The organism is uncultured Bacteroides sp. (assembly GCF_958445495.1).
Lineage (GTDB): Bacteria > Bacteroidota > Bacteroidia > Bacteroidales > Bacteroidaceae > Bacteroides.
Map to the genome: position 1 here is coordinate 1 of NZ_CAUCSQ010000025.1, position 57,671 is coordinate 57,671.

The following is a 57,671-nucleotide window of genomic DNA, read 5'->3' on the forward strand; positions in this document are numbered from 1 at the left end:
AGTTCTGCTAAGACTTTGCAAATTTCGTACATCGGAATGCAAACTGCCGAAGTTGCGATTAAACCTCGTCTGAAGGTGATTCTTAAAACTGATGCGCAGCAGATTGACGAAGTGATGGTGGTGGCTTACGGTACTGCTAAAAAGTCCGCTTTTACAGGGTCGGCGGCTGTCGTCGGGACTAAAGAGATTGGAAAGATACAGACCAGCAATGCTGCTACGGCATTGACCGGAAAGGTATCCGGCGTACAGTTGAACATGGCTTCGGGGCAGCCCGGAACTGCCGATATGACGATTCGTATTCGCGGTATCAGTTCTATTACGGCCGGTAAAGACCCGCTTATCATTCTGGACGGAGCTCCCTATGACGGAGATATGAATAACCTGAACACCCAGGACATCGAGTCGATGACCGTATTGAAAGATGCTGCGTCGAGCGCCTTGTATGGTGCGCGTGGAGCTAATGGGGTCATTATCATTACTACAAAAAGGGGTAAGAGCGGTGATGCGCGTGTGACGGTAGATGCTAAATGGGGTTCGAACTCCCGCGCTACACGGGACTATAATTATATAAATGATCCGGCGCAATATTACGAGATGTATTACGGAACCTTGAAAAGCTACTTCATGAACTCGCAAGGTATGGACGCCGCTGCTGCCCATGCCGCAGCTAATAACAATATGTTTTCCAACGGCGATTACGGATTGGGATACAATGTCTATACAGTGCCTGACGGGCAATATGTGATTGGCAGCAACGGAAAGTTGAATCCGAATGCGACATTGGGAAGAGTCGTAAATTACAACGGGCAGGATTACCTGTTGCGTCCGGACGACTGGGTAGACGCAACCTATAAGAATTCCCTCCGGCAGGAATACAATGTGAGTGTAACGAGCGGAAACGACAAGTCTTCCTTTTTCGCTTCGTTCAACTACCTGAGTAACGACGGTATTACCGCGAAGTCGGATTTTGAACGTTTGACGGGCCGTCTGAAAGCCGATTACCAGGTGAAAAGCTGGCTGAAAGTGGGTGCTAATATGGGATATACACATTACGATTCCAATCAATTGGGCAATGACGGCGCAGCCGGCAATTCAGGAAACGTGTTCGCCTTCGTTTCCAATGTAGCGCCGATTTATCCGTTGTACATGCGCGATGGAAACGGAAACCTGATTTACGACTCTAACAATGTTTTGCGCTATGATTACGGAGATGGAGCCAATGCCGGGTCCAAACGTCCTGTGTTGTCCAATTCTAATGCGCTGTCGGATGCGATTTTGAATATCAACAATAAAGAAGGCAATGCGATTAACGCCAACGGATTTTTCGATATCCGTTTTCTGAAAGATTTCAAGTTCTCTTTCAATGCGGGCGTGAACGTAGACGAGATGCGCGTCAGTATGGTTACGAACCCCTATTACGGGCAATACGCCACTTCCAACGGTATTGCGTCAAAATATCATGACAGGACCATCTCTTATAACTATCAGCAGTTGTTGACCTATCAGAAATCTTTTGGCAATCATAATATTGACGTAATGTTGGGACATGAAACATATTGGTCTAAATTCTATAGGCTGTATGCCGACAAATCGAATATGTTCGACCCGACCAACAGCGAGTTGGACGGCGCCATCTCCAACGGTTCCGCCTCTTCCTATATAACAAACTATAATACGGAAGGATATTTCGGACGTGTGCAATATAACTTCAATGAACAATATTTTGTCTCCGGTTCTTATCGCCGTGATGCTTCTTCCAGATTCCATCCGGACCACCGTTGGGGTAATTTCTGGTCTTTTGGCGGCGCTTGGCTTCTTTCGAAAGAAAAGTGGTTTGATGTGGAATGGGTAGATATGCTGAAATTCAAGGCGTCTTACGGTTCGCAGGGAAATGATAATATCGGTGATTATCGGTACACGAATACTTACAAGATTGTAAATTCTTCCGGCAATCCGGCTGCAGTACCGGAAACATTGGGCAATAAAGAGATTACCTGGGAAACGAACGGCAACTTCAATATGGGATTTGAATTCGATTTGTTGCGCGGGCGCCTGTCCGGTTCTGCGGAATTCTTTGTAAGGAAAACAACGGATATGCTGTTCTCTTTCCCCTTGCCGCCTTCTTTCGGCTACACGTCTTACTATGCCAATGTGGGGGATATGCGTAACTTAGGCGTGGAGTTGGAACTGCATACGACTCCGGTTAAGTTAAAAGACTTTGAATGGAATGTCAGTTTGAACCTGACCCATTATAAGAATAAGATAACTTATTTGCCGGACGAACGGAAAACGATGTCGGTAGACAATGTGAAAGGATATAGCAGCACGAATTATTATTACGGTGAAGGCCAGCCGCTATATACCTTCTATATGAAGAAATCTGCCGGTGTGGGTGAGAACGGTGAAGCCTTGTACTGGAAAGATGTGACCGATGGAGATGGCAACGTAATAGGACAGGAGAAGACATCTAAATATTCCGACGCCTCTTATCATCTTTGCGGGACAGCTCTTCCGGATGTGTATGGCGGATTCAGCACTTCGTTATCTTATAAGAATTTCGACCTCTCCGTAGATTTTGTTTATCAGATAGGCGGCCAGTGCTACGACAGCGATTATGCTTCCATGATGTCCTCTCCGAATGCAAACAGCAGAGGCGGGGCTTTCCATGCCGATTTGTTGAAATCATGGAGCCCGGAAAACCCGTCGGCGACAATCCCGCGTTTCCAATTCGGGGATGACGACTATGGAGCTTCTGCTTCAGACCGTTTCCTGACGAGCGCCTCCTATTTGAGCCTGCAGAACATCAACCTGGGTTATACATTGCCGAAGGCCGTATGTCAAACGCTGGGCATGGAAAAACTGCGTGTCTACATGGCTTGCGATAACGTATGGCTGTGGTCGAAACGACAAGGGTTAGATCCGAGACAGAGCATCAGCGGTGCGGTGACATCTTCTTATTACGCTCCGATTCGTACAATATCGGGTGGCATCACTCTAACATTCTAACAACGTAAAAAGAAAGTTTCGAATATGAAAAATATAGCAAAGATTCTTTTAGGAGTTTGCAGCTCCGCTTTGATACTGACAGGATGTATCGAAGAGACTTTTCCGACAGATGTGGCAACAACGGAACAGCTCGGCTCATCTTCCAAAGCTACGGAAGCTTTATTGTGGGCGATGCCTGCTTATACGAACAAATATGACCAGTTCGGCATGACGCTGGAGGATGAAGAGCCCTATCACTTTGATTACGGATACGGGTCAATCATGCACATCCGCGACATCATGACCGAGGATATGGCGATAGCTTCCAGCAGCTATAACGCATGGTACAATGCCTGGATACAGAATCAGACAATCGGCGACTCGTATGTATATCCCCAGTATGTATGGAACTATTACTGGAAATTCGTACAGACTACCAACAACCTGATATCCGCCATCGACCCGGCTGGCGCAACCAATACGCAGCTCGGATATTTGGGGGCGGGGTATGCCTTCCGGGCATTTTTATATCTGGATATGGCACAGATGTTCGAGTTTCTGGAAAACGACGGAACGAGCGCGCCCAATGTCTTGAACCTGACTGTTCCCATCGTGAGAGAAACGACGACCGAAGAGGAAGCGCGCAATAACCCGCGTGCTCCGCACAGCCAGATGTTTGATTTCATTCTTTCGGATTTGAATATGGCTGAACGAAATATCGTCCTGCTGAGCCGCACTTCAAAAACACTGCCTGATTTAAGCGTAGTGTACGGATTGAAGGCACGCCTGTATCTGTGGGACAAGAACTATGCGGAAGCAAAAAACTACGCGCGTAAGGCTATTGATGCTTCCGGATGTACCCCGACGACGGAAAGCCAGTGGTTGAGCACCACAAGCGGTTTCAACGAACTTTCCACTCCGTCCTGGATGTGGGGTTCACAAATGCAGAAAGAAGACGAAGTGGTGCAGAGCGGTATCTTGAACTGGACCTCATGGTCTTCCAATGAGGCTACCTACGGATATGCGGGCGCCGGAGTGCAATTGATGATTGGAGCCAGCCTTTATAGCCGGATTTCCAATACGGATTTTCGTAAATTATCCTGGAAGGCTCCGGAAAACAGTCCTTTGTACGGGCAGAACCAGTATGTGGATGCCGCTTTCGGGGCGAGCCTTCTCGAGTATGCTTCTCTCAAGTTCCGTCCGGGTTCAGGAAACGGGTCGGACTATAATGTAGGTTCCGCCTGTGCATACCCGTTGATGCGCGTGGAAGAAATGTATTTTATTGAAGCCGAAGCGGCAGCCCATTTAAAAGCGGCCGACGGCATTGCGTTAGTCAATGATTTTATGAAGAAATACCGTGATTCCCAATATGAATGTAAAGTCACCGATACGGATGAAGTTGTTGAAGAAATCCTGTTTCAGAAACGAATCGAACTTTGGGGAGAAGGGTTGACTTTCTTTGATATCAAACGTTTGGACATGTCCGTGACACGCGGATATGAGGGGACGAATTTCAGTGATGCTACCCGGTTCAATACCGATGGCCGTCCGGCTTGGATGAATATTTGCATTGTTAAAACCGAGGGTAACAATAACTCTGCATTGGTGGGTTACGGTAATCCTGATCCTAGTAATTGCTATCCGTTGTGGAATGGCCAGTAAAATCATAAAATGTAACGAATATGAAAAGTTTATTCAGATATAGCTATCTATTTATTATAGGAATATCAGTTGTTCTAACAGCAGCTTCCTGTACAGACGATTGTGAAAGAGAGGCTTCTCCGGTAGTGACGGAGGGAGGTTATATCATAAGCGGGCAGAGCTCGTACTCATACGTGCCCGAAGACGAACAGTCTTTTAACATCACGGTAGCGCGTGCTGACGGGGCCGGAACGGCAACCGTACATTTGTCCGGTGACAATGATGATTTCACGGTTCCCTCCGAAGTCACATTTGCGGAGGGTGAAACTTCCAAAGACGTGAAAATCACTTTTGATATCGCTGTCGGCTCTTCCGCCGAAGTCACGATTCGTTGTGAAGAAGAATACGTGTACGGCATAACCAGCCAGACGATTTCGGTGAACCGTGATTATACATGGGAAAGCGCAGGCAAGGTTTCCATGACTTCCGGATGGGCGGGCAAGACTGCCGAAGTGCCTGTGGAAAGAGCTAAAGAATATAGCGGGGAAGGCTTCCTTTACCGTTTGAACAGCCCCTATTACGTATTGGAACCGAATGCGTGTCCGCAAGCGGGCTATCATATCCAGTTTACGTTGGATAATGAATACAATGCATTGAGCCTGCCCGTCCAGTTCCAGGAAATCGGTGAAGCGGAAGACGGCTACGGGAATTTCTATTTGGGATGGTTTGATACCGGCGAATATGACTGTTCTTTTACTAATGTGGGAAATGTGTTTACTATCAACGGGGTATGGGCTTATGATGAGAACGGAAGTTCGTTGACATTATATGCTTATGCCACAGAAGAATTCACATGGATTGAACAGTATCCCGGAACAGTGGAATAATTGCGGTAAACGCAAGAAGCCTGTACGGTTTCGTAAGTAATGCAAGAGCGGCGGTTTTAAAACATACATTTGAAACCGCCGCTCTTTTTGCCGTTAAAGGCGGTTGCCCGATTATCCGGTTGTATATGAGGATATTATTCCTTTCCGGAGTAGAGGCCGGGTATCTTTGCCGGGAATATAAAGATTAAATAAAGCCCGGCGGCAAACCTTTTAGTCAGCCTTTTTTGTTATATTTGCGCCCGTTATCATATAGAAAGTAAAAAATGAAAGAATTTGTAATATCCGAAGCCAAAGTAGAAACAGCGGTACTCGTGGGACTCGTCACTCAAACGCAGGACGAGCGGAAAACGGGCGAGTACCTGGACGAACTGGCTTTCCTTGCCGAGACGGCTGGGGCGGAGGTTGTGAAACGGTTTACACAGAAGTTGCCGGTTGCCAATTCGGTGACTTATGTCGGAAAAGGAAAATTAGAGGAAATCAAACAATATATCCGTAATGAAGAGGAAGAACAGCGTGAGGTAGGAATGGTGATCTTCGACGATGAGCTTTCGGCGAAACAGATACGCAACATAGAAGCGGAATTGAAGGTGAAGATACTGGACCGGACTTCGTTGATTCTCGATATATTCGCCATGCGTGCCCAGACGGCCAATGCGAAAACACAGGTGGAGCTTGCGCAGTACAAATACATGTTGCCCCGCCTGCAACGGCTTTGGACTCACTTGGAACGTCAGGGAGGAGGTTCCGGAGCCGGTGGAGGAAAAGGTTCCGTAGGACTTCGCGGACCGGGCGAAACACAGCTTGAGATGGACCGTCGTATTATCCTGAACCGTATGTCATTGTTGAAAGAACGCCTGGCGGAGATTGACAGGCAGAAAGCTACGCAACGTAAAAACCGCGGGCGCATGATACGTGTGGCATTGGTGGGCTACACCAATGTAGGGAAATCGACGATGATGAACCTGCTGTCGAAGAGTGAGGTTTTCGCCGAGAACAAGCTCTTTGCCACCTTGGACACTACGGTGCGTAAAGTGATAATCGATAATTTGCCGTTCCTCCTGTCCGATACGGTAGGATTTATCCGCAAGTTGCCGACCGACCTGGTCGAGTCGTTCAAATCTACGTTGGACGAAGTGCGTGAAGCAGACCTTCTCGTACATGTCGTAGATATTTCCCACCCCGGATTTGAAGAACAGATTGAAGTGGTGAATAAGACGCTTGCCGAAATTGGCGGCGGCGGCAAACCCGTGATACTTGTATTTAATAAGATAGATGCTTATACCTACGTGGAAAAAGCACCGGACGACCTTACCCCCCGAACAAAAGAAAACTTAACACTCGAAGAACTGATGAAGACGTGGATGGCAAAGATGGAAGACAACTGTCTCTTTATTTCCGCACGTGAACGAATCAATATAGACGAACTGAAGAGTGTGGTTTATCAACGAGTGAAAGAATTGCATGTTCAGAAATATCCCTATAACGATTTTCTTTATCAGACCTACGAAGAGGAGGAATAATTAATCAATATGCCGTTTTACTGATTGGGGGAAGCGGCATATTACTTATATTTATTAGTATGAAAGATTATCGTAGATTGACTGAAGATGAGATTCTTCAGTTAAAAAGCCAGTCGTGTCTGGCTGATGATTGGGGAAATGTATCGGTTGCAGAAGGGTTTAATTGCGAATACGTCCATCATACCCGTTTTTCGGGCGAAGTGAGGCTGGGGGTATTTGACGCCGAATTTACATTGCCGGGGGGCATCAGAAAACATTCTGGATTGCGTCATGTGACTTTGCATAATGTGACGGTGGGAGATAACTGTTGCATTGAGAATATCCAGAATTATATCGCCAATTATGAGATAGGCAATGATACCTTCATTGAGAATGTGGATATCATCCTGGTTGACAGACTGACGACTTTCGGCAATGGCGTGGAAGCGACGGTCTTGAATGAGACGGGAGGACGCGAAGTGTTGATTAATGACAAATTGTCGGCGCATCAGGCATATATATTGGCGCTATACCGGCATCGTCCGGAGCTGATAAACCGGATGAAGGCGATAACGGATTATTATTCCAACAAACATGCTTCTACCGTGGGCAGCATCGGCGACCACGTCATGATTCTCAATACGGGCTCGATTAAAAACGTCCGGATTGGCGATTATTGCCACATTTGCGGCACTTGCCGCCTGACGAACGGCAGCATCAACAGCAATGTAACCGCGCCGGTACATATCGGGCACGGGGTAATATGCGACGATTTTATCATCTCTTCCGGTTCCGATGTGGATGACGGAACCATGTTGAGCCGTTGTTTTGTCGGGCAGTCCTGCAAGCTGGGGCATAATTATTCAGCTTCCGATTCGTTGTTTTTCAGCAATTGCCAAGGGGAGAACGGAGAAGCTTGCGCTATTTTTGCAGGGCCTTTCACCGTGACCCATCATAAGTCCACTTTGCTGATTGCAGGCATGTTTTCGTTTATGAATGCGGGGTCGGGTTCCAATCAGAGCAATCACATGTACAAACTGGGACCGATTCATCAGGGGACGATGGAAAGGGGAGCCAAGACGACTTCCGATTCGTACATCCTGTGGCCGGCGCGTGTGGGGGCTTTTTCCCTGGTTATGGGACGCCACGTGAACCATGCCGATACTTCCAATCTTCCTTTTTCTTATTTGATAGAGCAGCGGAACACGACTTACCTGGTTCCGGGGGTGAATTTAAGGAGTGTGGGAACCATCCGTGACGCTCAGAAATGGCCGAAACGCGATAAGCGTAAAGACCCCAACCTGTTGGACTACATCAATTACAACCTTTTGAGCCCATATACCATTCAGAAGATGTTTAAAGGGCGTTCTATTCTGAAAGACTTGAAGCGTGTGTCCGGAGAGACTTCGGAGATTTATTCCTATCAAAGCGCCAAAATCAAGAATTCTTCTTTAAACAACGGGATTCGTTTTTATGAGATAGCCATCCATAAATTCCTGGGAAACTCTATTATAAAACGACTGGAAGGAATTAATTTCCAGAGTAATGAGGAAATCCGCCTGCGGTTGAAGCCGGATACGGAAATCGGAACCGGCGAATGGGTTGACATTTCCGGGCTGATTGCTCCGAAAAGTGAGATAGACCGGTTGCTGGACGGCATTGAGAACGGCTCTATCAACCGCTTGAAGTCCATTAACGCCAGTTTTGCGGAAATGCATGAAAATTATTATACATACGAATGGACTTGGGCATATAACAAGATTCAGGAATTTTACGGCTTGAATCCGGAGACGATTACGGCGCAGGATGTGATAGGCATTGTAAAAGCCTGGCAGCAGGCCGTAGTCGGGCTGGACAAGATGGTGTACGAGGACGCGAAGAAGGAATTCTCGCTCTCTTCGATGACCGGATTCGGCGCTGACGGTTCTCATGATGAGATGAAGCAGGATTTTGAACAAGTACGCGGAGATTTTGAGAGCAATACGTTTGTGACGGCCGTATTGAAACATATCGAGGATAAAACCGCCTTGGGAGATGAACTGATTAGGCGGATTGAGCATATCGCATGATTGCCGTCGGACCGGTATGATTGCCGTTGGATTGCTTAGGCAACTTTCAACCGTATAGCGGTGAACTGCAAACGATAAATGTCCGGCAAGTCGCTTTAATACTTGCATGGTCTGTCTGTCGTCCGCCGTTCGCCGCATACGGTCCGCTGCATGTTCCGGACTGTCTTGTCTCCGTTATTCATTCTTAATTCTTTCTCTTTCCTTTCTCATTCTTCATTCTTAATTATTACCTTTGCCTCACTAACTAACATTACGTAATAAAATAAGAAATTTATGGCAACACCTCCGTTTAAGTATCAGCCCATGTTTGAAAAGGGAAAGGATACGACCGAGTATTATCTGCTTACAAAAGACTATGTGTCGGTAAGTGAGTTTGAAGGACACCCCATCCTGAAAATCGAAAAAGAAGGTTTGACTGCAATGGCTAATGCGGCTTTCCGCGATGTATCGTTTATGCTTCGCCGTTCACACAACGAACAGGTCGCCAAGATTCTGAGCGATCCGGAAGCCAGCGATAACGATAAATATGTGGCATTGACTTTTCTCCGTAATGCGGAAGTCGCTTCCAAAGGCGTGCTCCCGTTCTGCCAGGACACCGGTACTGCCATTATCCACGGTGAGAAAGGCCAGCAGGTGTGGACGGGCTATTCTGACGAAGAGGCTCTTTCGCTGGGCGTTTACAAGACATATACCGAAGAGAACCTGCGTTATTCCCAGAATGCTCCCTTGAACATGTATGACGAGGTGAATACGAAATGCAACCTTCCCGCACAGATTGATATCGAAGCTACCGAAGGTATGGAATACGAGTTCCTTTGCGTAACGAAAGGCGGCGGTTCCGCCAACAAGACCTACCTCTATCAGGAGACGAAAGCCATCCTGAATCCCGGTACATTGGTCCCGTTCCTGGTCGAAAAGATGAAGACGCTGGGCACGGCTGCCTGTCCTCCCTACCATATCGCCTTCGTTATCGGCGGCACGTCTGCTGAAAAGAACCTGCTGACGGTGAAACTGGCTTCTACCCATTTTTATGATAACCTGCCGACAACGGGAAACGAGTACGGACGCGCGTTCCGGGATATCGAACTGGAAAAAGAAGTGTTGAAAGAAGCTCACAGGATTGGTCTCGGTGCACAGTTCGGCGGCAAATATCTTGCCCATGACGTACGTATCATCCGCCTGCCCCGCCACGGCGCTTCTTGTCCGGTAGGGCTGGGCGTATCCTGCTCTGCCGACCGCAATATCAAATGTAAAATCAATAAAGACGGCATCTGGATTGAAAAGTTAGACTCGAATCCGGGCGAGCTTATTCCGGTGGAATTGCGTAAGGCCGGCGAGGGCGACGTGGTGAAAATAGACCTGAACCGTCCGATGCCTGAAATCCTGAAAGAACTGGCTAAATATCCGGTGGCTACCCGCTTGTCGTTGAATGGCACGATTATCGTAGGCCGTGATATCGCCCATGCCAAACTGAAAGAACGTCTGGACCGCGGCGAAGATTTGCCGCAATATATCAAAGACCATCCTATCTATTATGCAGGTCCGGCAAAGACTCCGGCGGGGATGGCCTGCGGTTCTATGGGACCGACCACGGCAGGACGTATGGACCCGTATGTAGACTTGTTCCAGAGTCATGGCGGCAGCATGATTATGCTGGCGAAAGGCAACCGTAGCCAGCAGGTGACGGATGCCTGCAAGAAGTACGGAGGTTTTTATCTCGGTTCCATCGGCGGTCCGGCGGCTATCCTTGCCCAGAACAATATCAAGAGTATCGAGTGTGTGGAATATCCCGAATTAGGCATGGAGGCCATCTGGAAGATTGAGGTGGAAGATTTCCCGGCATTTATTCTGGTAGATGACAAGGGCAATGACTTCTTCAAACAGTTGAAACCGTGGAATTGCGCCAAGTAAGCTGCCTGTTCTTCCATTTGTAGAATATTCATTTAATAAGGGATACCTGTCGATTGTTCATGTAGGTATCCCTTTTTTACTAATTTCTCCTTTTTGTTTGTTAACTATTATGAAACCACCGACAATCGAACTATCCAATCAAAAGAACCGGCATATCGTATGGCTGGATGTAGTACGTTTTATTGCAATGTTTACAGTTGTTTGCTGCCATTGCACCGACCCTTTTAATTTTTATCCGGGCACTGCTCCCAATATCGGGGAAATCAAATTATGGGGAGCCGTCTACGGAGCCGTTCTCCGGCCTTGCGTGCCGTTGTTTGTCATGATAACGGGAGCTTTGCTTTTGCCTGTCAGGGGAGATGCTTCCGCTTTTTATAAAAAACGTATCACCCGTGTGCTTTATCCGTTCCTGATTTGGTCTGTTATCTATAATCTTTTTCCCTGGCTGACAGGCGTATTGGGGCTGGACCCTAAGATTATCCTTGACTTTTTCCCTTATTCCGGTGAGGAAGTGATGCAACAATCCTTCTCGGTAGCTATGCAGTATATTCTGACGATTCCTTTTAATTTCTCCCTCTTGGCGGTGCATATGTGGTATATTTACCTGCTCATCGGGCTTTATCTTTATTTGCCCGTTTTCTCCGCATGGGTGGAAAAAGCTTCGCAGCGGGCTAAGTTGATGTTTTTACTGGCTTGGGGAGTGACTTTGCTCCTGCCTTACTATTATCAGTTTGTTTCTCCTTATTTGTGGGGCTCCTGCTCCTGGAATTCTTTTGGCATGTTGTATGCGTTTGCCGGGTTCAACGGATATTTGTTATTGGGGCATTATTTGAAAGACCTTGACTGGAGCTTGAAGAAAACGTTGGCTATCGGCATTCCGATGTTTGCGGTTGGATATGTTGTGACGTTCTTCGGTTTCCGCCACATGACGGCATTGCCGGATTATACGGACGAGATGTTGGAACTTTTCTTTACGTATTGTTCCCTGAACGTGGTAATGATGACAATTCCCATATTTATGCTGGCTAAGAAAGTCAATGTCCGTTCGGAAAGAATGCGGAAAGCGCTGGCGGATTTGACCGTGTGCGGTTTCGGCGTTTATATGATACACTATTTCCTTACCGGTCCGTCTGTGGTATTGGTAAGGGCTGTCCATATTCCTGTTCCTCTGCAAATCCCGGTAGCCGCGGTGATTGCTTTTGCCGTTTCCTGGTTGATAGTGCATCTGGTGAACCGTATGGGCAAACCCGCTAAATATATTATGGGATAGGTTCTGCGCCAAGTACGGGAACCGGCAGAAAATTCCCTTCGTTTTCACCTCCGTATAGTTCGGGGCATTTACTGAATATCCCTACAAAAAAGCCAACTGATTCGCAATACTTTAAGTATGAATCAGTTGGCTTTTTTATACTATTTACGGAATGTCCCTAGTTAGGGTTTGAGGCTGGAACGAAGGGAATTTTCCCTTTCGGCTTACAAGCTGCAAGCAAGACGGCTTCTGCGATAGGGCATCGCCGCGGGTTATTCCAGGTACTTTGTTATCTTCCCGCTGATTTGCAGTAAGGAGATTTCGCAAAGTTTGGTGTTGTATTCGGCGGAAAGGATACGTTCTTCCGCGTCTAATAAGCTCTTCTGCGCTTCCCGTACTTCGAAACCGGAAAGGTCTCCCTGTATGTAACGGTCCATTGCGATATCGTGGTTGTCTTTGGCGGTTATGAGGTTCTGTCTTTCCAGATTCAGGAGTTGAAGATTATTGCGATAGGCTTGCCACAGGTTGCTAAGGTCGGAACGGAGGGCCAATTCCAGTTCCTGGCGTTCCAGACGGCGGTTTTTAAAAGTCAGGGTCGCGTTGCGCTTTTCACGGCGGCGGTTACCGTCGAATATGTTGAATCCGATGGTGACTCCTACGTTGAAACCCAGTTCGCCCCTTCTGCTGGTCGCATTGACGTCGTATTTATTGAAAGTATATCCGTACCCGGTATTTAGTTTGAGGTATGGATAGTTGCGCGAATTTATCTTTTTGTAGTCTAATTGCGCAAGTACGGTGTTCTGGTCGGCTTTTAGCAGAGAGGCGTTGGTTGCCAGTGTCGCATTCCATAACTCTTCGAATCTCAGGTCGCTGCGCACGTCAATCGTGGTGTCTTTGATAACGATGATTTGGTTGACATCATCGTTAGCCATCAGCTCGTTCAACTGGATACGTGAAGAGTGCAATAATTCCTGCTGTTTTATATATTGGGCGCTGTCTGCATTGAAGTCCACTTTGGCTTGCTGGTAGTCCAGCCCTGAGAACTTCCCGACAAGGTGGCTCGCTTCCGCTATGCGCAGACGTTCTTTGGAGAGGGACATGGCATAATGGAAGTTTTTCAGCCGTATTTTCTGTTGGATAAAGTTATAGTATTCGGAGGCAAGGCTGGCGATGAAATCCTCGATGGCGATACGGGTGTTGGTTTCGCCCTGGCGTTCCAGTTCTTTCAGTTGCTTGTAGGTCGTGCTGATGTTGAAACCGTCGAAAATCGTCCAGTTGAGGTTGAGGCCGACATTGACTGTCTGGTCGTAGACCCCGTTGTTTTTGGTTATTTCTCCGGTAGCACGGGTCTTGCTTTCTATATTGTCCAGGTTTCCGGTATATCCGGCGGAGAAATCCAGTGTAGGCAGATAGCCGGCGTTTCCTAACGTCGCGTTGTTCTTGCTGATTTGCTCTTCATTGTGGACAATGAGCAGAGAGTAATTGTTTTGCAGTCCTTCTTCCAGGCAGTCTTTCAGGGTGAGGACTTGTTGCGCCTTTGCAGAGGAGGCTGACAGGAAGGCACATGCAACGGTTATATATATGATACGTTTCATACAGATACCTTTTTGTTTCATTCGTTTGTTCTTTTGATTCGGTTAGTCGAGATGTAACTGTAAATGGCAGGCACGATATACATGGTAAGCAGGGTCGATACGACCATTCCGCCTACTACTGCCGTACCCATGGCGATGCGCTGGTTACAGCCTTCACCGGTGGCGAAGGCCAGCGGGATAAGTCCGAGGACCGTGGAGGCGCTTGTCATCAGAATCGGACGAAGGCGCTGTAAGGATGCGTCTTTAATGGCGCTCATCTTATCCTCTCCGGCTTCTTGTTTCTGGTTGGCGAACTCTACGATTAGGATACCGTTCTTGGCTACCAGCCCGATTAGCATGATGATACCGATTTGGCTGAAAATATTCATCGTGATACCTCCGAAGTGCATGAAGACCAGGGCGCCGGCGATTGCCAACGGCACTGTCAACATGATAATCAGCGGGTCTTTGAAGCTCTCGAATTGGGCGGCGAGAATCAGATAAATCAGCACGATAGCCAGAATAAAGGCGAACATCAGGCTGGAAGAACTTTCGCGGTATTCTTTGGAGTCGCCGGATAAGGCGGTGCGGAAAGAATCGTCCAGGGTTTCTTTAGCTATCTTGTCCATCTCGTCCAGTCCTTGCCCGATTGTTTTCCCGTCGGCCAGTCCCGCGGAAATCGTTGCCGAAACAAAACGGTTGTAACGGTACAGTTTAGGAGGAGCGATTCCGTTTTCCAACTCAATCAGGTTGTCCAACTGTATCATGTCTCCGTCGTCGCTGCGGACATAAATCGCTTTTAAGTCGGCGGGCTTATTCCGTTGCTGGCGGTTGATTTCTCCCAGAATCTCATACTGTTTTCCGTTCATATAGAAATATCCCATGCGTTGCCCGCTCAATCCGTACTGTAATGTTTGGGCGATGTTCTTGGTGCTTACGCCCATAATGCTCGACTTGTCGCGGTTTATTTGTATGCGCGCTTCCGGCTTGCTGAATTTCAAGTCGACGTCCGCCATCTGGAAAACAGGGTTTTCATATACCTTAGTCATAAATTCAGGCAATACCTTTTCCAGTTTTTCCAGGTTCGTCGCTTGAAGCACGTATTGGACAGGCATGCTGCCGCGGCGTCCGCCGAAGGAAGATTGCTGTTGTACGAATGAGCGCGCCATCGTTTTCTTTTGTATGGCTTTGGACAATTCTTCGGCAACTTCCATCTGTGTATAGTCACGGTCTTTCATGTCTTTCAGGGTGATACGTATGTTTCCGCTTCCGCTGGATACGCGGGCGGTAACGGATTCCGCATCGGGCAGGATGGAGTCTACAAGCAGGTTGATGTCTTCCGTGTAATCCCGGATGTATTCATAAGTGACCCCTTCTGCGCCTCGCGTGTTGATGCTGATTTGCGAACGGTCTTCCAACGGAGCCATTTCAGCGGGAATGGCATTCCACAGGAAACCGATTAAGCAGATGGTGATGAGGGTAAAGGGAAGGGCAATCCATCGTTTGCTCAAGAAAGCGGCAAGCGAACGGCTGTACAACCGGTTCATGCCTTCGAAAAAAGGTTCTGTTTTGGTATAGAACCAGCTTTGCTTTTCCCGTTTGATAAGTAATTTGGTCGCCAGCATCGGCGTGAAAGTCAGCGCGGCGAAAGAGGAAATCAGCACTGAACCTGAAATTACGATACTGAATTCGCGGAACAACCGTCCTGTGGTTCCTTCCATGAAAACGATGGGGAAAAATACGGCAATCAGTGTGATTGTCGTTGAAATAACGGCGAAGAAGATTTCTTTGGCCCCTTCGATTCCCGCTTCTTTCGGGCTCATTCCCTTTTCAATGCGGATATAGATGTTCTCTGTCATTACGATGGCGTCATCGACCACCAGTCCCACGGACAACACGATGGCGAGCATCGAGAGTACGTTGATGGAAAATCCCGCCAGGTACATGACGAAAAATGCGCCGATAAGGGATACGGGAATTACGATGCACGGAACCAGTGTGACGCGCCAGTCACGCAGGAAGAGGAAGATGATGATGATAACGAGTATGAAAGCCTCGTACACGGTAGACTTTACTTCGTCAATGGAGGAACGGATGAATTTGGTGTTGTCGAAACCGTAATTGTAGTGCACGTCTTCCGGCAAGTCCTTTTTCATTTGTTCCATGCGTTGATATACGGCATCCGCGATTTCGATGTGGTTTGCTCCCGGCTGCGGGATAACTACGACACCCACCATCGGCACGCCGTTCATCTTCATATAACTTTTGATGTCGGCGGGGCCGAGTTCGGCGCGCCCGATATCGCTGAATCGTACGATGCGGTTGTCTTCTTCTTTGACAATCAAGTCATTGAATTCGTCGGCGGTATGCATCAACCCCAGCGTACGGATGGTTAATTCGGTCGTATTTCCTTCGATGCTTCCGGAAGGGAGTTCGACGTTTTCATTGTCGACCGCATTTTTGACGTCGATAGGCGTGATGCCGTAACCCGCCATCTTGACCGGGTCGAGCCAGAGACGCATGGAGTAACGTTTCTCTCCCCAGATGGAGACGCTGCTCACGTCGGATATTGTCTGTAACTGTTCTTTGACTGTCAAATCCGCGATTTCGCTCAATTCCAGCAATGAGCGCTTGTCGCTTTGGAGGGCGACCATTAGGATGGGTTGGGCGTCGGCGTCGGCTTTTGATACGGTAGGAGGGTCGCAGTCGCGCGGCAGGTAACGTTGGGCGCGTGAAACCTTGTCGCGGACATCATTGGCGGCTGTTTCCAGGTCGACCGACAGTTCGAACTCTACAGTGATGCGGCTTTGTCCCTGCTGGCTGACACTGGACAAAGAACGGATACCGGGAATACCGTTGATGTTCTGTTCCAGCGGTTCGGTTATCTGATTCTCGATAACATCGGCGTTGGCTCCCGGATAGGAGCAACTGACGGATATGATGGGGTTATCCACGGAAGGATATTCACGGACACCCAGGTAGTTGTATCCGATAAATCCGAAAAGGAGGATAATGATAGTCAATACTGTGGCTAATACCGGACGGCGTATGCTTAATTCAGATATATTCATAGGTTTATGATTTTTGAATTACGAATTGTGGCTGATTTTCGGTTGGGAGGATTTATAAACGTTGAATGCCTGGTGCATTCCGGCAGTTTATGAATCGCAATATCAAATCAGTCAATCTTGTCAAGTGTTATGTCGAGTCCGGTGCGGAGCTGTAATGTTCCGGAAGTAATGATTGTGTCTCCTGCATGCAATCCTCTGATGACCTGTACTTCCGATGCGGTGCGGATACCGGTGATGATGTCTACGGGTTCGGCTTTTCCGGATTTATACAGGTAGACTTTGTCTTTTCCCATTTCCGGCACTATTGCTTCGGTCGGGATGGCGATGGCATCCGGAATTTCCTCCTTTTTCAGCAGGACGCTTGTATAGCGGCCCGGAAGCAGGGTGTGGTTGATATTGGGATATAATGCGCGCGCCGTAAATTGATGCAGGTTCGGGTCGATTGCGGACTCCACCGCATATACCTGTGCGCCGAACGCATCGAGGTTCCCTTCGACGCTGAAATTCAGGTTGGTCCCTTTTTTTATTTGTTTGGCATACCGTTCCGGTACGGAAAACTCTACTTTCAACGGTGCGATTTTAGTCAGTTTCGCAACGACTGTGGTCGGGGAGGCGTAGGTTCCGACACTGACTTGCCGCAATCCGATGATTCCGTCAAACGGGGCGCGGAGTTCGGTCAGTTCGATATTGGCTTTTATAATTTCTATGTCGGCGTTTAAGGTCGCCAAATCCGTTTTGACTTGTTCATACGCTTCTTTACTGACGGCATCCCGTTTCAACAGGGCGTCTTGACGGAATACGCGGTCTTCCGCCAGTTTCAATTGCGAAACCAACCGTTGTAGCTGTGCTTGCAGTTGCCGGTCATTGACTTTGGCAAGCAGTTGTCCTTTTTTGACGGCTGTGCCTTCCTCAAAATTGATTTCGACAATTTTTCCGGAAGTTTCGAAAGACAGGTTGACTTCTTCGTCCGGCAAGAGTACTCCGGTAGTGGTAAATTCGTCAGTCAGCAGTTGAGGCTTGATGATTTTGGCATTCACATTTAAGGCCTGTTTTCCTTTTTTAGGGCTGCTGCCCATTATTTTGTCGGCGGCAGCTAGTTCGTCGTTTTTCTTTGGTAATTGCGAGTAGATTCCTCCACCGATAATTCCGGCACCAACAAGTACGATGATGCCCCATTTCGTTTTCTTATTCATGGTTTAGTATCGTATATAGCATGTTACATAATATTCTTATAAAGTTAGACACCTTCCGGAGAGAAAGGTTTAATAAGAAAAAAGGTAAAAAATAGTTAATTGACAGAACGGAAAAAGAGAGGTTCAGTATGCGGAACGGTATTTCCCTTCTTCTTTATCTTCCAGCATGTTTAAATATGAGGCATACCGGGATTCGCTGATTAGATGCTCTTCCACCGCTTTCCGTACGGCACATCCCGGCTCATGGCGGTGTGTGCAGTTGCCGTATTTGCAGTTGGCGGAAGTTTTGAATATTTCCGGAAAATAATGGCCGATTTCTTCCTCTTCCATATCGAATGTGCCGAACCCTTTAATGCCGGGAGTGTCGATGATATATCCGTTTCCGTCTACCGGAAACATTTCGGAGAAGGTCGTGGTATGCATTCCTTTATTGTGGTAAGCGGAGATTGCTCCGGTTTTTGTCTCTATCCCCGGCAGTATGGCATTGATAAGGGTGGATTTGCCGACTCCGGAATGTCCGGAAAAAAGAGTAATCCGGCCTTCCAGCATTCTTTTTATTTCGTCTATTCCGTCGCCGTTTTTGGCGGAAACCTTGAAGCAGGGGTAGCCGATGTGGGTGTACAGGTTAATCAGGGCATCCAGGTAATGCTGTTCGTTCCCGTCATAAATATCCGTCTTGTTGAATATCAATTTCACCGGAATCCGGTAAGCCTCTGCGGATGCGAGAAAACGGTCGATGAAAACGGTAGAGGTTTCGGGGTAGTTGACGGTAACCACCAGCATGCATTGGTCGAGATTAGCGGCAAGTATGTGGGATTGTTTGGAGAGATTGGAGGAACGGCGGATGATGTAGTTTTTTCTCTCTTCTATTTCATTGATGAAAGCGGTTCCTTCCTGGTTGAGTATAATCTGGACACGGTCGCCTACGGCTACCGGATTGGTACTGCGAATGCCTTTTAACCGGAAATTTCCTTTGATTTTACATTCGATAAATTGTCCGTCATCGGTTTTCACCTGATACCAGCTACCCGTGTTTTTGATTACTAATCCCTTCATATAAAGTGGAAGAATAAAAATGAAGAATGAAGAACCGGCTGCACGTCGGATATTCGGCAGCACTGTATTCTTCATTCTGCATCTTTAATTTCTTATCGGTTTAAACAGTCATTATTTCTTTATCTTTTTCAATCAGCATATCGTCGATTTGCTTGATGTATTTATCATGAATCTTTTGCAGTTTGGCTTCCGCATTTTTCTGTTCGTCTTCTGCCAATCCGTCTTTTACCGCTTTTTTCAGCGCGTCGATGCCGTCACGGCGGGCGTTGCGCACGCTCACTTTAGCCGTTTCGCCTTCCGCCTTGCATTGTTTTGCCAATTGTTTACGGCGTTCTTCCGTTAATGGCGGGATGCCGATGCGGATTATTTCACCGTTATTTTCGGGCATGATACCCAGGTCTGAGTCGATAATCGCTTTTTCAATGACGCGGAACATGTTTTTGTCCCACGGCTTGATAGCAATGCTACGGGCATCGGGAGTGGTTACGGCCGCTACATTATTGATAGGAACCATACTTCCGTAAGAGTCTACGCGGATACCGTCCAGTAAGCGGGTACTCGCTTTTCCGGCACGGATATGCGCCAGCGCTTCTTCTAAATACATGATGGCCATATCCATTTTCTCTTGTGCATTGTCGAGGCAAGTCTTTACGTCTACCATATTTTTGATAATTAAAGTTGCTATTCGGTTGATTGGTTAGCAAAAGTATATCATTTTTTGTTTATCTGCAACAGCATGCTTGTCTTTTTTATGAACTGACCCGCCTTGTCGCAGTTGGCTCGGAGAGGGAAATCAGTTATGCACGATGGTGCCGATTTCTTCCCCGCCGATTACTTTTTTCAGGTTGCCTACCGTGTCCATGTCAAAAACGACGATAGGCAGGTTGTTTTCTTTACACATGCAGGTGGCTGTCAAGTCCATTACTTTCAGTCCGCGTTTCAAGACTTCGTCGTAAGTGATATCGTGGAATTTGGTGGCAGTAGGGTCTTTTTCAGGGTCGGCCGTATAGATGCCGTCCACGCGGGTCCCTTTCAGCATTACGTCCGCCTCTATCTCGATGCCTCTCAGCGAGGAACCCGTATCGGTCGTAAAGAAAGGATTTCCCGTTCCTGCGGACATGATGACGATTTCACCGTTTTCCATGTATTCGATGGCTTTCCATTTACTGTAAAATTCTCCGATAGGTTCCATCCGGACTGCCGTGAGCACACGGGCTTTCACTCCGGCGGCTACCAGTGCGGAACTCAATGCCAGGCTGTTGATTACGGTTGCCAGCATTCCCATCTGGTCTCCTTTCACGCGGTCGAACCCTTTATTGGCTCCGCTCAGCCCGCGGAAGATATTTCCTCCGCCGATTACGATGCCTATCTGTACGCCCTGTTCATGGATTTCTTTGATTTGTGCGGCATATTCCGCCAGCCTTTTTTCATCGATACCGTATTGCTTTTCGCCCATCAGGCTTTCACCGCTTAGTTTCAGCAAGATTCTTTTATACTTTACCATACCTTTTTTAGTTTATTATTTGCCACAAATATAGAGATAATTTGTCAGATAGCCTTTATCTGCGGGGGATTGTTTTCTTTATGATTTTTCTTCCTATCAGAGTTTGTACGATTCCCCTTAATGACAAATAAACGAGGAAGGCCAGCCATAATGCATGATTTCCCAGAAAGTCATGGAAGAGGCTGTAAACGATGAAAAAGCTGGCGGAAGCCGCCAGCATGGAATAAAGCATGGGGCGTGTGGCGGTGGCCCCGATGAATATCCCGTCCCACAAAAAAGCCGAAAAGCCTGCCAGGGGGATGGCTAGCGCCCAATAGAAATAGGTGTCGGAAGCGTTTATGACTGAAAGATTGTCGGTGAGGAGTCCGAGGAAGATTTTTCCGCCTGTCGCATATAAAAGGGTGAACGCTGCCGACAGGCCGATTCCCCAGTAAAACAGGCGGTTCACCGTGTTGCGGAGAGCCGGTTGGTTTCCGGCTCCTATATATCGCCCCGTCAATGCTTCGCCGGCATAGGCGAAACCGTCCATGACGTAGGAAAAAAGGGTGAATAGTTGCATGAGCAAGGTATTTACGGCTAAGACGATTTCACCTTGGGCGGCTCCTGCAGAAGTGAAAAATACCGTGACGGTGACCAGGCAGAGGGTACGGAAAAAGATGTCCCGGTTGACTTGGAAGAAACGGTACATGGCTTGTTTCTGCCAGATGTCTTTCCATACGGTTTGTTTTCTGAAAGTGCGGTAATAGCGCAGATACAATAATACGGCCATGATGAGGCCCGCATATTGTGCAATGAGGGTTCCGGCGGCCACTCCCGCCACTTTCATGTCCAGCAGATAGACGAAGCACAGGCTGGCTACGATGTTGACGATGTTCTGGGTAATGGCGATGTACATCGGAAAACGCGAATTTTGCATTCCGATAAACCAGCCCGCGAATCCGTAAAGTCCCAGCGTGGCGGGAGCTCCCCAGATACAGATATGGAAATAGGTGGTTGCCAGTTGTTCGACTTCCGGAGTGGCTTGTATGAAGGTGAATGCCGATTTCAGGATAGGGTACTGGAAGAGCAGCAGGCAAAAGGCTATGAGGAATCCCGTACCTACGGAACGGAGCAGCAGCCGGTTGATTTCACCTGAATCCTGTTGCCCGTAGGCTTGCGAGGTCAGCCCGCTTGTGCCCATACGAAGGAAACCGAAAATCCAGTAAATGATATTGAACAACATTCCTCCTACGGCAATTGCCCCGATATATGCCGGGGAACCGAGGTGTCCGACAATGGTTACGTCAATGAGTCCCAGTAACGGGACGGTGATGTTTGATATAATCGACGGTATGGCAATCTGTAATATTTGTCTGTTTTCAGAGGATTGTCTTATCTTTGTCATTTTATAAAAACACTTTTGTTGGATGGTTTGTTCTTTTCACGGACAAAGGTACGTTTTTTATTTTTTTATTGTATCTTTGTATGTCACGAACTAAAATAGCAATCAATAAATTATGAGAGCCTTAACTATCCTCTTTTTATTTTTGTTTTCATTGCCGGTGATGCCGAATCTGAAAGCGCAGCCGGTTGACGGAATGTTGAAGAAAGTGTCTGCCGCCATTGAAGCGGGGCAGTACGGGCAGGCTGTGAGCTATTTCCGGCAAACAATCGGTCTGGACATAGAACGTACGGAAATGTATTACTGGACGAGTGTCGATAAAAACAGCGGGGTCAGCGTGAAACTGGCTTATGAGCTGGCTGTCGCTTATAAGAGGAAGAGGAATTACGACAAGGCTTATCTGTTTTATAAGGAGTTGCTTCAGAAAGAACCCGGCAATGTCGGCTATCTCGAATCGTGTGCGGAGATGCAGGTGTGCCGCGGGCAGGAAAAGGATGCATTGCGCATGTATGAGAAGATTTTATTGTTGGATGCGGATAATCTGGCCGCTAATATTTTTCTTGGCAACTATTATTATTTGATGGCGGAACAGGAGAAGAGGAAACTGGACGCCGATTATAAAAAACTCTCTTCCCCGACAAAAATGCAATATGCGCGTTACCGGGACGGTTTGTCGAAATTGTTCGACACAGGGTATGAGAAGGCGCGGGACGCCTTGGAAAAGGTTGTTTTGCGATTTCCGTCCACTGAAGCCCGAAAAACATTGGATAAGATATTGAAGGTAGAGAAAGAGGTGAACCGTTAGGCGGTCCGCCTCTTTGGTTTATGCCTGCCTATTTCATCATTCTCATCGGAAATTCCTGCGGGGTTGTTACGGCTCTCGTGGCGCTTCTTGCGACTTTGGGGCCGGGAACGAGCGGACTATGCGTCAGTACATAGCGGATTCTTTCTCTCTGGTCTTCTGTGAACCGGTTTACGAAGGAGATTTCATAATCCATCACGTTATTGGGAGTGGACAGCGTTCCGTCCTGGCAATTCTTTCTTAGCATCAGAACGGGCAGATTTTCCAGATAAATCTGTCCTCCGTTATCTCGGATATAGTTTTCCAGCCGGTTTTCGTATTCAGCCCTGTTATAAGGCGGAGTGTCTTCGCAATAGTCGGTATCTTCGCATGTGTCGGTGACGGTATTTCCCGTTTCGTCTTGTTCTTCGTTGAAGGCGTGGAATAAGCCGAGATAATGTCCCAGCTCATGGGCGATAGTCGCTACCACGTCCAGTGAATTGTAATTAATCCCCTCTATGCTGGGTTTCTCATAGATATGCGTATTATTGATGGATGTGCAGTGGGGATACGTCAGGCTTTCATGTTCCGGTAAAAAATCCAATTGGTACAGGCCGTCCAGTTTGTCCGGCTTGGCGGTGTAGGGGATGTGCGAGATTCCCAGTATGTTCCTGTTGCTGAATGTGTATAACATGATGTTGATATACCTGTCCGTATCCCAAAGGTATTTGAGGTTATCTTTGTTTTCCATGAATTTCTCGCAGTCCATTACCGGTTCATCTACTTGGACACGGTTGACTCCCGGTTCCGGGAGGGTGTTCCCTTCCGGGTCTTTGGTTGCGAGGACAAATTCGAGGTTCATGTCAACGCTGTTGCTCCCTAACAGGTTCTGGTAATATTTGTTGCAGGCGACAATCAGGTCTGCGACCCTGTTGTTCCTTATGTATTGCGTTTCATTGTTTTTGTCTTTGTAAAGGACGTGGAAGATGACCGGCAATTTGTAATGATGTTCGTTTAATTCTTCCTGGGAAAGTTGTTTCCCGTTTTGAATGATTAATATCTTTTCCTGCCTGTCGTCGGCTTTGACCGTAACGCTTGCGGCGCGGGCATATCCTTCGTCGTTTTTATTTATTTCTATTTTTATTTTCCCGTTGTTCTCTCCTGCAGGCACGTCCGGGACACACCATGAGTTATTGCTGCTGATGCTCCATGCCTTATTGCTTTGAATATGAATGGTAACGGTTGCCCCGTTTGCATCGACCTTGTCGAATGAGGTTTCCGATACCTTTAAGACGTCCGTATCCGATTCGGAATCGTTGCAACTTGTCAGTAACCATAAGAATGGAAGCAGGAAAATTAATTTTGTTTTCATAAAATAAGAAGGTTTTTTATTAAAACATTTGCTTCAAAGATAGTGCATTTTTGCCGGTTCGCGAGTAATTTATTCCGGAATATATTCCACTTCTTTGAACATATAACCTCTCCGGGCATGTGTCTCGTCTTCCAAAATGAGCCTTCCCTCAGGCTCTACGCAAACAATCCGCGCCAAGAATTCTCCGCCGGCATCTTTATACTTGTGCATCCCTTCTTTTCTGAAAAGGGATTTTTCATATCGGCATATGATTGTTTCCGCATCGTTTGGGGAGAGGGAGAGGAGTTTATAATAGGACCGGATACGGAGCATTGTGTTTTTTAGTAATTCAAGCATGTCGTATTGTTGTCCTGTAATTTGTTTGAGGGACACGGGATTGGGGGCGGAGCTATAAAAGGCTTCTTGATTGACGTTGATTCCTATCCCGGCGATACTTTGGCTGATGTATCGTCCTGTCAGGTCGTTCTCTATCAGTATCCCGCATATCTTCCGGTCTTTCCAATAAATGTCGTTCGGCCATTTTATCGAGATATTGCCGGCATAGGTCTCTAATTCTTCTTTGATGGCTAAAGAGATTATACGGGAAAGCTGGAATTGCAGCCTCGCTTCTATGAATCGGGGAAAAAGCACGAAACTGAAAAGAAGGTTCTTGCCGGGCGCCGCTTCCCACGAGTTCCCGCGCTGGCCTCGTCCGGCTGTCTGGAAATCCGTGACTACGGTGGTGAACTCTTCTACTTGTTGTTGCCGGCAAAGTGCCTGCAAATAGTTGTTGGTGGAGTTCGTCTCATGAATGCGTATCAGAGGTACGGGAAATGTATCAGGGGAGGGCGTCATATTCTGCACGTAACTTTTTAGTGAATTTCTTGATTACTTCATTGTAGGAGTGGTCGATGAGTTCTTTCAGGAACTTGTCATCTATGTCGCTGTCGAAACGGACGCTGTTCCAGTATTTCTTATTGAAGTGGTAAGCTCCTTCGATACCGGAATAATGTTCGCGTAATTCAACTGCTTTTTCCGGGTCGCATTTTAAAGTGATACGGTCCGCTTGTTCCAAGTCGATGAGAGCGAACATTTTATTCATGACTTTCATGACGAGTGACACGTCGTCAAAAGGGAACGATTCGGTGACTCCTTTCTTGCTAAGGCAGTATTCTCTGGCTGTTTCTACGTTCATACCGGTTGATTGTAAGTTTGGAGGCCGGCTGTATAATGATTCCCGGAACCGGTGGAAGGCATGCGGCTCCCGCCCTCTGGAATCCGTATTAGAATAAAGGGGGAAAAAACGCTTCTTCCATGTGCTCAATCTTGAAGTCTTCATTGTCGCCTATCACGGTAATAATGTCAAAGCGTACCGGAATGTCGATTTGGAATATCTTCATGTAGGTGTCTGCCGCACGGACGGTACGTTTGACTTTCGCCAGGTTGACGGCGTCTTCCGGCCGGGCGAATTCCGTGTTGCTGCGGGTTTTTACTTCCGCGACAACCAGTTCCTTGCCGTTGGTCGCTATGATGTCCAGTTCAAGATGTCCTTTGCGCCAATTCCGGTGGCAGATGGAGTACCCTTTTTCTTCAAGGTGGAGTACGGCGGCATTTTCGCCGGCTTTCCCTAAATCATTATGTTTGGCCATCTTTTTTTGCAAATTTACAGTTTTTATTCTTTGTTTTTACAGAAGGAAAAGTAATTTTGCAGGAAATATGGGAAAAAGAAGTAAAAAAAGTCTGAAAATGCACGCCGACTGCCCGAAACGGGAGCGGCGGATGAGCATTTTATTAAGCGATGACGAACAGCGGATTGTCAATCGTTATCTTGATAAGTACAAGATAACGAATAAGTCACGTTGGCTTCGCGAGACGATTCTCATGTTTATTCATAAGAACATGGAAGAGGATTATCCCACTCTTTTCGGAGAACACGATATGAGACGATAGCATTATGTTGGACGATATTTATTTTATGAAACAGGCCTTGCTGGAGGCTGAAAAGGCTGCCGAACGGGGAGAAGTGCCTGTGGGGGCTGTCATTGTCTGTAAGGAGCGGATTATTGCGCGTGCTCATAATCTCACGGAGACATTGAATGATGTGACGGCTCATGCTGAAATGCAGGCCATCACTGCGGCTGCCAATGTGCTTGGGGGCAAATATCTGAATGAGTGTACCTTGTATGTGACTGTCGAACCGTGTGTGATGTGCGCCGGAGCCATTGCCTGGGCACAGATGGGAAAACTCGTATTTGGCGCGGGGGATGAGAAACGCGGCTACAGGAAGTATGCGGCAGGGGCCTTGCATCCTAAGACGGCGGTTGTCGAAGGAGTGATGGCGGATGAATGCGCCGCGTTTATGAAACGTTTTTTTATGGCGAAACGAAAATAGGGGTTACTCTTTGATTTCTTCAAAGTCTACGTATTCACCGTCTTCTTTGGTGAATATTTTTTTGTGTTTTCTTGCCGGAACGTTTTCTGTGAATATTTCTTCTTCATCATCATTGTTGTTGAAATGACGGGACTCCCGGTTGTCTTGCCGGTCTGCATGCCTTCCGGATTGTCCTGGATGGGGCGATGACGAATGGCGTCCTATTCCGAAGATGCTCCTTAACAGGAACCCGACAATGGAAAGGCCGAATATGACAATGGCGATGATGAAAAGGAATATGAATAAAAGTATATGCATTGGGCTATGTTTTTAATGTAACTTCAATAAAACTCATAGTACAACAAACGTGCCAAAAGATTGTTTATTTATTTTTTTCTTGTAAAAAGTGATAGCAGGATATACCATACGATGATGGCTGCAAAGCCGGTGATTCCCAAAAACGCAAGAAAAGGAATGCAGACAATCAGGAATATGAAACTGATTTTGTTGTCTTTCCACGAAAGATTCTTGAATTTTAGAGAGAACATCGGTATTTCGGATACCAGTAATCCTGAAAACAGGCATACCAATAGGAGAAGACAGACCGGATGGAAGTTCCCGGAAACCAGGAAATCATGCGCTCCGGTCACCAAAGAACCCCAGAACAGGGCGTTTGCGGGAACCGGAAGTCCGATGAAAGAGCTTGTCTGGCGTGTATCGTTGTTGAACTTCGCCAGTCGCAATGCGGAGAAGACCGAGAGCAGAAACGCTGCGTAGGGCAGATAAGAAGCAAACGGTTCCATGCCTGCCGGATAGTGCATCTCTTTGAACAGCGAGAATACGATGAGCGAAGGGGCTACGCCGAAACTGACATCGTCTGCAAGGGAATCCAAATCCTTGCCGATAACGGAATGTGCATTGAGGGCGCGTGCCAGCAGCCCGTCGAAAAAATCAAATACGGCGCTTAGGACGATAAAGGATAAAGCCAGTTCGTATCTGGCTTCGAAAGCCATCACGCAAGCTATACAACCGGAAAAAAGGTTTAGGCAGGTTACTGTATTCGGAATATTGTTTTTGATAACGTTTGTCATTGCGACCGAATTATTTAAGTTTGGCGATAACCGTCTGGTTACCGGTCGTTAATTGTCCCATAGTGACACAGACTTCCGTGCCGACGGGCAGATATACGTCCACCCGGGAACCGAACTTGATGAATCCCATGTGTTCGTCGATATAACATTCTTCTCCCACTTCCGCATAGGTGACGATACGGCGTGCTACGGCCCCGGCAATCTGGCGGGTCAATATCTCTACTCCTTCCGGGGTTTCGATTACGACTGTGGAACGTTCGTTTTCCGTACTGGCTTTCGGCAACCAGGCTTTCATGAAATTACCGTTATGATGGGCAACTTTCTTGATTGTACCGTCTACCGGATACCAGTTGGCATGCACGTTCACGATACTCATGAAAATTGAAATCATTAACCGTCGGTCATGAAAATATTCGTTTTCATCCACTTCTTCGATGACTACGATTTTTCCGTCAGCAGGAGCAACTACGATTTTCTCGGTGTCCTTTCCGAAAAGACGAATCGGGCAACGGAAGAAATTCACCATTAGCAGATAAACTGCGATACTGGCTACTGCTACCACATAAAAGGGTATTTTGCAATCGATTCCCCAGTAGAGAGCGGCGTTAATCGATAGCAATAGCAAAAAGCTACCCCATAGTATATGTGTGCCTTCGCGGTGAATACGTATCTTTTTTAATTTTTTTAGTCGACCCATGAATGCTGTTTAATGATATTGCCTGCAAAAATATACTTAATTTAAAAAATCAGCAAGTAAATCAGCATAGAAATACGAATGTTGATAACTTTTTGAAGATTATTTTTGTTAATCGCGTGAGAGGTCGTAATTTTATGCCATCAAATAAAGACTTATCATTATGCAGGATTTCGTTCATTTGCACGTTCATACCCAGTATTCTCTTTTGGACGGCCAGGCCAGCGTGGCTCGTCTGGTCGATAAGGCCATGCAGAACGGTATGAAAGGTATTGCCATAACCGACCATGGAAATATGTTCGGCATCAAGGAATTTACGAACTACGTCAACAAGAAGAACAGCGGTCCGAGAGGGGAAATCAAAGACCTGAAAAAGCGGATAGCGGGAATTGAGGCGGGCACTGTCGAGTGCGGGGATAAGGAAGCGGAGATTGCTGCCTGTAATGCTAAGATTGCAGAGGCTGAGAATAAGCTGTTCAAACCGATTATCGGTTGTGAAATGTATGTCGCCCGTCGTACGATGGACCTTAAAGAAGGAAAACAGGACCAGAGCGGATATCACCTCATTGTGCTGGCGAAAAATGAAAAAGGATACCATAATCTGATTAAGTTGGTGTCGCATGCGTGGACGCGGGGCTATTATATGCGTCCGCGTACCGACCGCAGCGAACTGGAAAAATATCACGAAGGGCTTATTATCTGTTCGGCGTGTCTCGGCGGCGAGGTCCCGAAACGGATTACTGCCGGACAGTTTGCGGAAGCTGAAGAGGCGATACAATGGTATAAGAATCTGTTTGGCGATGACTATTATCTGGAGTTGCAACGTCATAAAGCGACCGTTCCCCGTGCCAATCACGAGTGTTATCCGTTGCAGGTGAATGTGAACAAGCACCTGATAGAGTATGCCAAGAAATTCGATATCAAGCTGATTTGCACGAATGACGTCCATTTTGTGGATGAGGAAAATGCGGAAGCGCACGACCGTTTGATTTGTCTGAGTACCGGTAAGGATTTGGAAGACCCTACCCGTATGCTTTATACCAAACAGGAATGGATGAAGACGCGCGAGGAGATGAACGAGCTTTTTGCCGATGTGCCTGAGGCGTTGAGCAATACGCTGGAGATTCTTGACAAGGTGGAATATTATTCCATCGACCATGCGCCTATCATGCCTACTTTTGCCATTCCTGAGGAGTTCGGAACGGAGGAGGCTTATCGGGCGAAGTTTACGGAAAAAGACTTGTTTGACGAGTTTACCCAGGATGAACACGGCAATGTGGTGTTGAGTGAAGAGGATGCGAAGGCGAAAATCAAACGCCTGGGCGGTTATGATAAACTCTATCGTATCAAGCTGGAAGGGGATTATCTTGCGAAGCTGGCTTTTGACGGGGCGAAAAGTATTTATGGCGACCCGCTTTCCGAAGAGGTGAAGGAACGTCTCAATTTTGAGCTGTACATCATGAAAACGATGGGTTTCCCCGGATACTTTTTGATTGTGCAGGACTTTATCAATGCGGCGCGTAAGGAACTGGGGGTATCGGTGGGGCCGGGACGCGGTTCGGCTGCCGGTTCGGCAGTGGCTTATTGTCTGGGGATTACGAAGATTGACCCGATTCAGTATGATTTGCTGTTCGAGCGTTTCCTGAATCCGGACCGTATCTCATTGCCTGATATTGATGTGGACTTCGATGACGACGGCCGGGGCGAGGTGCTCCGTTGGGTAACGAACAAGTACGGGCAGGAAAAGGTGGCCCATATCATTACTTACGGCACTATGGCGACGAAGATGGCTATCAAGGACGTGGCACGGGTACAGAAGTTGCCGTTGTCCGAATCCGACCGCCTGTGCAAGCTGGTTCCCGATAAGATTCCCGACAAGAAATTGAACTTGCCGAATGCCATTGCGTATGTGCCGGAGTTACAGGCTGCCGAAGCTTCTTCGGACCCCTTGCTGCACGACACGATTAAATATGCCAAAATGCTCGAAGGCAATGTGCGCGGTACGGGTGTGCATGCCTGTGGCACGATTATTTGCCGTGACGATATTACCGACTGGGTTCCCGTAAGTACCGCCGATGATAAGGAAACGGGTGAAAAAATGCTGGTGACCCAGTATGAAGGTTCGGTAATCGAGGACACGGGATTGATTAAGATGGACTTTCTCGGTCTGAAAACTCTTTCCATTATTAAGGAGGCGGTAGAGAATATCCGCTTGAGCCGTAATGTGGAGATAGACGTAGACCAGATAGATATTAACGACCCGGCTACTTATAAGTTATACAGTGACGGGCGCACGGTCGGGACATTCCAGTTTGAATCTGCCGGTATGCAGAAGTACTTGCGCGAATTGCAGCCTTCTACTTTTGAGGATTTGATTGCCATGAATGCCCTCTACCGTCCGGGACCGATGGATTATATTCCTGATTTTATCGACCGCAAGCACGGACGTAAGCCGATTGAATACGATATTCCGATAATGGAGAAGTATTTGAAGGATACGTATGGCATTACTGTGTATCAGGAGCAGGTGATGCTTTTGTCGCGTTTGCTGGCGGACTTTACACGTGGCGAGTCCGACGCCCTCCGGAAGGCAATGGGTAAAAAACTGCGCGATAAGCTGGACCACATGAAACCTAAATTCATTGAGGGCGGGCGGAAAAACGGGCATGACCCGAAAGTCCTTGAAAAGATATGGACGGACTGGGAGAAATTCGCCTCTTACGCTTTCAATAAGTCACACGCTACCTGTTATTCGTGGGTGGCTTATCAGACAGCTTATCTCAAGGCGAATTATCCTTCCGAGTATATGGCAGCCGTAATGAGCCGAAGCTTGTCGAATATTACGGATATCACGAAGTTGATGGACGAGTGTAAGGCAATGGGGATTCTGACGTTGGGGCCGGATGTCAATGAAAGTAACTTGAAGTTTACGGTGAACCATGACGGGAATATCCGTTTCGGGCTTGGAGCCGTGAAAGGGGTAGGCGAGGCTGCCGTACAGAGTATTGTGGAGGAACGCAGGAAAAACGGTCCTTTCCGCGGAATCTTTGATTTTGTGCAGCGTGTCAATCTGAATGCCTGCAATAAGAAGAATATGGAATGTCTGGCGCTGGCGGGAGGATTCGACAGTTTCCCGGAATTGAAGCGGGAACAGTATTTTGCCGTGAATTCCAAAGGGGAAGTATTCTTGGAAACGTTAATGAAGTATGGCAACCGGTATCAGGTCGATAAGGCTGCTGCCGTCAATTCGTTGTTCGGGGGTGAGAATATAATTGATGTCGCTACTCCTGAGATACCCCAGGGGGTGGAACGCTGGAATGCTCTTGAGCGTTTGAACAAGGAACGTGATTTGGTAGGTATCTATCTTTCCGCTCATCCGCTGGATGAATTTTCCATTGTCCTGGAGCATGTATGTAATACACGCATGTCGGAACTGGAGGATAAGGCTGCTTTGGCCGGACGTGAAATTACAATGGGGGGAATTGTTACGGGTGTTCGCCGTGGAGTCAGCAAGAATGGAAATCCGTATGGCATCGCTAAGATTGAAGATTATTCCGGTTCCGCCGAGATTCCGTTCTGGGGGAATGACTGGGTGACTTATCAGGGGTATCTCAATGAAGGGATGTTCTTGTATATTAAAGCCCGCTGCCAGGCGAAACAGTGGAGGCAAGACGAATTGGAGGTCAAAATCACTTCGATGGAACTTCTTCCCGATGTAAAGGACGAGTTGATACGGAAGATTACGATTATCATCCCTTTGTCGGTGTTGAATACGGCCCTGATTACCGAATTGGCGACATTGACAAAGAAACATCCCGGCAATACGGAGCTTTATTTTAAGGTGACGGATGATGCGGATAGCAGTCATATGTCGGTTGATTTGATTTCCCGTCCGGTCAGGCTTTCGGTAGGAAAAGATTTGATAACTTATTTGGAGGAACGTCCGGAATTAGGATTCCATATAAATTGATTGCAGTTGCAATAGGCGCTGATTGTCGGCAGCCTGCGGATTGTAGGATGGAGGCCTTATTTGACCGGCCCGTTTCTCTGACCGAAACAAAAGGAGGCAATTCTTTATTTTGAAGAGCTTGCCTCCTTTTTTTATTCCGGCAAAAATAACTGTAACGGCACGGTTGGGATTAGCCGGATTTTTGAATGAAGAGGAGGTAGTATTGTCATGATACTGCCTCTTTTTTTGTTTCGGCGCTTTTCCGGGGACTTATTTCCGTGGCCGCTAAAATATCTGCTGAAAAAATGCATGGGGAAGTTCGATGAAGTTGGAATAAAAATAAACGGTATGAAAAGGGTTTGCGGATTCCGGTTGTGATTTTTCTTTCGCAATAATTGTATATGAAATAATATCCATGCAAACTTTTCCCGTCGTTTACTGTTGTACACAGAAAAACGAAGTCGGATGTGTTTTGTTTTTGGCTCTTATATGCGTAAGTATTACATGGAGATATATTATTTGTTATTGGTTTGAAAGCTGTGAAAATAGAAAGACAGGTTGTCGGTTAATTGCCTGAGGAGGCTGGTTGGGAAGATGTTCCTCTGTAAAGGGTTGATGGAGAGTGAATGACGGTAATGACTGTTATAGGTTCGGATGGATACTGTTTATTCGGGCTATTCAGGATTTATGGGGGTCGTGTATTCTGTTATCCATTCCAATAAATTATTAATATATAGAAGTAATAATGGCAACAATAAAATTAAAATTCCGTGCTTCTTCCGTTGAAATGAAGGAAGGCACGCTTTTCTACCAAGTGATTCATAACCGTGTAGCAAGACAGATTCGTACCAGTTATAAAGTGTACCAGTCTGAATGGGATAATCTTCGTTCGGAGATAGTGCTGCCTCCCGGCATTGGGGAGAATCGTCGGCTCTATCTTCTTTCGGTGCAGACAGCACTGGCAAATGACATGTCCCGTCTGAGGGGTATCATTACATGGCTGGAACATACGTGCGTTTTTTATACTGCCGATAAAGTGGTGGAATTATATACTACCCAGGCAGATTGTGCCGGATTTATATCCTTTACCCGAAATTTGATTGGACAGTTGCGGCAGATTGGGAAAACACGTACTGCTGAGACCTATACGACTACACTCAACAGTTTCATGAGATTTATGAATGGTAAGGATATTTCTTTGAATGAGGTGGATTCCGGTTTTATGGTGGAATATGAGACCTGGCTGAAATCGACCGGTGTCTGTCCGAATACCACTTCTTTTTATATTCGTAATTTACGTGCCATTTACAATCGGGCGGTGGAAAAGGAGATGGTTATACAGCGTAACCCGTTCAAACATGTATATACGGGGATAGATAAGACTGTGAAACGCGCCGTGTCATTGAGGGTAATCCGCCGGATACGTGATTTGGACCTGTCATCGAATCCTTCCATGGATTTGGCAAGGAATCTCTTTATGTTTTCGTTTTATACCCGCGGAATGTCTTTTATTGACATGGCATTTTTGAAGAAGAAAGACCTTCGGAACGGCATCTTGTCCTATCGCAGGCAGAAAACGGGACAACAGTTGTTTATCAAATGGGAGAAGCCCATGCAGGAGATTGTTGATAAGTATGACACGGCGGGAACGCCTTATTTACTGCCTATCATACAAGACCCTGCAAAGGACGAGAGGCGGCAGTACAAGAATGCCGCGCATCTGGTGAATAGCCACCTGAAAAGAATCGGGAAAAGGCTCGGACTGAATATCCCGCTTACGACGTATGTTGCCAGGCATGGATGGGCCAGCATCGCCCAAAGTAAAAATATTCCTATTTCTATCATTAGCAAGGCTATGGGGCATGACTCTGAGGGGACAACCCGAATCTATCTCGCTTCTTTAGATACTTCTATAGTGGATAAAGCCAACAGCATCATATTGAAATCCCTCTAATCGGTTTCTCTTTTCATTTCATAGACTGCCAAGTGCCGATTGCTTTGCAGTTTATGACTTGCACCTCCCGGCTAATCCCACTATGAATTTGCAGTTTTTCTGATAGTATTTGCAAATATGTGCTTTCAATGAAAGTGTTCTGATAAAGCGCTGTTCCTTGTTTTGAGGGAAAAGAGGCCATATCGCTTAGCTCTATTTTGCCTTGTTCCGAAACCCTTTATTCTTTTGATTGATGTCCGGTTTCTGAAAAAGTTGAGCATCGGGGTACTATTTCCGGCCGGACCCTTTTATAAAGGAAAAGTAAATTATAAAGAAGCGTGAAGTTTGCGTAGGGACTGAAAAACTCTCTTCGTAAGAGAAGTATTAACGCTGCAAAAGTACGTAATTTATTGAATACAAAAGCATAAAAGCAACATTTTTTTTAAAGCATGTTTCTGCCTGGAAAAAAGTTCGCTTAACACAAGTTGAGTGAAACCGGTTATAGGCAAAATACAACCTGTTTGTTTATCAATAAATTAGGCTAATCATAATTTACTATCACTTCTCTTACGAAGAGAAATATCAGAATCAGACTGTAAATAGGGGGTTGAAAGTATCTTGTATGGTGGAGATGAAGGAATGCGATAATAATGGGGAGAAATCTCTAACTTTTGCGGATTTGGGTTGTAACTGCTTGATATATAATGAATTTTGTATTCAAGCAGGATTAGAAGATTTATACAGAACTGTATGACGGCATCTGCAGAAATCGAGGAAAAGAAGTGTTGGTATGTGATGCGTGACCTTAAACGCCCCAATGCCAAATTACCTGCTTATAAACAACTCGGTGATGAGTCTATAGAAGTGTTTACTCCTATGAGGTGGCATCTGGCGTTGAAAAACGGCAAACGTGTACGGGAGAAAGTGCCGTTTATACGGGATTTGCTTTTTGTTCATGCCACGCAGGAGGTTATTCATCCGCTTGTTCGTAAAATTCCGACCCTTCAATACCGTTATCTGAAGGGGGGCGGTTATTGCCGGCCTATGATTGTTGCCGATTGGGATATGGAGCGTTTTATACACGCTGTCAAAAGTTCGGAAAATCCCAGATATTATTTGCCTGAAGAGGTAAGCGATGTTATGTGCGGCCGCATGATTCGTATCATCGGCGGTCCTTTTGAGGGCTATGAAGGCCGTTTGCTCACTACCCGCGGTTCTAAGGTGAAACGCCTGCTTGTCGAATTGCCTAATTTCTTTTGGGTGGGTGTGGAAGTCAGCCCGGATTTGATAGAGATATTATAGCTCCATCCGGTGAAATTCAAAGTGAGGACGTTTAAACCGCTACCGGCAAGTATCAATCGGACCGATTGATTTTCGGATTTTAATTTTAGCTTGTTTATACTGCAATGGAAAAGACATTGAAGGGCATTGCCCTGTATGCCCGTAAGAATTATTTCAGTTATTGGATAGTGTTGGGTATTGACACTTTTATTTCTGTTGCATGTTCTTTGTCGGCATACCTTGTCATTCATTATATGACGGATTTGCCGATGGGTGGCTGGAGCCTGTTCCGGCTCGTTTGCTGTTCATTGTCCGCCAGCCTGGGCGGTGCCTTACTGTTCCGCACTTACCGCAATACGATTCGTTTCTCACAGGCACGTGAGCTTTGGCGCATCATCTGTGCTGTCCTGTTTAAGGTGCTTTGTCTGTGGCTTTTTTCTTATATGGTTGTCTCCGGTCCGCTATTGGAGGATAATCACCGGACTGTCTGCTATTTGTTTGACGGTCTGCTTACTTTAGTGGCATTGACGGTTTTCCGTGTGGTGCTGATTCTTGCCTACGACACTCTGCTCGACTGGATGAACAAGAAAAACACCCGTATCTTGATTTATGGCATCGATGAAAAAAGTGTCGCTTTGAAAATCCGTTTGCGCAGCAGCCATTATAAGGTGGTAGGTTTTTACGTTTACGGCAAGAATAACCGTAACCGCCGGTTGGCTGACCTTCCTATTTATTATTTTGAGAAAAAAGAGGATATCGCCTATATCATGCGCCGGCGCGGCATTTGCGGCATCCTGTTCGCCCGTTACGAAGATACCCGTTTGGAAGAGGACCGTCTGTTGGAATATTGTAAGGCGAATTCCCTCAAGACCTTGATAGCGCCCAACATTAGCGAGGCGGATGTCGGCGGCAATTTTCATCAGTGGGTGCGCCCTATCAGGATAGAGGATTTGTTGGGACGTGCGGAAATCGACATCAATCTCAGCCAGGTGGCTGAGGAATTCAATGGCAAGATTGTGCTGGTCACCGGGGCGGCCGGTAGTATCGGCAGCGAGCTTTGCCGGCAATTGGTGCAATTGGGAGTCCGGAAACTCATCATGTTTGATTCGGCAGAGACTCCGCTGCATAATGTCCGTTTGGAATTTGAGAAAAACTATCCCGGCATTGATTTTATTCCTGTCATTGGCGATGTACGGGTAAAAGAACGTGTGCGCATGGTATTTGAGTTTTATCATCCTCAAATCGTTTTTCATGCTGCTGCTTACAAGCATGTGCCTCTGATGGAAGAGAATCCTTGCGAAGCGGTTTTGGTGAATGTCACGGGGTCTTGCCAGGTTGCCGATATGGCAGTGGAATATGGTGCGGAAAAGATGATTATGGTTTCTACCGACAAAGCCGTGAATCCGACCAATGTGATGGGATGTTCCAAGCGTTTGGCTGAAATCTATGTACAGAGTTTGGGTTGCGCCATCCGTGAAGGAAAAGTGAAAGGCCATACCAAGTTCATTACTACCCGTTTTGGCAATGTATTAGGCAGTAACGGTTCGGTTATTCCCCGTTTCAAGGAACAAATAGAGGATGGCGGTCCCGTCACTGTCACTCATCCCGATATTATCCGTTTCTTCATGACTATTCCCGAAGCCTGCCGTCTGGTAATGGAAGCTGCCGCGATGGGAGAAGGGAATGAAATCTTTGTTTTCGAGATGGGAAAAGCCGTGAAGATTGCCGATTTGGCTGCCCGTATGATAGAGTTGGCGGGTTATCGTCCGGATGAAGACATCAAGATTGAGTTTACGGGCCTGCGTCCGGGTGAAAAACTTTATGAGGAGGTGTTGAGTGATAAGGAGAATATGATTCCGACGGAGAATGAGAAAATCATGATTGCCAAGGTCCGCCGATATGAATATGCCGATATACTTGGCACTTATACGGAGTTTGAAAGGTTATCGCGTACGGTAAAGGTGATGGATACTGTACGGTTGATGAAGAAAGTTGTGCCTGAGTTTAAATCGAAGAACTCTCCGAAGTTTGAGGTACTGGACGAAGAATAATAAATAGAGTAATTTTATGGATAAATCATTTTACATGTATATGAGTGTACAAAGTTGGGGGCGAAATGTGATTGCCTGCCTGGCGGCGGTATTCCTGTTCGCTTCCTGCCAGTCGTATAAAAAGGTTCCTTACTTGCAAAACGGGGAAGCGGTGGAACAGGCGGTTCAACAGGAAAATCTGTATGATGCCAGAATAATGCCGAAGGACTTGCTCACTATTGCGGTTTCGTGTACCAGTCCGGAATTGGCGGTTCCGTTCAATCTGACGGTAGCCAGTCCTGCCACTGTGGCGACTGCCGGACGTACGCAGTTGACTGTCCAGCCGGTTTTGCAACCTTATCTGGTGGATAATGAAGGAAAAGTTAATTTTCCTGTTTTGGGCAAATTGAAGGTCGGAGGATTGACGAAGAGGCAGGCTGAACAACTGATAGTGGACAAGCTGAAACCTTATATCAAAGAAACCCCGATAGTCACTGTGTGTATGGTGAACTACAAAATTTCCGTATTGGGAGAAGTTACCCGTCCCGGCACATTCACTATCAGCAATGAAAAAGTGAATCTGCTGGAGGCTTTGGCGATGGCAGGCGACATGACTGTTTGGGGAGTCCGTGACAATGTGAAACTGATTCGTGAAGATGCCGGCGGCAAACAGGAGATTGTGACACTGGACTTGAATAAGGCGGAGACAATCCTTTCCCCTTATTATTGGTTACAGCAGAATGACATTGTTTATGTGACTCCGAATAAGGCGAAAGCGCGTAATTCGGATATCGGTAACAGTACGAGCCTTTGGTTCTCTGCGACTTCTATTTTAGTGTCGCTGGCAAGCTTATTAGTAACCATTTTCAAATAGCAGCACCGTATGATTGAGGAAAAAAAAGAAAGACATGGAGAGCAGTCCGAAGAGAGTGCGAATTTTCAGGAAATCCTTTTCCGCCATCTGATTCATTGGCCGTGGTTTGTCGTTTCGGTGATTATTTGCGTCGCTTTGGCATGGGGATATCTGCGTGTGGCAACACCGGTTTACAATATTTCCGCTACTGTTCTGATAAAGGATGAGAAAAAGGGGGGTGGCGCAAGCATGTCTTCCGAATTGGAGAAAATGGGGTTGGACGGTTTTGTCTCTTCCTCAAATAACGTGGATAATGAGATGGAAGTCTTGCGTTCTAAATCATTGGCAAGAGAGGCTGTCAATCATTTAGGGTTGTTTGTGGCTTATAAGGATGAAGATGAATTTCCGAGCAGGGAGTTATACCGTACTTCTCCCGTCCTGGTAAGTCTGACTCCCCAAGAAGCGGACGAGCTTCCGCACACTATGGAGGTGAACATGAGTTTACAGCCTACGGGTGCGATGGAGGTGCAGATTACCGTGGGAGAAAAAGAGTATCGGAAAAAGTTTGAGAAATTGCCTGCGGTATTCCCTACTGATGAAGGAACGGTCGCCTTTTTTGCGAATGCCGACACAACGGCGTCTGTCTGTCCGGAGGACATGGGTAAAGAACGGCATATTACGGCTTTGATTAACAGGCCTCTTTCCGTGGCGAAAGGGTATATTAATTCCTTGTCGATAGCTCCCACGTCAAAGATGACTTCTGTGGTAGTCATCTCATTGAAGAATTCGAATATCCAGCGTGGTAAGGATTTTATCAATAAGCTGCTTGAAATGTATAACATCAATGCCAATAACGATAAGAATGAAGTGGCCCAGAAAACGGCGGAATTTATCAATGAACGTATCGGCATTATCTCAAAGGAGCTCGGCAGTACGGAAGAGGATTTGGAGAATTTCAAACGCAGTGCGGGGATTACGGATTTGAGCAGTGAGGCTCAAATCGCATTGACGGGTAATGCGGAATATGAAAAGAAACGTGTGGAGAATCAAACCCAAATCAATCTGGTGACGGACTTGCAGCGTTATATGAAAGGTAATGAATACGAGGTTCTTCCGAGTAATATCGGATTACAGGATGCGGCATCGGCGGGTGCGATAGACAGATATAATCAAATGTTGGTTGAAAGAAAGCGCCTGTTGCGCACTTCAACGGAGAATAATCCGGCAATTGTCAATTTGGATACCAGTATCCGGGCTATGAGGACTAACGTGAAGGCTACATTGGATGCTACGTTGAAAGGATTGCAGATTACAAAAGAAGATTTGGCCCGTGAGGCAAATCGTTATTCGCGGCGTATCAATGATGCGCCTACCCAGGAACGCCAGTTTGTCAGTATCGCCCGGCAGCAGGAAATTAAGGTGGGGCTTTATCTGATGTTGCTTCAAAAACGTGAGGAGAATGCCATTACTTTGGCGGCTACAGCGAATAATGCCAAGATTATTGATGAGGCATTGGCCGATGACAATCCTGTTTTTCCTAAAAAAATCCTGGTTTATCTGGTTGCTTTGGTATTGGGAATGGGGCTTCCGGTAGGTATTATCTATCTGGACGGATTGACCAGATTCAAGATTGAAGGCCGTGCCGATGTTGAAAAAATGACTTCGCTTCCTGTCGTTGGCGATATTCCGTTGGCAGATGAGAAAAACGGGTCTATCGCAGTGTTTGAGAACAAGAACAACCTCATGAGCGAGACTTTCCGAAACATCCGTACCAATCTTCAGTTTATGCTTGAAAACGGAAAGAATGTGATTCTGGTGACTTCCACTGTCAGCGGTGAAGGCAAGTCGTTTGTTTCATCCAATCTGGCTATCAGTCTTTCTTTGCTCGGCAAGAAGGTGGTAATCGTCGGCCTTGATATCCGTAAGCCGGGATTGAATAAGGTATTCAATATCTCCAAGAAAGAACGCGGTATCACTCAGTTCCTGACTAATCCGGCAATGAACCTGATGGATTTGGTACAGCCTTCCGATGTAAACCGTAATCTGTATATCCTTCCCGGCGGAACTGTTCCGCCTAATCCTACGGAGTTGCTGGCACGTGACGGTTTGGAGAAAGCTATTGAAATGTTGAAGAAGAATTTTGATTATGTAATCCTCGATACTGCACCTATAGGCATGGTGACCGATACGTTGCTTGTAGGACGTACTGCTGATTTGTCCGTTTATGTTTGCCGTGCCGATTACACTCGCAGGACGGAGTTCACTTTGATTAATGAACTTTCCGAAAACAATAAGCTGCCTAATCTTTGCATTGCTATCAACGGCCTGGACTTGAATAAAAAGAAATACGGCTATTATTACGGTTATGGCAAATACGGCAAGTATTATGGCTATGGTAAACGCTACGGCTATGGTTACGGGTATGGAGAACAAATGGGGAAGAGGAAAAAGCATCAGGACTGATATGCGGAAATTTGAAGATTTAAAAATTGCCGTGGCCGGAACCGGCTATGCGGGTTTAAGCATGGCGGCCCTTTTGTCCCGACATCAATCCCGGTTTGGGTTGTGGCGGTTATTGTCTTCCGAAAGATACGAAGCAGTTGTTGGCTGATTATCAGGATGTGCCTCAAAGTATGATGACGGCTATTGTGGAGAGTAACCGTACCGGAAAGGATTTCATAGCCGACCGGGGTATCCTAAAACGTATAAAGGCGAAAGGGACAACTGTGGTGGTTTATGAACCGGCAATACGGGACGGTGAAACTTTTTTCGGCAGCCAGGTGGTGAATGATTTGGCAAAGTTTAAAGGAATGGGCCATGCTATCGTTGCCAACCGTTATGATAGCTGTTCGGACGATGTGAAAGAGAAAATCTGTACTCGTGATATTTTTCAAAGGGATTAATTATGCTGGACTATAACGTAAATTTGGAAGGCAAGACCGTTCTCGTTACAGGCGCAGCCGGTTTTATCGGCAGCAACCTGGTCAAGCGTCTTTTCCGTGATATGGGAAACATCAGGATAATAGGAATCGACAATATTACGGATTACTATGACGTAAATATTAAATATGAGCGTCTGAAAGAAATAGAGGCCCTGGACCGTAACTGGACTTTTGTCCATGCTTCCATTGCCGATAGAAAAGTCATTGAGGAGATTTTTACCGGGAATAAGATATCGGTAGTCGTGAACCTGGCAGCCCAGGCAGGAGTGCGCTATTCCATCTCCAACCCCGATGCCTATATTCAAAGCAATCTCATAGGTTTCTATAACATCCTTGAGGCATGCCGTCATCATGGAGTAGAGCATTTGGTCTATGCTTCTTCTTCGTCCGTTTACGGAAGCAATGAAAAAGTGCCGTATTCTACAGACGATAAGGTGGATAATCCGGTCTCGCTTTATGCAGCCACCAAAAAGAGCAACGAGCTGATGGCGCATGCCTACAGCAAACTTTACGACATTCCTTCCACAGGTCTCCGTTTTTTCACGGTTTATGGTCCTGCCGGCCGTCCCGATATGGCATATTTCGGTTTTACCGACAAGCTTCGTAAGGGTGAGAAAATCCGGATTTTCAACTATGGGCATTGTAAACGTGATTTCACGTATGTGGATGATGTCGTGGAAGGCATAGTCCGTGTCATGCAACATGCTCCCGAAAAGCAGAGAGGTAAAGACGGGCTGCCGGTCCCTCCCTATAAGATTTATAATATAGGCAATAATTCTCCCGAAAACCTGCTCGATTTTGTTACCGTTCTCCAGGAAGAACTTATTCGGGCGAATGTCCTTTCACCGGATTATGATTTTGAGACTCACAAAGAACTTGTTCCGATGCAGCCGGGAGATGTGCCTGTCACCTATGCCGATACGGCTCCGTTGGAAGAGGACTTCGGGTTTAAGCCGTTGACCAGTCTTCGCACGGGCCTCCGTCTTTTTGCGGAGTGGTATGCGAGATATTACGGAACGAATAAATGAGGTTGGGGCGGATTCCCGTGTGTATTGTGGTTGGATACTGCCGGAAGAAACTGTCACATAACAAGAATATATTAAAAAGCTATGAGCATTTTTGCGGGTAAGACCCTCATGATTACCGGTGGAACGGGTTCCTTCGGTAACGTAGTGTTGAATCGTTTTCTTCGTACCGATATCGGTGAACTCCGCATTTTCTCGCGGGATGAGAAAAAACAGGATGATATGCGCCATGAATATCAGGTCAGGTATCCTGATGTGGCAAGCAAAATCAAATTCTTTATTGGCGATGTCCGCGACCTTCAATCATGCCGCAATGCCATGCCGGGGGTAGACTATATCTTTCATGCCGCGGCTTTGAAGCAGGTTCCGAGTTGTGAATTTTTCCCGATGGAAGCGGTGAAAACCAATGTAATCGGCACGGACAACGTATTGACTGCCGCTATCGAAGCAGGTGTGGATGCCGTTATCTGCCTTTCCACCGATAAGGCTGCCTATCCTGTCAATGCAATGGGCATCAGTAAGGCAATTGAAGAGAAGATTGCCGTGGCGAAATCTCGCTATTCAGGTAAGACTAAGATTTGCTGTACACGTTATGGCAACGTGATGTGCAGCCGTGGTTCTGTTATTCCTCTTTGGATTGAACAGATTCGTAGCGGTGGTTCCATCACCCTTACCGAACCGAAGATGACACGTTTCATCATGTCTCTTGAAGAGGCAGTAGACCTTGTTGTTTTCGCTTTCGAACATGGGCAAAACGGTGATATTCTGGTACAGAAAGCCCCGGCTTGTACCATCCGGACTCAGGCAGAAGCTGTTTGTGAACTTTTCGGCGGAAAGAAGGAGAATATCAAAGTCATTGGCATCCGTCATGGCGAGAAGATGTATGAGACGCTCCTCACCAATGAGGAATGTGCCAAAGCGGAGGATATGGGCAACTTCTACCGGGTGCCTGCTGACAACCGTTCGCTTAACTATGACAAATATTTTACGGAAGGAAACAGTAAACGGGACGTGCTGACCGAATTCAATTCGAATAATACCCGGCGTTTGAGTTTGGAAGAGACAAAAGCCAAGATTGCAGCTTTGGAATATATCCAGAGGGAACTCAGGGGAGAAGGTAATTTTGTCCAGTAAATTCTGAGGTACAGATGAAAATACTCGTTTTGGGGGCCAATGGGATGGCCGGACATATCATATCGCTTTATTTTAAGGAGCAGGGGCATGATGTGACGGGTTTCACCCGCAGCCCGATTTCATATTGCAGGAATATCATCGGTGACGCCATGAAACCGGACGATATAAAGGCGGCGGTTCTCTGTGATGACCTGGATGTGGTAATAAACGCTGTCGGTGTCCTCAATCAGAATGCGGAAGACCATAAATCCGCAGCAATCATGCTCAATGGTTATCTTCCGCATTTTATGGCAGACACGTTGAAAGGCCGTAAAGTCAAACTTATTCACATGAGTACCGATTGCGTGTTTGCCGGTAATACCGGTCCTTACTATGAAGATTCTTTTCCTGACGGGAAGACTTTCTATGACCGCTCTAAGGCGATTGGTGAAATCAATGATGACAGGAACCTGACTTTTCGAAATTCCATTGTCGGGCCCGACCCTGATGAAAAGGGCACAGGGCTTTTCAATTGGTTCATGAAACAGGAAGGTCCTATCAGCGGTTTTACCGGAGCGATTTGGACGGGAGTTACGACGCTGACGCTTGCAAAAGCGATGGAACAGGCTATCAAAGAGAATCTTACGGGACTGTATAATCTTGTCAACAATGAGAGCATAAGCAAGTTTGACCTTTGTACTCTTTTCAATAAGTATTTCCGCGACGGCAAGATTATGATTAATCCGAGCGATAGACTTCAACTTGACAAGTCATTGAGGCGCCGCCGTACGGATTTCTCTTTTATTGTCCCGCCTTATGAACAGCAGGTTAAGGAGATGGCGGAATGGGTGAATGCGCATAAGGAGTTTTATCCTCATTATTTTAAATAATCGCGAGAATGAAGAAGTTGAAGTTAATGACTATTGTGGGCACGCGCCCTGAAATAATAAAGATGTCGGCAATCATCAAAAAGTCTGACAGGTATTTTGAACAGATACTTGTACATACCGGCCAGAACTACGATTATAATCTCAATGAGGTGTTCTTTAAAGACCTCGGCCTTCGTGAACCCGACTATTATTTGGACGTTGTGGGCGATAATATCGGCGAGACTATGGGCAATGTCATTTCAAAGGCCTACAATCTCATGGTGAAGGTGGCCCCTGATGCTGTTATCGTGCTTGGAGATACCAACTCCTGCCTCTCCGTCATCGCTGCCAAACGTCTTAAAATCCCTGTTTTCCATTTGGAGGCGGGAAACCGTTGCAAAGACGAGAATCTTCCCGAAGAGGTGATCCGCCGTATTGTGGATGTGACATCTGATGTGAATATGTGCTATTCGGAGCATGCCCGCCGTTACATTCTCGATTCGGGAGTGAAGCCTGAATATACTTATGTGGTAGGTTCGCCGATGGCGGAGGTGCTGAAAAACTGCCGGAAAGAGATTGATGCTTCCGATGTGCTTGCCCGCTTGGGTTTGCAACCGAAGAAATATATTCTTCTGTCCGCCCACCGTGAGGAAAACATGGATATCGAAGCCAACTTCTTCTCTTTGATGAATGCCGTCAACGTTATGGCGGAGACATACGATATGACAATCTTATATTCTTGCCATCCTCGCAGCAAAAATATGATTGAGAAGCGTGGCTTCCGGTTCGATTCCCGTGTTATTCAAAGTCAACCGCTCGGTTTTTTTGACTATAACTGTCTCCAGCAGAACGCTTTCTGTGTGGTTTCTGATTCGGGAACAGTGCCCGAAGAAGCTGCCTATTTCAGGTTTCCGGCTGTAAGCGTCCGTACTTCTACCGAACGCCCGGAAGCGATGGACAAGGGCGTGTTTATCATTGGCTCCATTACTTCGGATGCTGTGTGCCAGGCGGTTGATATGGCTGTTGAAATGTACGGTAACGGCGATGATGCTTGTGATGTTCCCGCTTATGCGGATGACAATGTTTCTACGAAGGTCGTGAAACTTATTCAGAGTTATACCGGGGTTATCGATAAGATGGTCTGGAGAAAATCCTGAAAACGATACCGGAGGCCTGTAGCGGTGTAAGGCCTCATGCATCCTGTGATATTGCTTAAAAAGAAACAAGAAGAAGCCCATGTCCCTGCCGTCCGGCAATAACTCGCGCATAGCGAGGAATACGATATTCCTTTATTTCAGAATGATACTGTTGATGGCAGTGTCATTATATACCAGCCGTATCGTATTGTCTACCCTTGGCATTGACGATTACGGCATATACAATGTAGTAGGAGGATTCATCGGAATGCTGGCTTTTCTAAATGGAGCGATGAGTGGATGTACGCAGAGGTTCATTACGATAGCGCTGGGAAAAGGGGATGAGGACGAACTGAAAAAAGTGTTTTCAACTTGTGTCATCACACACGGTTTGATTGCCCTTTTCGTATTTGTGCTTGCCGAAACGATAGGATTATGGTTCGTATGGGAGAAGCTTGTCATACCCGAAGGAAGAATGGCGGCGGCAATGGTGGTGTATCAGTGTTCCGTTGTTTCTTCGATGGTGATGATAATGAGTTTCCCGTACAATGCGGATATCATTGCTCATGAGAGAATGTCTGCTTTTGCATATATCTCTATTTTCGAGGTTTTTGTCAATCTTGGAGTCGTACTTGTTCTTGGCATCGGTAAGGTCGATAAACTCGTGTTGTATGCCATTCTGTTAATGGTTGTAAAGATACTGGTGATTTCGGTTTATCGTATGTATTGCAGACGTCATTTCACCGAATCTGTTTTCCGTTGGTTTTTGGATAAGGACTTGTTGAGGGAAATGTTGTCCTTTACAGGATGGAATTTGTGGGGAGGAGTCGCAGGGACTTTAACGGGACAGGGCATGAACGTACTTCTGAATCTTTTTTTCGGACCGGCTGTCAATGCTGCCCGCGGTGTGGCTGTCCAGGTGCAGGGTGCAGTGCAACTGTTTGCTACGAATTTCCAGACTGCGCTGAATCCTCAGATAATGAAGATGTATGTTGCTGGCGAACTGGACGATATGCACAGGCTTTTGTTCCGGTCGGCCAAGTTTACGTTTATGCTTCTGCTTTGCCTGATTCTGCCTATTATCATGGAGATAAACTATATCCTTAGGCTTTGGCTGAAAGAGATTCCTGAATATACGAATGTTTTTGTTTGCATCATGTTGGGTATTTCGATGGTAGATGCGATGTCAAACCCGTTTATGACCGCATCCGCAGCTACAGGCAGGGTAAAGCTTTACCAGTCTGTAGTGGGGGGTATTTTACTGTCAATCGTGCCGCTTGCCTACATCGCACTCGAATTCGGCGGAGAACCCTATATGGTATTTATTATCCATCTTTGTGTGGCGTTGGCCGCTTTTGCCGTTCGCCTGTTTATCGTGAGCAGTATGATAAGCCTTTCAGTATGCGAATATATGCGTGAAGCGGTTATGCCTTGTCTGTATGTTGCAGTCCCGTCCGTAGGCTTGGCGGTGATATTCAGGATGATTCTTCCCGATAATTGGGGAGGAGCGTGCGGAGTTGCGGCTCTTTCCGCTCTGACTGTTCTTGTTTTTTCGTTTGTGGTAGGACTGACGGCGAATGAACGCCGGTTCATATTATCAAAATTGCCGGTTTCCCGTATTAAAAGATGATTACCGTTACGGATAAATCGAAATGCTGCGGCTGTTCGGCCTGTGTGCAGCGGTGTCCCGAACATTGCATTGTAATGGTGGAGGATAGCGAGGGGTTTCTTTATCCGAAAGCGGATGTAAATATGTGTGTCGGTTGCGGATTGTGCGGGAAGGTGTGTCCTGTAATCGATAAAGGCCGTAAGCAGGAGCCGCTTGAAGTGTTTGCAGCCTTGAATCCCGATGAGGAGATACGTTTGAAAAGTTCTTCGGGCGGTGTGTTTACGCAAATAGCGGAAAAGGTCATAGAAAAAAGAGGGGTCGTTTTCGGCGCACGCTTTAATGAACGATGGGAAGTTGTGCACGACTATGTTGAGACTAAAGAAGGGATAAAAATGTTCCGCGGTTCAAAATATCTTCAAAGCAGAATAGGAGATAATTATAAGGTTGTGGAAACATTTCTGAAAGAGGGAAGAGCTGTTCTCTTTTCGGGAACTCCTTGTCAGATAGCCGGATTACGTAGGTATTTGCGTAAGGAGTATGACAATCTGTTGTTAGTGGATTTTATCTGTCACGGAGTTCCGAGCCCGGGTGTTTTCCGGACATTCCTGAGGGATGAAATAGATAAAGCCGCCTGTCGGGGCAGCGGGAAAGAGCCGTTTTTGCTCCCTTGCATTCCTCTCGTTTCCGGAAAGGAAAGACTGGATGGTAAGGGGATGGATATCAGGTCTATCTCTTTCAGAGACAAAAGAAACGGATGGAAAAAAATCGGTTTTGCTCTCGTGTTCTCCCGACCGTCGGTTGCAGGAGAGGAGAATCCGGTTTTGTCTTCGTATGCATCGTTACATAAAAATCCGTACTTGCGCGGTTTCTTGAAAGATTTGTACCTCCGTCCCGCTTGCCATGCTTGTCCTGCCAAACATTTGAGCAGCGGCAGCGACATCACTTTGGGAGACTATTGGGGAATCGCTTTTACTATGCCTGAATTGGACGACGACAAAGGTGTTTCCGCAATTACGGTGAATACGGAAAAAGGCGGGATTATGCTTCGTTCTACGGATGTGCGGCTGAAAACCGCTTCTTGGGCTGATTTGATTGTCCGTAATTCGGCATTGGTAAATTCTGTGGCAGTTCCGTCTGGACGAGAGTTGTTTTTTAAGAATGACGGACAAACGTTTGAGGAAAAGATACGGAGGCTTTGCAGTGAACCGATGACTGTAAGAGGGTTAATCAAAAAGGTGCTTAAAAGGTTATGTCCGGCATGGTAGATAATAAAGATGGAGTGTCATTCTCTTTACGGAATCGGGATGTATGTTGATATGCGGATGCGGTAGCTGTCTCGGCAACAGGCGGGACAGCGGTTCCGGGACGTATGATTTTCCGGGAATGCCGGGTGCATTCCGGGTGTTGGAATCTTTTTATTGAAAATGAAAATAGGAATACTGACCTTTCACTGGGCGACTAATTACGGGGCAGTCCTTCAAGCATACGCTTTACAGGTTTATCTGGAACATCAAGGACACACGGTCGGGATTATAGATTATAAGCCTCGGCAGTATGATGACACTTTGTATCGTTTTCTTCGGGAAAGAAAGTTTATGAGGTTTATCGATTATGTGCGGGATAAAAAGAAAGAGAAAGCTATGGAATCTTTTCGATGTGCAAAATTGAAGAGAACCCGAAGGGTCTGCACCTGCAACGAGATTGCTTCAATCGCATCTCGGTTTGATGCGGTTATTTCGGGCAGCGACCAGTTGCTGAATCCCGGTTTTCTTTGTAATGGAGACGGAAGGGGTAAAATAACTCCGTCTTATTTTATGGGTTTTCCTTATGCGGGAAAGAAAATAGGCTATGCTCTGAGTTTTGGCTGTGTGACTTATCCGGAACGGGAACGTGCGGTTGCTTCAAAATATATCGGTTGTTTTGACTGCATGAGTGTACGTGAAACATCGGGCATGGATATTGCAAAATCTATGGGACGTGGGGATATTGTTGTTGTGCCGGACCCGACATTGTTGATGCAGGCTTCATTCTATCGGAAATTGGCAGCCGAGTGTGATAAGAAGATGGATTCTGCTTATGTCTATGGTTTCTTTATCCGCCATATCGACGAACGGAAACCTGTCGTCGAGGCTGCATTATGCGGTAAAACGGTTTTGTGGAATAATGAAGACGGGGATTACACGATGCAGGGTTGGTTGAGTAAAATAGATTCCGCAGAATTCGTGGTAACGGATTCATTCCATTGTGTGGTAATGTGTTTGAAACTGCATACGCCGTTTGCCGTCGTTACTGAAATGGAAGGCAATACGGGGATGAACGATAGGTTTTATACACTGCTCGGGAAGGTAGGAATGGAAGGAAATATTGTTTATAAAGGGGAGGCGGCAACTTTGCCTGCTGTAAAATCGGCCGGGATAGATTGGGAAAGAGTGGATAGGGTATTGGCTGAAAACGGGGAGATTGGGAGAGAGTATTTGATGAAGGGGTTAAACGGATAACTGAGGATATGGCGGTTTTAGTTTTTGTGAGTCTTGTAGTGATATTCCTGACTTATTTGGAATCAAAAGCTTTGTTGAAAAATGGAATGTTGGCAGGATTTGTCATCTTGACAGCGGTAATGGGGGTGAGATTTGAATATGGGAATGATTATGTGTCTTATGCACAGAAATTTATATATGACGGAAATATGCTGTTTAAATTTTCCGATTTGGCGGATGGGACCGTCAAAGACCCTGTATGGTTTTTGCTTAACAGGTTGTTTCATCCGTTGGGGTTCCAGGTTTTTGTGGTTTTTCTTACAATGATAAACAGCATGGCTTATTATCATCTGGTAAAAACAAGCCTCCCGAAAAGTCTGTGGGTGTTCGGAATGTTTGTCTATTTGTTTACGAATTCATTCTTTCCGATGCAGCTTTCGATGATGCGCCAGGCTTTGGCTATGGCTTTAATTATCTTTGCCGTACTTTATATATTGGAGAAGAAACGGTTTGTGCCTTTATTGTTGTTGGTGGTTTCCGCAGGTATCCACAGTTCGGCGATAGTATGTATTCCGTTCATTCTTCTTTTATACTTGGACTTCACCAAGAGGAAACCGTTGGTGATTTGTGGCTTTTTGGCGTTGTTTCTATTGTTCTTCGCTGCCAAGGATTTTATTTTCAGTTTAATGTCAACCACTCTTAATTCATTTGACTCTCTGGAGAAATATGACGAAAAATATCTGTTGGGTGACAAATATGAGACAAGTGCGGCCAAATCGTTCTTGGGACTGGCTCTTTATCTATTCCCTGTCATAATAAACCTTATCTATCTCGGAGCCTGCAAGGACGAGAGGAAAATAAAATATCTGGTTTTATACCTCTTGGGTTCTTTTATTTTCTTGACTAACGAGATTATTCCTATGGTAGGTCGTTTGGCCTGGTATTTTACGATTTTTTCAATCGTGGCATTTCCCCTGTCATTTACAAGTATTAAAATAAGGTATGTAAGATATGCTTTTGTATTTTTATTTGTCTTGGTTACAATGACGGAATACAATGATTTCTTCCATGCGCTTAATTGGAGAGACGCATTTTTGGAGTTCAGAACCATTTTCAGCTAACAAGGACAGGGTGGATGAGCCGGTTCTGTTTTTAACATAATGACTAGATTGCATTGAAGAATATGTCAAGACTGTATTTTCTTAATTACGGTTATAATCCGAACACTGCGGCAACGAATCGTGCTTTGGCCTATCTTAGGGGCTTCTCGGAGTTGGGAGTGAAGGCTGATGCGGTTTTCTTTCTGACCGATAATCAGAAGAGACGGATTACGGATTCTCTACCGAACATTAACATAGAGTATTATTGGGACAAATGGTATTATATTGACAATAAGTATCTTAAACATATCTGTTATTTTCTGTTTTCGATATCTTTTTTCTTTAGGGTGAAACCGGAAGATACTGTCTATATGTACAATATGGCCGATATGCTTCATCTTTTGTTGAAAAAGAAGGGGGTTCGTGTTTTTGTTGAAAAGACGGAGCATCCGGGTATGTATCCGTTGGGGAGCAGAATCTTCCGCCCTTCCATGAAACGGTATTTTAAAGACTGCTCGAAAGCAACCGGTATAATCACTGTCTCTACTGCGCTCAAACAGTTGTTTATCGAGAATGGGGTTGACGGGAATAGGGTCCGGATTGTCAATATGATTGTGGATGAAAACAGATTTAAAGAGGTTGTGCCCGTAAAATATGAGCATCCGTATTTTGCATATTGTGGAACTGTCTCGACCTATAAGGATGGGGTGGATATTCTTTTAAATGCATTCTCTCTTGTTCATAAGAAGTATCCTGATGTAGATTTAAGGATTGCTGGAAAATTTGCCGATGGACAAGATGAGAAAAAGATACTGCGAATGGTTGATGATTTGGGCATTTCCGGTTCGGTGGTTTTTATGGGTGTGGTGCAGGCTTCTGATATACCGGCATTTTTGTCGGGTTCCATCGCTGCCGTGCTAGCAAGGCCGGACAATCTCCAGGCTAAAAATGGATTTCCGGGCAAATTGGGGGAATATTTGCTGTCAAAGTCTCCCGTTATTGTAACAGCAGTGGGGGATATTCCTTTATTTGTAAAAGACGGCGTTCACGGATTTGTCGTTGAGCCTGATGACGAGAGGGCGTTTGCGCAAAAGATGGAATGGGTAATGGAAAATCCGGCCGCTGCCGAATCCGTTGGGCTTGCCGGTGCGGATTTGGCTCATAGCCGGTTTAATTATTTGAATGAGAGCGGAAAACTTATTGACTTTTTGAATAGCAATCTATCTTAGTGAATACGATATTGTATGTTTTCCATTGTTCGACGATAGGAGGCGGAAGTTACTGTTTGTTGAATATATTGAAGGCTGTTGACAGGAGTTTGTACAAGCCTGTCGTATTGCTGGCTCATGACGGGCCTTTGGTTGAAGAGATAAGAAAATTGTCTGCCGAGGTCTTTTTCTATCCTGAAATGGACTCTGTGCCATATAATTTGTCGCTCATGAAACGGGGCACGATAGGGAGGTATCATAAAATAAATAAGTCTTTGAATGGATTTGCAGCCATAGTGAAGAAAATTAATCCCGGCATTGTTTACTTGAATTCGATGATGCTTTATCCTTATCTGAGGCCGGCAAAGAAAGGGGGGTATAAAACAATAATCCATATACGCGAGCATTGGCCGTCTCGCGAACATAACATGCAGTTGTTCCTAGCTCAAAGATATATAAGGAAGTATGCGGATTACGTTGTGGCTATCAATGGATTTTCCGCCGGACAGATACCGGGCGTCGAGCATAAGACAACAATCGTCTATGACTGGATTGATTTTTCGGACAGGTATAAAGAAATTCCTTTGAATGAGGTTTTCAAGGAAAATCTGGAAAATAAGAAAGTGTTTCTATTTACAGGCGGACAGGCTCCCAATAAAGGTGCAAAAGAGGTTGTCGAACTTTTTTCTGAATATCTGGCCGATGACGACTGGCGATTGCTCGTATTGGGAAATAGTGTGAGGGAATACGGCCATTCATGGAAAGAACAATTTAAAATGTGGCTTTCCGACAAAGGCATTCGCAGGTTTTATAGTTATGAATTGGATAAAATTATTAAGAGGGATAAGCGTATCGCATGCATTCCGAACGTTTACGAGATAAAGCATCTGCTCGAACAATGTTTTTGTCTGGTCAGCTATTTCACCATTCCTCATGCCAATTTGGCTCTGGCTGAAAGCATTGTTAACAACACTGTTGCCGTTGCGGCTGAGACGGAAGAATCCGTTGAATATTCGTTGGGCGGGAAGTTGGCGTTCTTGTTTGAAATGAATAGCCGGCAAGGGTTTGTCGATGCTGTTCATAAAGCGGTTGAACAGCATGATGAGATGAAAGAGAGACTTGTCGGCTGTTCGTTCGTGGTAAGTGAAATGTTCGATAAGAGTGCCAATGCAAACAAGCTTGGGCAGGTTTACCATATTGTTTTGCATAAAGATTGTGGTAAATGAATTTTGCGGAGTGCATATTGAGCGGGTTTTAACCGGGGCTCTGAAAAAAACGGCTGGCTGCTATGAGAATTGTTACTGTCGGTTACCTTCATGGAAGCGGTGGCGCTGAACGTCAGATAATTATGCTGTCCAATGAATTGGCCCGGAGGGGGCATGATGTCCATCTGGTAGTGCTCAATGAATATAGGTCGCCATATGCCGTGTCGGATTATGTGAGGATTCATGATTTGACGAGTGTCGAACAGGGGAAATATAGAATCGTTCAACGGTTTAAGGCATTTCGAAAAGCCTTGTCTGAGATTCGGCCTGATGTCACTATCAATTATAATTTGCAAAGCGCATATTTTTCATTGCTTGTCGGAAAGGGGCGGACCGGCAAAGTCCTTTATTCGGAAAGGGGAGACCCCTATGATAAGGAATATTCCGGATTGCTGGGATTTGTGCGTGATATTACATGTAAAAAGGTGGATGCGCTTGTATTCCAATCTGAGGGAGCAAGGGATTTTTTCAAGATTGGTTCCAGGCAGAAAGCGATTGTTATTCATAATTCTGTGGCAGTCCCGCAAGACAGATATCCGGTTGCTGGAAGAAGGGATAATAGAATCGTAACAGTCGGGCGGTTGCATCCTCAGAAGAATCCTCACTTGTTGATTGATGCTTTTGCCAGGATTGCATCAAAATATGCGGCGATTACATTGGCGTTTTACGGTGACGGGGAATTGCGTGATGAGTTGCAAAACAAGATTGACTCATTGGGGCTGGCTGGCAGAATTAGATTGAATGCCGGCAGAAAGGATATTTTTGACTGTATAAGGACTGCTCGTCTGTTTGTACTGTCTTCTGACTACGAAGGCATGCCTAATGCGCTGATGGAAGCGATGTCTTTAGGGCTCCCGTGTATTTCTACGGATTGCCGGCCCGGAGGGGCGAGGACATTGATAGAGGACGGGAAGAACGGATTTATCGTCCCGGTAAAGGATGTCGATGCTATGGCAAATAAAATGGCGTACCTGCTGGATAATCCTGATGTGGCGGAAAGGGCGGCGATGGAAGCCCGCCGTTTAGGAGAAACGCATACGAATGAGGCCGTATTTGATGAATGGAATAAATTCTTAAAAGAGGTTGTGCGATGAATATTGAACAAATGGTTAACTACCAGTTGAATAAGGTTCCGGGAATTAAGAAGTATATCAAGCGTGCATACCAGTTGGCGATGTATGCAGTTTCTCCGAAAATAAAGTCGGAGGGGCCTATCGTACGGATGTCGCCTGATACGGAAGAAGAGTATTTCTTCGGCTATTATGACAAGTCTCCGTGGGATGCTTCCATGCGTTATATGCTTTGCATGAGGGCAAAGGACACTTGGAGCAACCCGGCTCCTGAAAGTCCTGCGGATATCCTTTTGATTGATACTGACGAAAGTGCCGCGATTCAGGAAGGGTTTGTCGTTTCAGGCGGGAAAAGAATAAAGAAGGTTGCAACCACTTGTACATGGAATGTCCAGCAAGGTTGTATGGCGCAGTGGCTTGGGCCGGATTTTAAATCACGTATTTTATATAATGACTTGCGTGGCGGTAAATATTGTTCCGTGATACTCGATGTCGAAACGGGAGAGGAACGGATTTTGCCTGTTCCTTGTTATACTGTTTCGGCAGATGGCAGAACTGCGCTAAGTCTCGATTTTTCCCGTCTTCACAATCTTCGTATGGGATATGGATATGCGGGATTGCCGGAGGTAACGAAAGGGGTTGCGCTTCCGGATGCGACTGCTGTCTGGAAATTGGATATTGAGACCGGGGAAGTGGCGGGGTTATTGAAATACACCGACTTTGCCGGATTCCGGCCAAGGCCGGAGATGTTGGAAAGGGGAGCGGTGCACAAGGTCAACCATTTGATGCTTTCACCGAGTGGAAAACGCTTTATGGTATTGTATCGTTGGTTCTGCGGGCAGAGAAAATATACACGTCTGGTAACATGCAACATTGACGGAACGGGGATGTATGTTCTTAGCGATGATGACATGGTGAGTCATTGTTATTGGAAAAATGAGGAAGAAATTATTGCATTCGAGCGTAAGAAAGAAGGAGGGCCCGGTTATTATCTGATGAAAGACAAAACGCAGGAGTACCGGCATCTGTGGACTCGGTTGAAGAATGACGGCCATCCGAGTTATTGCCCGACGGACAACAGTCTCATCGTTACGGATTCTTATCCGAATCGCACACGTGTCGCTGATATAAAGTTATTGCGTGATTCCGGTTCGGAAGCCGGGAATATGAGAGTGGTGGCTCGTGTGTTTGCTCCTTTTAAATATGACAATGATACCCGTTGCGACCTTCATCCTCGTTGGAGGCAGGATGGAAAAGCGATATGCTTTGATGGTATTTTTGAAGGACACAGAGGTTTGTATATTGTAACCTTATAATTTATATAATCTATGGAGAATCTGAAAGTTTCTATTATAGTACCGGTTTACAAGGTCGAACAATATCTCGACAGGTGTGTCCGCAGCCTCTTGAGGCAGACGTATGGTAATATTGAGATTATTCTCGTAGATGACGGTTCTCCGGACAATTGCCCTCGGTTATGCGATGAGTATGCTTCCGAATATGATAATGTAAAGGTCATTCATCAATCGAATACGGGTGTAAGCGGAGCCAGAAATTCGGGATTGCTTCAATGTACCGGAGACTATATATCTTTTGTAGATAGTGACGACTGGATTGAAGAAGATACGGTTTCTTATTGTATGGGGTTAATCGATGCAAATGGCGCGGATGCCATTCAGTATGAGATGTCGAATGTATCCGCGGAAGGCGAATTCCACCAGCCTGCTGAGAAAATCAATCTTTACACGGGGAAGGATATTTTACAATATTATCTGGATTCATCTACCGGAAAAAGCGGTGGTTATGCAGTATGGCGGTGTATGTTCTCGTCCCGCCTGGCAAAGAAATACAAATTCCGTTTAGGTAAAGTGAATGAAGAGGTAGATTATAAATACAAAGTTCTTTCCGAATGTAACATGTTGGTTGTATCGAACCAATGCAAGTATCATTATTGGCAGGGTGGCGACAGCCTGTCTACCGGCGGATTGAAAAGCAGGGACTTTGATTTGTATGAAGCCGGAAATCTGTTGGCTGATTTGACTGCTAATGAGACGTATGGGAATATTTGTTTTCTTGGACAAGTAAAGAGGGCGAGGACTCCGTTGTCTCTTTTATGTAAAATCGCATATTATGGGATTGCAGATGAAAGCATCGATAAAGAAAAGACTGTTGCAAGATTGACTTCCGAACACAGGGCATTCCTTCGGACTCTTTTAAAAGCGCCGATTCCTTTTAGCAGAAAAGTATTGTCTGTTTTATTTGCCGTTAACTATAAGCTGGCGGAAGCATTGGTTAAAATCGTGAAATGAAGGAAGTTGTGGTAATTTTACCTGTATATGGGAATGATGAGGTTCCTTATGTTAGGTTGTCATTTGACAGTATCTTAAATCAAACATACAGGGATATTCACCTTTATGTAGGCGTGGATGGACCCGTAGGAGCAGAACTGGAGGAGTGTTTGAGAAGCTATGAGCGACAGGAGGGTGTTTCCGTCCTTTGGTTCCCGAAAAACAGAGGACTTGCCATTGTGTTGAACGACTTGCTCGACACCTGTTTCAAAGAGGGGTATGAGTATATAGCCCGGATGGATGCCGACGATATTTCGATGCCGGAACGGATAGCCAGGCAGTGGGCGTATCTTCAGACACATCCGGGGATAGATATTGTTGGTGGAGCCATTGAAGAAATTGATGGGGACAACAGAAGCCGGGGGAAAAAGATAATGTATCCTGAAAGACCTCAGGAGTGTTATAGATTCTTTGCCAGGAGAAATCCCCATGCGCATCCGACCGTGATGTTTCGCAAGAGTTTCTTTGATAAGGCTGGTTGCAAATACCGTCCTGAATATCGGCAGAATCAAGATACGATGCTTTGGCTGGATGGAATGAAGAGCGGGACGCAACATGCAAATCTGCAAGAGGTTGTTTTGAAGTTCCGTTTCACGGATTCGCTTTTTAAGAAAAGACGCAATGGTTGGGCTTTCGCTAAGAAACAGTTGCATGACCGCAAGATGATAAACAGGGCTCTTGGCTATGGTATGGGAGCTACAATCTTCGGGTATATGATGTTTTTCGTGTTAGTATCGCCTGCGTGTGTCAAGAAGTTTGCTTATAAGGTATTCAGGTAAGGCTTTTAGTCGGTTGGCGATTTGGGCGGGATGCGGTGGGCATCCGGGAAAAAAGAATATGATATTAAAGAGGCTTTTCGATATTGTTGCATCCTTTTGCGGATTGCTTTTGATTGGCTGGGTATTTCCTATAGTAGCTTTCCTTATTTATAAAAAAATGCCGGGTGGTCCTGTCTTCTTTTGTCAGAAGCGGGTGGGAAAGGACGGTAAACTGTTTACTTGCCACAAATTTCGCTCGATGACAGTGAAACATGACGGTTCTTCGGTGAGTGTGGCAGGAGACAGCCGCATTACGCCTCTGGGAGCTAAGTTACGGCATTACAAGATTGATGAGTTGCCGGAACTGTGGGATGTGCTGATTGGAAACATGTCATTT

General features: G+C 46.1%; 45 protein-coding genes and 1 pseudogene (1 of these 46 running past the window's edge). 32 read left to right on the plus strand and 14 right to left on the minus strand.

From position 1 onward, the window contains the following. From Q5076_RS10115 to Q5076_RS10145, 7 genes are all read left to right on the plus strand, one after another. A partial coding sequence (locus tag Q5076_RS10115; protein ID WP_303012897.1) for a TonB-dependent receptor occupies window positions 1-3,006 on the plus strand: 3,006 nt, incomplete at its 5' end. Between the two features lie 24 nt (window positions 3,007-3,030). Beyond that, window positions 3,031-4,647 carry a RagB/SusD family nutrient uptake outer membrane protein gene (locus Q5076_RS10120; RefSeq protein WP_303012898.1) on the plus strand — a complete coding sequence of 539 codons (1,617 nt, stop codon included), beginning with the start codon at window positions 3,031-3,033 and terminating at the stop codon, window positions 4,645-4,647. Window positions 4,648-4,667: 20 nt separating this feature from the next. Beyond that, window positions 4,668-5,513 (plus strand): hypothetical protein, encoded by an 846-nt coding sequence (locus tag Q5076_RS10125; protein ID WP_303012901.1) that lies wholly within the window; start codon window positions 4,668-4,670, stop codon window positions 5,511-5,513. Between the two features lie 263 nt (window positions 5,514-5,776). Continuing rightward, window positions 5,777-7,033, plus strand: coding sequence for a GTPase HflX (gene hflX, locus Q5076_RS10130; protein WP_303012903.1), 1,257 nt, complete (start codon window positions 5,777-5,779; stop codon window positions 7,031-7,033). 59 nt (window positions 7,034-7,092) lie between these two features. Further along, complete coding sequence (locus Q5076_RS10135) at window positions 7,093-9,081, plus strand: DUF4954 family protein (protein WP_303012905.1); 1,989 nt, start codon at window positions 7,093-7,095, stop codon at window positions 9,079-9,081. 273 nt (window positions 9,082-9,354) lie between these two features. Next, window positions 9,355-10,992 carry a fumarate hydratase gene (locus Q5076_RS10140; protein ID WP_303012906.1) on the plus strand — a complete coding sequence of 546 codons (1,638 nt, stop codon included), beginning with the start codon at window positions 9,355-9,357 and terminating at the stop codon, window positions 10,990-10,992. Between the two features lie 109 nt (window positions 10,993-11,101). After that, window positions 11,102-12,262 carry an acyltransferase gene (locus tag Q5076_RS10145; protein ID WP_303012907.1) on the plus strand — a complete coding sequence of 387 codons (1,161 nt, stop codon included), beginning with the start codon at window positions 11,102-11,104 and terminating at the stop codon, window positions 12,260-12,262. Window positions 12,263-12,513: 251 nt separating this feature from the next. Here the strand turns inward: Q5076_RS10145 and Q5076_RS10150 are convergent, their stop codons facing one another. From Q5076_RS10150 to Q5076_RS10180, 7 genes are all read right to left on the minus strand, one after another. Beyond that, window positions 12,514-13,857, minus strand: a complete 1,344-nt coding sequence (locus tag Q5076_RS10150) for a TolC family protein (RefSeq protein WP_303012909.1) — start codon at window positions 13,855-13,857, stop codon at window positions 12,514-12,516. Next, window positions 13,854-16,886: an efflux RND transporter permease subunit gene (locus tag Q5076_RS10155; RefSeq protein WP_303012911.1), complete on the minus strand. Its 3,033-nt coding sequence runs from the start codon at window positions 16,884-16,886 to the stop codon at window positions 13,854-13,856. Before Q5076_RS10155 ends, Q5076_RS10150 begins: the two co-directional genes overlap by 4 nt. 107 nt (window positions 16,887-16,993) lie before the next feature. Next, a complete protein-coding gene (locus tag Q5076_RS10160; protein ID WP_303012913.1) occupies window positions 16,994-18,079 on the minus strand; it encodes an efflux RND transporter periplasmic adaptor subunit in 1,086 nt (361 codons plus the stop codon). Window positions 18,080-18,202: 123 nt separating this feature from the next. Further along, window positions 18,203-19,135 (minus strand): ribosome small subunit-dependent GTPase A, encoded by a 933-nt coding sequence (rsgA, locus tag Q5076_RS10165; protein ID WP_303012973.1) that lies wholly within the window; start codon window positions 19,133-19,135, stop codon window positions 18,203-18,205. Between the two features lie 100 nt (window positions 19,136-19,235). Beyond that, complete coding sequence (gene frr / locus Q5076_RS10170) at window positions 19,236-19,796, minus strand: ribosome recycling factor (RefSeq protein ID WP_303012915.1); 561 nt, start codon at window positions 19,794-19,796, stop codon at window positions 19,236-19,238. Between the two features lie 132 nt (window positions 19,797-19,928). After that, window positions 19,929-20,639 carry a UMP kinase gene (pyrH, locus tag Q5076_RS10175; protein WP_303012916.1) on the minus strand — a complete coding sequence of 237 codons (711 nt, stop codon included), beginning with the start codon at window positions 20,637-20,639 and terminating at the stop codon, window positions 19,929-19,931. 55 nt (window positions 20,640-20,694) lie between these two features. Next, window positions 20,695-22,023, minus strand: a complete 1,329-nt coding sequence (locus Q5076_RS10180) for an MATE family efflux transporter (protein ID WP_303012918.1) — start codon at window positions 22,021-22,023, stop codon at window positions 20,695-20,697. 112 nt (window positions 22,024-22,135) lie between these two features. Here Q5076_RS10180 and Q5076_RS10185 point away from each other — a divergent pair, with 112 nt between their 5' ends. Continuing rightward, window positions 22,136-22,825, plus strand: coding sequence for a lipopolysaccharide assembly protein LapB (locus Q5076_RS10185; protein WP_303012920.1), 690 nt, complete (start codon window positions 22,136-22,138; stop codon window positions 22,823-22,825). Window positions 22,826-22,853: 28 nt separating this feature from the next. On the opposite strand, the gene Q5076_RS10190 is transcribed toward Q5076_RS10185, so the two are convergent. The 4 genes from Q5076_RS10190 to Q5076_RS10205 form a co-directional block, all read right to left on the minus strand. Next, window positions 22,854-24,173, minus strand: coding sequence for a zinc-dependent metalloproteinase lipoprotein (locus tag Q5076_RS10190; protein ID WP_303012922.1), 1,320 nt, complete (start codon window positions 24,171-24,173; stop codon window positions 22,854-22,856). A gap of 69 nt (window positions 24,174-24,242) precedes the next feature. Then, the gene (locus Q5076_RS10195; RefSeq protein ID WP_303012924.1) at window positions 24,243-25,007 is read right to left on the minus strand and encodes a biotin--[acetyl-CoA-carboxylase] ligase; all 765 of its coding nucleotides are present in this window, start codon (window positions 25,005-25,007) and stop codon (window positions 24,243-24,245) included. Continuing rightward, window positions 24,991-25,347, minus strand: a complete 357-nt coding sequence (locus Q5076_RS10200) for an MmcQ/YjbR family DNA-binding protein (protein ID WP_303012926.1) — start codon at window positions 25,345-25,347, stop codon at window positions 24,991-24,993. Before Q5076_RS10200 ends, Q5076_RS10195 begins: the two co-directional genes overlap by 17 nt. Window positions 25,348-25,435: 88 nt before the next feature. Then, window positions 25,436-25,801 (minus strand): YraN family protein, encoded by a 366-nt coding sequence (locus tag Q5076_RS10205; RefSeq protein WP_303012927.1) that lies wholly within the window; start codon window positions 25,799-25,801, stop codon window positions 25,436-25,438. Between the two features lie 67 nt (window positions 25,802-25,868). On the opposite strand from Q5076_RS10205, the gene Q5076_RS10210 reads away from it, so the two are divergent. Continuing rightward, on the plus strand, window positions 25,869-26,102 hold the full coding sequence (locus Q5076_RS10210) for a hypothetical protein (RefSeq protein WP_303012929.1): 234 nt from the start codon (window positions 25,869-25,871) through the stop codon (window positions 26,100-26,102). Between the two features lie 4 nt (window positions 26,103-26,106). Continuing rightward, window positions 26,107-26,544, plus strand: a complete 438-nt coding sequence (locus tag Q5076_RS10215; protein WP_303012930.1) for a nucleoside deaminase — start codon at window positions 26,107-26,109, stop codon at window positions 26,542-26,544. Window positions 26,545-26,547: 3 nt separating this feature from the next. Here Q5076_RS10215 and Q5076_RS10220 read toward each other — a convergent pair whose 3' ends face one another. The 3 genes from Q5076_RS10220 to Q5076_RS10230 all read right to left on the minus strand — a co-directional run bounded on the left by Q5076_RS10220 (window position 26,548) and on the right by Q5076_RS10230 (window position 28,311). Next, on the minus strand, window positions 26,548-26,841 hold the full coding sequence (locus Q5076_RS10220) for a DUF4834 family protein (protein WP_303012932.1): 294 nt from the start codon (window positions 26,839-26,841) through the stop codon (window positions 26,548-26,550). Between the two features lie 68 nt (window positions 26,842-26,909). Continuing rightward, the gene (gene pssA, locus Q5076_RS10225) at window positions 26,910-27,614 is read right to left on the minus strand and encodes a CDP-diacylglycerol--serine O-phosphatidyltransferase (RefSeq protein ID WP_303012934.1); all 705 of its coding nucleotides are present in this window, start codon (window positions 27,612-27,614) and stop codon (window positions 26,910-26,912) included. 10 nt (window positions 27,615-27,624) lie between these two features. After that, window positions 27,625-28,311, minus strand: a complete 687-nt coding sequence (locus Q5076_RS10230) for a phosphatidylserine decarboxylase family protein (RefSeq protein ID WP_303012936.1) — start codon at window positions 28,309-28,311, stop codon at window positions 27,625-27,627. A 160-nt stretch (window positions 28,312-28,471) separates the two neighbouring features. Here Q5076_RS10230 and dnaE point away from each other — a divergent pair, with 160 nt between their 5' ends. The 22 genes and pseudogenes from dnaE to Q5076_RS10340 form a co-directional block, all read left to right on the plus strand. Further along, a complete protein-coding gene (dnaE, locus tag Q5076_RS10235; protein ID WP_303012938.1) occupies window positions 28,472-32,278 on the plus strand; it encodes a DNA polymerase III subunit alpha in 3,807 nt (1,268 codons plus the stop codon). Between the two features lie 724 nt (window positions 32,279-33,002). Then, complete coding sequence (locus tag Q5076_RS10240) at window positions 33,003-34,211, plus strand: site-specific integrase (protein WP_303012939.1); 1,209 nt, start codon at window positions 33,003-33,005, stop codon at window positions 34,209-34,211. Window positions 34,212-34,940: 729 nt separating this feature from the next. Further along, complete coding sequence (locus Q5076_RS10245) at window positions 34,941-35,492, plus strand: UpxY family transcription antiterminator (protein WP_303012941.1); 552 nt, start codon at window positions 34,941-34,943, stop codon at window positions 35,490-35,492. A gap of 104 nt (window positions 35,493-35,596) precedes the next feature. After that, window positions 35,597-37,522 carry a nucleoside-diphosphate sugar epimerase/dehydratase gene (locus Q5076_RS10250; protein ID WP_303012943.1) on the plus strand — a complete coding sequence of 642 codons (1,926 nt, stop codon included), beginning with the start codon at window positions 35,597-35,599 and terminating at the stop codon, window positions 37,520-37,522. Window positions 37,523-37,538: 16 nt separating this feature from the next. After that, window positions 37,539-38,375, plus strand: a complete 837-nt coding sequence (locus Q5076_RS10255; RefSeq protein WP_303012944.1) for a polysaccharide biosynthesis/export family protein — start codon at window positions 37,539-37,541, stop codon at window positions 38,373-38,375. Between the two features lie 9 nt (window positions 38,376-38,384). Further along, the gene (locus Q5076_RS10260) at window positions 38,385-40,817 is read left to right on the plus strand and encodes a polysaccharide biosynthesis tyrosine autokinase (protein WP_303012945.1); all 2,433 of its coding nucleotides are present in this window, start codon (window positions 38,385-38,387) and stop codon (window positions 40,815-40,817) included. 86 nt (window positions 40,818-40,903) lie between these two features. After that, window positions 40,904-41,257 (plus strand): annotated as a pseudogene (locus tag Q5076_RS10265) (UDP-glucose 6-dehydrogenase); the annotation flags it as partial. 2 nt (window positions 41,258-41,259) lie between these two features. Further along, window positions 41,260-42,324 (plus strand): NAD-dependent epimerase/dehydratase family protein, encoded by a 1,065-nt coding sequence (locus Q5076_RS10270; RefSeq protein ID WP_303012946.1) that lies wholly within the window; start codon window positions 41,260-41,262, stop codon window positions 42,322-42,324. Window positions 42,325-42,405: 81 nt separating this feature from the next. Continuing rightward, entirely contained in the window at window positions 42,406-43,455 is a 1,050-nt protein-coding gene (locus tag Q5076_RS10275; RefSeq protein ID WP_303012948.1) for a polysaccharide biosynthesis protein, read from the plus strand. A 14-nt stretch (window positions 43,456-43,469) separates the two neighbouring features. Continuing rightward, window positions 43,470-44,324 carry a sugar nucleotide-binding protein gene (locus Q5076_RS10280; protein ID WP_303012949.1) on the plus strand — a complete coding sequence of 285 codons (855 nt, stop codon included), beginning with the start codon at window positions 43,470-43,472 and terminating at the stop codon, window positions 44,322-44,324. An 8-nt stretch (window positions 44,325-44,332) separates the two neighbouring features. Continuing rightward, on the plus strand, window positions 44,333-45,460 hold the full coding sequence (gene wecB / locus Q5076_RS10285; RefSeq protein ID WP_303012950.1) for a non-hydrolyzing UDP-N-acetylglucosamine 2-epimerase: 1,128 nt from the start codon (window positions 44,333-44,335) through the stop codon (window positions 45,458-45,460). Between the two features lie 154 nt (window positions 45,461-45,614). Continuing rightward, the gene (locus tag Q5076_RS10290; RefSeq protein WP_368389381.1) at window positions 45,615-47,069 is read left to right on the plus strand and encodes a lipopolysaccharide biosynthesis protein; all 1,455 of its coding nucleotides are present in this window, start codon (window positions 45,615-45,617) and stop codon (window positions 47,067-47,069) included. Then, window positions 47,066-48,313, plus strand: coding sequence for a Coenzyme F420 hydrogenase/dehydrogenase, beta subunit C-terminal domain (locus tag Q5076_RS10295; RefSeq protein WP_303012954.1), 1,248 nt, complete (start codon window positions 47,066-47,068; stop codon window positions 48,311-48,313). The genes Q5076_RS10290 and Q5076_RS10295 overlap by 4 nt, the downstream gene beginning before the upstream one ends. 159 nt (window positions 48,314-48,472) lie before the next feature. Further along, window positions 48,473-49,546, plus strand: a complete 1,074-nt coding sequence (locus tag Q5076_RS10300; protein ID WP_303012955.1) for a polysaccharide pyruvyl transferase family protein — start codon at window positions 48,473-48,475, stop codon at window positions 49,544-49,546. Between the two features lie 8 nt (window positions 49,547-49,554). Then, window positions 49,555-50,646: an EpsG family protein gene (locus Q5076_RS10305; protein ID WP_303012956.1), complete on the plus strand. Its 1,092-nt coding sequence runs from the start codon at window positions 49,555-49,557 to the stop codon at window positions 50,644-50,646. A 62-nt stretch (window positions 50,647-50,708) separates the two neighbouring features. Further along, entirely contained in the window at window positions 50,709-51,854 is a 1,146-nt protein-coding gene (locus Q5076_RS10310; RefSeq protein WP_303012958.1) for a glycosyltransferase family 4 protein, read from the plus strand. After that, complete coding sequence (locus Q5076_RS10315; RefSeq protein WP_303012960.1) at window positions 51,854-53,059, plus strand: hypothetical protein; 1,206 nt, start codon at window positions 51,854-51,856, stop codon at window positions 53,057-53,059. The genes Q5076_RS10310 and Q5076_RS10315 overlap by 1 nt, the downstream gene beginning before the upstream one ends. 62 nt (window positions 53,060-53,121) lie before the next feature. Next, a complete protein-coding gene (locus tag Q5076_RS10320; RefSeq protein ID WP_303012962.1) occupies window positions 53,122-54,192 on the plus strand; it encodes a glycosyltransferase in 1,071 nt (356 codons plus the stop codon). Continuing rightward, window positions 54,189-55,484, plus strand: a complete 1,296-nt coding sequence (locus Q5076_RS10325) for a hypothetical protein (RefSeq protein ID WP_303012964.1) — start codon at window positions 54,189-54,191, stop codon at window positions 55,482-55,484. The genes Q5076_RS10320 and Q5076_RS10325 overlap by 4 nt, the downstream gene beginning before the upstream one ends. 12 nt (window positions 55,485-55,496) lie before the next feature. Next, window positions 55,497-56,477: a glycosyltransferase family 2 protein gene (locus Q5076_RS10330; RefSeq protein WP_303012966.1), complete on the plus strand. Its 981-nt coding sequence runs from the start codon at window positions 55,497-55,499 to the stop codon at window positions 56,475-56,477. Continuing rightward, window positions 56,474-57,295: a glycosyltransferase gene (locus Q5076_RS10335; protein WP_303012968.1), complete on the plus strand. Its 822-nt coding sequence runs from the start codon at window positions 56,474-56,476 to the stop codon at window positions 57,293-57,295. Before Q5076_RS10330 ends, Q5076_RS10335 begins: the two co-directional genes overlap by 4 nt. Window positions 57,296-57,353: 58 nt before the next feature. Further along, on the plus strand, window positions 57,354-57,671 hold the 5' portion of the coding sequence (locus Q5076_RS10340; RefSeq protein WP_303012969.1) for a sugar transferase. It continues 399 nt past the right edge of the window; the window shows 318 of its 717 coding nt (coding positions 1-318); its start codon is at window positions 57,354-57,356; its stop codon lies beyond the right edge, outside the window.

Coding starts and splice junctions, on each gene's coding strand:
- Q5076_RS10120 (WP_303012898.1), top strand. CDS start 3,031: ATGAAAAATATAGCAAAGATTCTTTTAGGAGTTTGCAGCTCCGCTTTG.
- Q5076_RS10125 (WP_303012901.1), top strand. CDS start 4,668: ATGAAAAGTTTATTCAGATATAGCTATCTATTTATTATAGGAATATCA.
- hflX (WP_303012903.1), top strand. CDS start 5,777: ATGAAAGAATTTGTAATATCCGAAGCCAAAGTAGAAACAGCGGTACTC.
- Q5076_RS10135 (WP_303012905.1), top strand. CDS start 7,093: ATGAAAGATTATCGTAGATTGACTGAAGATGAGATTCTTCAGTTAAAA.
- Q5076_RS10140 (WP_303012906.1), top strand. CDS start 9,355: ATGGCAACACCTCCGTTTAAGTATCAGCCCATGTTTGAAAAGGGAAAG.
- Q5076_RS10145 (WP_303012907.1), top strand. CDS start 11,102: ATGAAACCACCGACAATCGAACTATCCAATCAAAAGAACCGGCATATC.
- Q5076_RS10150 (WP_303012909.1), bottom strand. CDS start 13,857: ATGAAACAAAAAGGTATCTGTATGAAACGTATCATATATATAACCGTT.
- Q5076_RS10155 (WP_303012911.1), bottom strand. CDS start 16,886: ATGAATATATCTGAATTAAGCATACGCCGTCCGGTATTAGCCACAGTA.
- Q5076_RS10160 (WP_303012913.1), bottom strand. CDS start 18,079: ATGAATAAGAAAACGAAATGGGGCATCATCGTACTTGTTGGTGCCGGA.
- rsgA (WP_303012973.1), bottom strand. CDS start 19,135: ATGAAGGGATTAGTAATCAAAAACACGGGTAGCTGGTATCAGGTGAAA.
- frr (WP_303012915.1), bottom strand. CDS start 19,796: ATGGTAGACGTAAAGACTTGCCTCGACAATGCACAAGAGAAAATGGAT.
- pyrH (WP_303012916.1), bottom strand. CDS start 20,639: ATGGTAAAGTATAAAAGAATCTTGCTGAAACTAAGCGGTGAAAGCCTG.
- Q5076_RS10180 (WP_303012918.1), bottom strand. CDS start 22,023: ATGACAAAGATAAGACAATCCTCTGAAAACAGACAAATATTACAGATT.
- Q5076_RS10185 (WP_303012920.1), top strand. CDS start 22,136: ATGAGAGCCTTAACTATCCTCTTTTTATTTTTGTTTTCATTGCCGGTG.
- Q5076_RS10190 (WP_303012922.1), bottom strand. CDS start 24,173: ATGAAAACAAAATTAATTTTCCTGCTTCCATTCTTATGGTTACTGACA.
- Q5076_RS10195 (WP_303012924.1), bottom strand. CDS start 25,007: ATGACGCCCTCCCCTGATACATTTCCCGTACCTCTGATACGCATTCAT.
- Q5076_RS10200 (WP_303012926.1), bottom strand. CDS start 25,347: ATGAACGTAGAAACAGCCAGAGAATACTGCCTTAGCAAGAAAGGAGTC.
- Q5076_RS10205 (WP_303012927.1), bottom strand. CDS start 25,801: ATGGCCAAACATAATGATTTAGGGAAAGCCGGCGAAAATGCCGCCGTA.
- Q5076_RS10210 (WP_303012929.1), top strand. CDS start 25,869: ATGGGAAAAAGAAGTAAAAAAAGTCTGAAAATGCACGCCGACTGCCCG.
- Q5076_RS10215 (WP_303012930.1), top strand. CDS start 26,107: ATGTTGGACGATATTTATTTTATGAAACAGGCCTTGCTGGAGGCTGAA.
- Q5076_RS10220 (WP_303012932.1), bottom strand. CDS start 26,841: ATGCATATACTTTTATTCATATTCCTTTTCATCATCGCCATTGTCATA.
- pssA (WP_303012934.1), bottom strand. CDS start 27,614: ATGACAAACGTTATCAAAAACAATATTCCGAATACAGTAACCTGCCTA.
- Q5076_RS10230 (WP_303012936.1), bottom strand. CDS start 28,311: ATGGGTCGACTAAAAAAATTAAAAAAGATACGTATTCACCGCGAAGGC.
- dnaE (WP_303012938.1), top strand. CDS start 28,472: ATGCAGGATTTCGTTCATTTGCACGTTCATACCCAGTATTCTCTTTTG.
- Q5076_RS10240 (WP_303012939.1), top strand. CDS start 33,003: ATGGCAACAATAAAATTAAAATTCCGTGCTTCTTCCGTTGAAATGAAG.
- Q5076_RS10245 (WP_303012941.1), top strand. CDS start 34,941: ATGACGGCATCTGCAGAAATCGAGGAAAAGAAGTGTTGGTATGTGATG.
- Q5076_RS10250 (WP_303012943.1), top strand. CDS start 35,597: ATGGAAAAGACATTGAAGGGCATTGCCCTGTATGCCCGTAAGAATTAT.
- Q5076_RS10255 (WP_303012944.1), top strand. CDS start 37,539: ATGGATAAATCATTTTACATGTATATGAGTGTACAAAGTTGGGGGCGA.
- Q5076_RS10260 (WP_303012945.1), top strand. CDS start 38,385: ATGATTGAGGAAAAAAAAGAAAGACATGGAGAGCAGTCCGAAGAGAGT.
- Q5076_RS10270 (WP_303012946.1), top strand. CDS start 41,260: ATGCTGGACTATAACGTAAATTTGGAAGGCAAGACCGTTCTCGTTACA.
- Q5076_RS10275 (WP_303012948.1), top strand. CDS start 42,406: ATGAGCATTTTTGCGGGTAAGACCCTCATGATTACCGGTGGAACGGGT.
- Q5076_RS10280 (WP_303012949.1), top strand. CDS start 43,470: ATGAAAATACTCGTTTTGGGGGCCAATGGGATGGCCGGACATATCATA.
- wecB (WP_303012950.1), top strand. CDS start 44,333: ATGAAGAAGTTGAAGTTAATGACTATTGTGGGCACGCGCCCTGAAATA.
- Q5076_RS10290 (WP_368389381.1), top strand. CDS start 45,615: ATGGCAGTGTCATTATATACCAGCCGTATCGTATTGTCTACCCTTGGC.
- Q5076_RS10295 (WP_303012954.1), top strand. CDS start 47,066: ATGATTACCGTTACGGATAAATCGAAATGCTGCGGCTGTTCGGCCTGT.
- Q5076_RS10300 (WP_303012955.1), top strand. CDS start 48,473: ATGAAAATAGGAATACTGACCTTTCACTGGGCGACTAATTACGGGGCA.
- Q5076_RS10305 (WP_303012956.1), top strand. CDS start 49,555: ATGGCGGTTTTAGTTTTTGTGAGTCTTGTAGTGATATTCCTGACTTAT.
- Q5076_RS10310 (WP_303012958.1), top strand. CDS start 50,709: ATGTCAAGACTGTATTTTCTTAATTACGGTTATAATCCGAACACTGCG.
- Q5076_RS10320 (WP_303012962.1), top strand. CDS start 53,122: ATGAGAATTGTTACTGTCGGTTACCTTCATGGAAGCGGTGGCGCTGAA.
- Q5076_RS10325 (WP_303012964.1), top strand. CDS start 54,189: ATGAATATTGAACAAATGGTTAACTACCAGTTGAATAAGGTTCCGGGA.
- Q5076_RS10330 (WP_303012966.1), top strand. CDS start 55,497: ATGGAGAATCTGAAAGTTTCTATTATAGTACCGGTTTACAAGGTCGAA.
- Q5076_RS10335 (WP_303012968.1), top strand. CDS start 56,474: ATGAAGGAAGTTGTGGTAATTTTACCTGTATATGGGAATGATGAGGTT.